The sequence below is a fragment of the Pseudomonas sp. F1_0610 genome, assembly GCF_047470865.1.
Taxonomy (GTDB): Bacteria; Pseudomonadota; Gammaproteobacteria; order Pseudomonadales; family Pseudomonadaceae; genus JAZDRH01.
In genome coordinates, this window is record NZ_JAZDRH010000022.1 from 1 (window position 1) to 51,995 (window position 51,995).

The window sequence follows — 51,995 nt, forward strand, 5'->3', positions numbered from 1 at the left end:
ATTTTGAGCGCCACTTGTAGAACGAAGCTGAGCTAATACCATGCTCACGGCATAGCTCAGGGACTGGAACTCCAGCCTCATTTTGTTTGAGAATTGCCATAATCTGGCTCTCAGTGAATTTTGATTTACGCATAGAAAACTCCTTGAGTTTATATTAATGAAATTTTCTACAAATAGCCTCCGTGGTTTTGAGGGGGGATTACAGGGGCACATGCGCAAGTAAATGATAGGCATCATCTATTCTTTGAGCTAAATAATAATATTGGCAAAAGATTTGATAAATATGACGCTAACATAGGCTACCGTTTTACATTTTAATGATTGTTTTTAAGCTCAAACATAGCCAGTTATTTACTTTCTAAGGATAGGGGTAGGTTGTGTTTGAGCTTTTTTTCAATCTAATTGACTACCTTACGGTAGGTAGTTTAAGCTATGTTTACCCACTCGCGTTTCTGCAGCTGGTATTAAGTATTAATCACTTAGAGTATTACCATGAAACAGACATCCATAGGACTAAAACTAGCAGCCTCACTGGCTTTGATTACTATTCTAGGCCCTTCTGCTATTGATATGTATTTGCCTTCCATGCCTGATATGGCTAAAGATTTGCATACTTCGTATGGCAACATCCAAGTGTCGTTGACGGTTTTCTTAATGGCCTTAGGCGCTGGGCAATTAGTATTTGGCCCTTTAATTGATGCTTATGGACGGCGCCTTCCACTACTAATAGGTCTCGTAGTTTTTGCTGCTGCCTCCGTTGGTGCCGCTTTTTCAAGCTCAATTGAGTGGTTATTGATTGTGCGCTTTATTCAAGGCATGGCAGCTGCATTAACCTTAGTTGTGGCTATGAGCACAGTCCGGGATGTTGCAGAAGGCAATGCAGCTGCACAGCTATTTGCTTTATTAATGACAATTGAAGCCTTGGCACCTGTGTTGGCTCCGGCTGTAGGTGGATACTTAGATGCACATTTTGGCTGGCAATCTGTACTTTATGTATTGGCCATTTTAGCGCTTTGTGCCTTTGTCAATGCAATGTTTAATTTGCCTGAATCCTTGCCTGTAGAGAAGCGTATTTCACTAAAATTTGGCGAAGTGATACGTACTTATGCACGCATTGCAAGTTGTCCTTCCTTCTTAATGCCAGCGCTTGCCTTGTCAGCAGTATTCTTCTTTTTATTTGGTTATATTGGTGGTGCTGCTTATGTTTATCAAACGCATTTTAATTTAGAAGCGGATACCTTTGGTTTTGTTTTTGGAGGTACTGGTATTGCTGTATTATTAGGGGCTTTGGTAAGTAGCAAATGGGTGCCATCAATGGGGGTATTGCGCTTAGCTAACCGAGGCGTGTTACTCATTGTACTTGGAGCACTGATTGCTGCATTAGCTACATATTTTGGCTGGGGCTTATCTATAATTGTGGTAGGTATGTTTGTTGCATTATTTGGTTTAGGTATTGCTGAGTCTACTCTTATGTCGATGGCAATGGCATCGCAACAACAGGCTTTAGGTTCGACAGCTGCTTTATTGGGGGCGTTTCAGTTGGTTATTTCTTCAATGGCAACGCCTATTGCCGGTACATTGGCAGAGCTAAGTGCGTTACACTGGTGTGCATTCTTATTTTTCTTTAGCGTGTTTGTATTGCTTTTGACGGTGTTTACAGTGCGTCAAGCGCATAAACAAGAGGTATTACAGCAGAAGTCAGCACAAGCAAAACTGCAGGCTACAGCTGTTCAAGGATAATATATATGAGTAATCGTTCACCTTCGGTTGAGCGTATTTGTGCAGCGGCTGTTATACATTTTGCTGAGCGCGGCTATGATGCCGCCTCACTCAATGATATTGCAGTAGCAGTGGGCATTCGTAAAGCTTCATTATATGCGCACTTTGTTAACAAAGATGCACTTTTTATGGAAGTATTTAATGAGGCTTTGCAACTAGAGCGGAACTATATGAGCCAATGCTTTGCTGATGAACCTTCTGACGCTCAAGCTGGCTCATATTATTGTGCAAGTTTAGCGCAGCGTTATCAAACATCTGAGTATTTACGTTTGTTGTTGCGTACAGCGTATTTTCCACCTACAGGGTTACAGCCTGCTATTTCTTTAGGTTTTGAAGCTTATTTAGAGGAGCTACAAAGCTTTTTTATACGGAAACTACCGAAAAAACAACAGAACTGGTTAAGTGAAGCTTATCTTGCAATGGTTGATAGCCTGCATATTGAACTGATCTATGCAGGCGGTAAAAGCTTTGAAAAACGCTTAAAAGCTATGCAAAAGTTGCTTAGTCAAGCTTTAGCTAGTCAGGCCGTTATAGCCATTTAGTTCTGTGCGTGGGCTTTAGCGAAAATAATATCCAACTGTGTTAATTGCTGTGAAAAATCACTCTCTGGCTGTAATTTTTGGGTGCCTAGGTAGGCTTGGCGTAGTGATGAGAGAATAACTTGGTCAGTGTCGCCAAACTCAAATTCGTTTTCGTCAAAATATGCCAAATAATTTTCTATTTCTTCTTCAAAATCATTAATAACAGCTTGATAGCAGTTCAATGCTGCATCTGGTTTACCATCAGCAATATATAAACCTGCAGTTGCAATCATATCGGGTCCTACTTCTTGCTTGTAATGTCCCATAATTGCCAAGGTTACACGGGTTTTATGAAACTGTACGAGTAGCTGCTCGTGCGCGCTTTCGTGTTTTTCTAAATAATCCAATAGAAAATTTAGCATGGTGCGTAACTGAGCACCGTTCATCCATGTAGCACCACTGATAGGATTCAGAGGGTAGTTATTTGAGTCCTTTTGAATTTTCTTAGCAACGTCAGCAGCATTTTCTAGCAAGTAATCTAATAATTGATCCGCAAAGTCAGTTAGTGGCTGTGTATCGCAATTCTCAAGAAATAACCTAATTAAGTTACAGTAAATAGGTGAGAAATCATCCGTGGCGTAATCATATTGAGCTAATGGTTCTAAGCTTTGTGATTTCGCGACTTGATGAATAATCAGCAAATTTTGAGATTCTTCTGCTTCATGAGCAGCCTGCAATGCGCGCTCGAAATCGCCTTGCTCAAGGTTGTCCCAGAACTGTTGTTCTGCAGATAATTCGTTCATAAGCGTCCTTTTGCTGAGTAGGTTATTGACAGCTTGATTCATTTCTTAAGTCGTAGCCGATGGTCACAGCAGTGACCTGCACGGGATTAAAAAATTGTTGGGCTTGCGTATCGTATTTATGATTGCAGTTGAATTGAGTATCCATTACCCAATCTTCACCTTCATGTTGCTCCATTAGTGCTTGCCATTTATCCGCGGCCTCTAACGCCGGAGTGGCGACTTGTACCACTTCTAACATAACTTCACGTAACTCAAATGCTCTAGGGCCTTGCCAGTAAGCATAAATATAAGGATCTGCAGCATTGCCGCAGCCACTTAAACAATCAGCGGTGAAACTTAAATCACTAAAGCTGTTGGCAAAATTACCGATAGTAAGCGGCTGTTTGGTGTCAGGAGCAAAGCTGGCAAGGGCATCTGAAAAGTCAGGCTGGCATTGTTCTGTTAACTCAATACGAATTTTGTTAATAGTATGCGCTTGGGGTGCAGTAACTTGAATATGGCAGCCATCCACAACATAGTTATAGGTCCAGTCATATGATTTACGGGCTACGCCTGCAATGGACTCAAAATAACGTAAATCGCTACCGAGCATATCGTATTCAATTAATTGTTGGACTTTATCACTGGCAGCCTGTGCGCTCAAGACAAAAAAGAGGCTCAAACTGGCCGCAGTAGCTCGGCTAAATAACGGCATAAAATACTCCCAAAAGAAGATTACTGATTTTAGGCAGAAGATACACGAAAAACATAAAGTACGGAGTAAGTTAATTTATTTATGCAGTGATACTGTTGTATGGTGTGAAGGTCAAAGCACATTGATTACTCTATTTGGTCGTTATCATTTATGTTTTATAAAAATCCATATTTTGATCCAAACAAAGCCCACCATACACCAACAGGCTTTCGTAACTTAGAAAATGACCGAATTCTGCAAACGGATGTGCAGCGTTGGCAGTGGAATCGTAAACTAAAGCGCTTACCTTTACCGCCTAAAATGGGTTATGACGCCTTTGCTAAACTGTGGGTGGAAACGCCTGACTTTGCAGGAGAGGATGATCGTGTTTGGTGGTTAGGTCATGCTAGCTTTTATTTTCGTTTAAATGGAAAGTATTTTTTAACTGATCCTACGTTTTCTCCTCGTGCTTCGCCATTTAGTTTTATGGGGCCGCCACGACGTGTTGCTTCTCCTGCCTTGGTAAAAGATTTGCCAGCTTTAGATGTGCTGCTTATTTCGCATAATCATTATGATCATTTAGATAGCCAAACGCTTAGACATATCAAGCAGTACTTCCCTCAGGTCACTATTATTGTGCCTTTAGGATTGAAAAGCTGGTTTACTGCCCGTGGCTTTGTCCATGTGTTTGAGTACGACTGGCACGATAAACATAGTGCATATGGAGTAAATATTTACCCAACACCTGCTCGACATTGGAGTATTCGTTCAGGTTTTGATCGTAACCAGTCACTCTGGTGTGGCTTTCTGATTGAATATGGTGATTGGCGCTTTTACTTTTCAGGCGATAGTGGGTTTAGTGATGAACTGCATAAGGTTCGTCAGCGTTACGGTGAAATTAGTATGGCAGGTTTGCCCATTGGTTCTTATGCGCCCAAGTGGTTTATGTATAAGCAACATATGGACCCAGATGATGCAGTCAAACTCTTTATGCAGCTTGGCCAACCCTTGACCATTGCCATGCATTGGGGCGTTTTTGAATTGGCAGATGAATCCATTGACGAGCCGCCTGAACATTTAATGCAATCATTAAAAGCGCAAGGCTTAGGTAAGGATAAGTTTATTTTAATTAAGCAAGGTGCGAGCCTGCCGATTACTCGTACTACATAGCGTAAAAATTAGCGTATAGACTAGGATGCTAATCATTAAAAGTAGAGGTTAAGGCTTGGTTACTCAATACAGTGAAAACCTGCTCTACTCCTATTGATAGAGCAGGTAGTGCTTGTTATTAAGGCACCTTATTATGAGCAATGTCCATAATCATACGAACATTTAAGTAAAGGCTAGGTGTAATACTGTCAATTAACACATATTCAGCGCTATTTGAATGGGCGCCAAAACCATTGATGCCAAAGCCCTCAATAACAACGCCACGTGTTTCTAAGCCGGCAAAAGCTGCATCTGTGCCGCCACCAATAGCTTTTTCTTGAATAATAAGTGGCCGATTTAGCTCGTTTTTATAAATACTCTGCGCGTGATTGGCCATACGTATAGCGGCATCTGTTGCTTCAAAAGGTGGGCGCCGCACTTCAAAGGTTAAATCCACTTTAGTGTCTGTGAGTAGACGTTGTTGAACCTTATTTTGCATTGTGCTTTGCAGTGCTTTGAAATCTTCTGTACGAAGGGCGCGTGCATCGCCTTGGGCGCTAGCTTGTGCGGGGATCACGTTACGGTTAGTACCTGCTTGAGCAACCGTCCAATTAAGTTTGACTCCTTGTTCTGGTTGCGATAGATCTTTCATTTGCAGAATTTGATGCGCCAGTTCATATAGCGCATTGATGCCATCTTCTGGTTTGGCCCCAGCATGGGAGGCTTTGCCTTGCACCTTGAGATAGGCAGCGCCTATACCGCTAGTGGCCAGCAGTAAACTGGCATCGCCCACCATACCGCCTTCAAAAGAGAATACCGCATCCTGATCTTTGGCTAGGCGTGTGAGTAGGTTGCGCGAAGCAGGCGAGCTAATTTCTTCATCGCCATTAATTAAAATGGTGAGTTTGCCATAGTCTTCAAATTTGAGTTTTTGCAGTAGTGCAACTGTGTGAATAATAGAGGCAACTCCTTGCTTGTTATCCGCGATGCCAAGCCCATAGGCATGGTTGCCTTCCACTTTAAATGGTTGGTCTTTGAGCATACCTGGTAAGTACACAGTGTCCATGTGTGCGATCAGCATGATGTTGCGCGTGCCTTTACCATGAAGCTCAGCTTGCACCATTGGGCCTAACTTCTCCGGTGTATCAGCAAGGCGGACAGTATCTTTCTCGGTAGGTTGAATAATGGTGACTGTTGCACCCAGTTCACTTAATTGTTTAGCAATATATTGAGCAATAGCTTGTAAACCTTCTGGGTCTTTACTGCCGGACTCATAATGCACAAGCGCTTTTAATGTGTTTAATAATGGCTCTTGCTCTTGTGTGGCAAGTTGATGCACTGTGGTTTGTGGGCTAGCCCATAAGCTGGTGGAGGCGAAAAGGGTCACTGCTAAGCTCAGTGGGAGTAAGCGTTGTTTAATCATCATAGGTTGCAGTCTTCCTTTATCGTTTATTTTTTTAAATATTATTTAATGGAGTAAGGCAACTTATCGAATAAAAAAACTAAAAACGATTAGCCATTTAGCTAGCTAAAAGCAAACGAAAAGGCCTGAGCCGATACTCTATCGAACTCAGGCCGTAAGCGTCTGATGATTAAACTGCTTAATAAGTGCGAGGCAGTTCAAAATATCAGGCTTGTTGACAGCACTAAACTTATTTGTTTAGTTCGCCTTCTGAGGCAGCCATAATCAAGCGGGTAGCTAAGTAAAGGCGTGGAGTAATGGTGTCCAGTTGGACATATTCAGCATCATTGGAGTGTGCGCCATAGCCACTTAGACCTAAGCCTTCAATTACCGCACCGCGTGATTTTAGCGCAGCAAAGGCTGCGTCTGTACCGCCACCTGTGGCGACTTCCATCACTTTCATATCAAGATCTAATTCGTTTTTGTAAATGCCTTGCGCTAGTTTACCTAATGCAATTGATTTCTCAGTAGCTTCTAATGGCGGACGGCGGACTTCAAATTTAAGTTCTACTTTGCTGTCTTTTAGCAGCGGCTTGGCGATTTTTTCACGCATGGCTTTTTCAAGTGCTACAAAGTCTTCTACACGTAATGCACGGGCATCGGCTTGGGCAACGGCTTGAGCTGGAATGACATTGCGATTAGTGCCAGCTTGAGCAACTGTCCAGTTAAGCTTTAAGCCCTGTTCAGGTTTTGAAAGGTCTTTCATTTGTAGTAACTGGTGCGCCAGTTCATAGAGTGCATTGACGCCATCTTCAGGCTTTGCACCCGCATGCGAAGCTTTACCTTGTACGCTTAGATAGGCTGCGCCAATACCGCTGGTAGCCAAGCGTAAACTGCCATCGGTGCCGCCGCCTTCAAATGACAGTACTATATCTTGGTCTGCACCCAACTCAGTGATGGTATTACGGGCCGCAGGTGAGCTGATTTCTTCATCGCTATTGATTAGCACGTCAATGCTGCCGTAATTATCATAGCCTAGTTTTTGTAGCAGACTTAGCGTGTGAATAATAGTTGCAACACCTTGCTTGTCATCAGAAATACCTAAGCCATAAGCGCGATCGCCTTCAATACGAAAAGGCTGGTCTTTAATCATGCCCTTTAGATAAACGGTGTCCATATGGGCGATTAGCATAATTTTGCTAGTGCCTTTGCCTTTGAGCTGGGCATGCACAATAGGTCCTAGTTTCTCTGGCGTATCGTCTAAGCGGTAGATATCCGTTGGGCGTAAGATTTCAACTTTAGCACCAAGCTGTTTGAACTTATCAGCTACAAGATTAGCAATTTGATCTAAGCCTTCTAAGTCTTTACTACCTGATTCTATATGTACTAATTCTTTGAGCGTGGCTAAGAAGGCCTCATTTTCTTGTTTAGCTGCTTCAAAAGGTGCTTGTTGAGGTGCTGCCCAAGCAGCACTGGATACAGCAACTGCAATAGCAAGAGAAAGAGGGCGTAGCAGTGATTTTATTAGCATAGATATCAGTCCTATTTGTTTAACGCTATGGTTTATATATGTTTTTATTCGAGCCAAAAACTAGACAATAGATTCTTATTATTGACCAGTTGTTAAACTAGCGGTTTTATTTCGGAGAGTTAACTTGTTTTAGCAGAAATAGTTTTATTTTTGTTAGATTTGATTCCTATAGCACCAGTGAAGCAGAGGTTTAAGCAGCTTAGTATTGGCCAAGCTGCTGCATGAGTGCTTAGTTGTAAGGTTTGAGTTTTTCGAATGTGCGGTAATGGTCTTTTGTATAGTAGTACTCAGTAGGAGGGTGACCGCCAGTGACCACTCTACGTGTGCCTCGATCAGCTGAATTCGGTGTTTTTACAGTGTATTCGCGGTAATAGTTGGGCTCTTTGAGCGGCAGACGCTGCTCACGATTTTGGAAAATACTACCATCTTGCCGATAAGGGAAGGGACCCTCTTTGGCAATTAAGGCTAAGGTTTTTTTCAGCTCAACATCGTAGTGCTGATAGGCACTGCTGGTGTTAGAGGGTGCTGGTTGACTATTAAATCCTTGAAAAAATGGGAGCAGAATCTTGCTAAGAAATAACGCAATAATAATCAGAGCCACCAGAGCAGTAATGCGTTTTAGCCATAAACTGCTAGGTGAATAGGTGGGTGTTTGAGTAGTGGACGTCGGTAGAATGACGCGTTTAGCGTTTAAACGTCCTTGATGATCAATTTGTGTTTGGTATTGCACATGCATGCCTAATGCAGGCCGTGCGGTGCTGGTATTAATAGATGAGATATGAAAGAAAACATCTTCGCTGCCATCATCTGCAGCAATAAAGCCGAAGCCTTTTTGGTCATTCCAGTGTTTAATTTTTCCAGTTTGCATCACGTCTGTTCTGTTAGTTAAGTTCACTGGCGCACTTTAACAGGTAACGCGCACAGAACAAATAAAAACGCCACAGGCTGTGAGCTGTGGCGTTGTTTGATGCAGAACTTAGAAGGTTACTGTTGCCCCAATTTGGTAGCGACGGCCGTCTAGTACACGTTCATATTTTTCGGTGTTCAGACGCTTGTTTCCTAAGTTATAGATGCCCCCCATTACAGAGAAGTTCTCACTAATTTTATAATTAGCGCCTAGATCAAGAAAAGTATGGGCTGGTGTTTGTTCTCTAATACTCTTGCCTCGATGTAAGTATTCAGAATCTTTCCCTCTGTAGTTAACACGAACCCAAGTATTGAGCTGGTCTGTAGCAGTCCAGTCTAATGTTGTATTGAACATATGACGAGGCATTTTATTTAAAGGCTTACCTTTAAACTTTCCTGATTTCTGCTCTGTATCTGTGAATGTATAGTTAGCTGCTAGTTTTAGATGTTCAATAATCTGCCAGTCGAATGTAGCTTCAAGACCTTTCATATCAACTTTACCTACGTTGATATTTGTGCTTTCAAAGCTATATGTGCTGTTTGAATTTGGCGAGGAAGGGTTAACAGCACATGTGTCACCGTTTTTTGAATCGCAAATATTAACTTCTGTAATTTTATCTTTGAAGTTAGTTTGATAGATAGTTAAACCAGCGGTTAAGTTATCTAAATTATCCCAAACAAATCCAAGTTCAGCCGTAACAGATTTTTCTGGTTTTAGATTAGAATTTCCCCAAATAACAGCGCTACCTTTTCCTGTTGGGTGCCCCCAACCATCAATAGCTTGTCTTAAATCGGGTGAGCGATAACCGCTAGAAATACCACCTTTAAAAGTCCATTGTTCTAATGGATTCCACACACCATAAATACGTGGTGACCAATGGCTACCAAAGTTCTCATCACGGTCGAGACGAACACCAGATGTTAAAGAGAATGTATCTGTCATTCCCCATTCGTCCTCAGCGAAAATTGCCCAAGCCCAACGGTCGATTTTTTTATCTAGTGTTGTACCTAGATTACTTCCATCTTCAAGCTCTTCTTTTTTATATTGGGCTCCTGCAGTAAGGGTATGTGCTCCTAAAAATAGAGATCCTTGTGTATTAAATACTGTATTTGTTGTATACATTTTACGATCAGTATTGTCATTTTTTTCGCGTTGAATATAACTATCAATTACTCCGTTTTCCCAGCGACCAGTATGAGTTAGGGCGAAGTAACGGCGTTTATATGTATTGTCAGATGGACCTGAATTAGCGGCAGATTTTCCAGTATGAGATTTTCGATTTTGCTCACTGCTCCCAAATTCTAAAGAAACATCATGATTTTCATTTGGTGTTAAAAGAAATTTAGCCGTGCCGCTTTCTAGTTTTTGTTGATTATATCCGTCCGTAAAACGGTCTTCTTCTCTATGAGATTTTTGACCGTATAGTTGGACACCTAAAATATCATTTACAAGTGGCCCAGATAAAAAAACATCTGTTTTATTATAGTCACCTGAATTGGAATGGTTTTGGAACGTCTTTTCTGTACGAATAGAGCCATGCCATGCTTGGTTAGTTTTCTTTGTAATAATGTTGATGACACCGCCCATAGCATCAGAGCCGTACAATGACGACATTGGGCCGCGTACAACCTCAATACGGTCAATAGCTTCAATAGGTGGAAGCCAGCCTTGTTCAATTCCTGCATTGTCTGAATTTGGGCGAGTGGCACGTGAGTCTTGGCGGCGTCCATCAACAAGAATTAATGTATATTTTCCCGCCATACCACGAATGCTGATATCGCTGGAGCTACCGCCGCCTGTAACAACAACGCCAGGTACGTCTTTTAACGCATCTGTGACATCGCGGTAGGACTTTTTAGCCAGTTCTTCTTGGGTAAGTACGCTAATGGATGCAGGGGCATCTTTAATTTGTTGTTCGAATCCTGAAGCCGTAACTACGGTTTTACCAAGGTTAGCGCTGTTGTTAGCCACTGCCGTAGGTGCAATAACAAGGGTAGCTAGCGCAAGACTTAAAGGAGACAAGATGTGTTTTGTGGAGGGCATATTCATCTCTAGTATAATTAATAAGGTTATTAATAATCATTATCAAATGCGTTTGAAATGATACTTCTTAAAAATATAATGTAAAGAGTTTTAATATTTTTATTGTTGTATTGAATATGAAATTTATTGGTTATATAACCTGACTAAAAGTCAGTAAGGCAGCTGCTTGACAGAGGCTCAAGCAGCTTTTGGGCTAGCCTTTACGCAACATAAAGGTGTGATAAATAAGCTGATCTAGCGTGCGTGATAACTGGTATAAGCCAACCAGCACACAGATAAATAAGGACAAGGTAAAGCCATAACCAAAGAAGGTCGGACCTAAGATATGGCTTAAAATAGTGAGCCCTGTATTGAGCAATACAAACAGGAAGCAGAGTTTTAAGGCGATCAGGCGTTTATCTAAATAGAAGAACACATTAAGTAGCGCCATAAAGACTACTTGGATGCTTACTCCTACAACGTCAATATAAAACAGAGGTAGGTGGTAACGTGAGATAGTTAGCCAATCTAAAATAGCAGGTGCAAATAACAACAATAGAATAATAGTCACACCTTGGATTTTACAGATGGAAAATAAGCCTTGGCGCACCGCCAATGTCATTTCATCGCGTGCTTGTTCTATATAGCTTAAAGTGCCGCCATCACGCACCGCTTTAAAGAGCTTTTCATACCACTCAGCAAAGTCAGTTTCAATTTTTACTAAGAATACTGCCATTCCAGGAATAATGGACAGATAGGCAAGGAAAATAGGCAAATCATAGACTAATGAGCTGCGTAGCGGTCCTATTACTTCATGGGATGTTGCAGGGTTGAACCAGAAGATAAACTTATCAACCCAAATACCTAGGTTATATAAAAAACCTGTGGCAATCAGACTGAGGAAGATTTTTTTGCGTTTTAAAAAGTCAAATGCAATAAGTTTTTGTGAAGGGTGGCTACGTAGAATTTCTGCTAAAAATAGAAAGAGCAGTACGGCGTGCCCGATCAATAATGATGTCAGCAAGCCGTAAATTTTCCAGCGGCTTAAAATAAAACTTGCAGCAATCATTAGGCTATAACCAATCAGCATGGTTAGCAAAATACGGTTATAGGCTTTCATCCCAGACAAGAAAATAATTACGATCCATAGATTGCATAGCACTATGAAATTACTAAACATGACTATTTTATAGTGGATACTGGTGTTGCCAAAAAATAGCGCCAAGATAAAAAAGCCAAAAACACTAGCCGCCAAGGTAATCAGCAATAAGATCCCGAGTAAATTGGGTAAAATAACCTGAGGCTGATTTTCAAATAGTCGATCGGAAGTGTAACGTGTAAAGAAAAGCTGCAATCCACCGGTAAAAATCAGTGAACTTGCCATTAAGTAGGTTACTGAAACCAGAAACTGCCCGACTTCTTGCGAAGGAATTAAATAGCCTAAACTCAATAAGCCAATAATCATAACGCTAATAATTGATAGCGCCCAAGGCCCAGAGCTAATCATCCCTGCATACAAATACGCACGTAAGGTTGAGCTGTAGGTGTCTTTAACTAGAATTTTTCGTAATTGAAAGCCAATGCCAGCCATTAGTGCGTCTCTATTGCGTGGTTATAGATGGTTCGGTAACGGTCTAGCATCAAGGCTTCACTGTAGAAACGGTTGACGCGTTCTAGACCATTTTGTTGCAGCCTATGCCAGTAGTGAGGTTCACTTAGCACTTTGCAAATAGCACGTGAGGTTGCTAGTGGGTCAGCAATGGCAACTACTTCACCTGCTGCCCCTATAGCTTTGTCTTCGTCCGTAGTGCCATAAATTAGCTCGCGGCACGAGCCAACATCAGTGGCTACAACAGGCGTTCCTGCTGCCCAAGCTTCAAGAATAACTAGCGGTTGCGCTTCACTAATAGAAGTGAGCACCATAACGCCTAGTTGAGGCAGGATTTCTTTAATATTTTGAAAGCCTAAAAATTTAACTTTATCTTGTAAACCAAGGCTGATGACTAAGCTTTTGCATTCATTGACATACTCTGGATCTTCTTCCTCAGGGCCTACAATCCAACCCTCTACTTCAGGCATTTGGTTAACAATGCTACGCATACTACGGATAAAGGTTTTGATATCTTTAATGGGTACGATACGGCCAATTAAACCAATAACGGGCGCTACTTTTGCAGGGCGATTGGCCAGAACGTCGTACCATTTCTCTAAGTTGATACCGTTAGGAATAACCTGAGTGCGCTGGCGCAATGCACCGTCCTGAACTTGCCGCTCACGATTACCTTCGTACAGCGTAATAATGGGATCCGCCGCTTGATAGACTAAATGCCCTATCCGCTCGAAAAATCGTACCCAAAGTGTGCGCATATAGCTGGATTTAATACTTAAACCACCACGAAATGCTTGGTCTGGATGCTCAGCAATCCATTGTGCTTGGGCGAGGTCAATTTTGCGCTCTTTAGTGTAAATGCCATGCTCACTAAGGATAAAATTAGAGTTCCATAAACGGCGCAAAATACAGCCCGCAAAGCCAGCATAGCCAGTTGAAATGGAGTGAATAGCCTTCGCACGTGGCATACGTTTTGCTGCTTCTGTAAGCATCAGTAAAGGTGCTTGCATAGTGCGTACAGTCCAGAAAAAATCAATAAATGAAGGATCACTACAATGTTGCTGGTAATCCTCACAAATAGTTTCCCAACTGCTATGGCTGCGCACTATGGTATCGCGAGAAATGCGTTCTTCAACTAATGCACTCATCACTTGCTCAGCTAATGCTTCAGAGGGTGTATGTGGTGAGTGCAGGTAATGATAAAAAGCGTTTAAGTCAGTATTTTCTTTGGGTTCTTTGACATGCAAGGGCAGATCTTTATTGAGCGACCACGCATCTTCTAAATAAACTTCTTCAATGTGTTTTACATTGGGAGGAATTGCATATTGCCGCTTTTCATAAGCATCGCGTGAACCGCCAATAAATAGCACAGAGAAAGTGATTTCTGGCAACCCGAGAATCATTTGGTTGATCCAGCTAGAAACACCGCCACGCACATAAGGCCATGTGCCTTCAAGTAGCAGACAAATATCAGTGCTAGATGTGGTTTGCGTTGGCATGCCAATAATCCATTAAATCAGTAAAGGGTGAGCTGTTACGCATAGCTTCTGGAAGTTGTTGCAGTAATTTCGGAATTTCTTGATATTCCCCAGCTAAATAAGCCGATTCGGCCAGATAAGGCAGCACTTTTTGCTTATCCATACCTAGGGCAATGGCTTGGCGAAAAGCAGAGGCAGAAAAAGCACTACGCTGTTGCTTTAATCCTACTTTGCCTGCCAGTAAGGCTAGCTCAGCTGTTTCTTTAAAGGTCATAGAACGACGAATGTTCTCTTGCGCTTGGCTCAGTGCATGCTCTAAAACACTGCCTTGCGCCAAGCCTAAGTAAGCTAGCTCCCAGTAGTTATGGGCAATGCGTTTATGAAGTTCGGCCTTGTGCGCACCTTTGGCGGCTTTTAGGTCAGAAAGATCGTGTTCGATCTGCGCATTAATATGGCTTTCATATTTATCCAGCATGGCATACGCCAGCAAACGGATATCATCGGTTGGGTCGCGCAGCGCTTTTTTCAAAATAGGAATAGCATCTTGCTTATTCATATTTCGTGTTGCTAAAAGGGCGTTTAAGCGTTTGCTTTCATTGGTTTCAAGGTGCAATACATCTTGCAAGCCACCTTCGTTAAAGAGCGGAGACTGCTCCATTTCTAAGGGGGTGTACGGCAATTCAATGTCTTGATAATCATGCAGTACAGAGGTTTTCTTGCGTTTAGGTATATATAAGCTAGGCAGTATGCAGCTAACTAAACCAATAGCGCCAATAAAGGGGATAAAAGCAGTAATGCTGTAGAAGAAGGCATAGCTCCATAGCAGCGGGCGGCGGTAACGCTTAGGTAGTAAAATCCAAACACCTAATGCAATAAGCGCACTGCCCATTAGGTGTAAGCTAATAAAGTAACCGAGTTGCTGGGCGGCTGTAGTGCCTAATATTAGGCCAGCTAAGCTGGCTAATTCAAAGGCAAAACCGCTGCTAAATAGCCACTTGCTGTTCATCTAAAGCACACTCTTGGTAAATGAATTGCCCTAAATCGACGAGGTTGGTTTGGTCAATTTGGAAACGGCGCACGGTGACATGCAGGCTGGATAAGTTTTGCTCTGGGAACTGCTGTGCAACAAGCGCTTCAATGCGCTCCAAATAACCATTAGCACCTTTTTCAGAGGTTAAAGGCAATAAGACTAATAGCAGTTGATGCTCACGTTGATTGTTCACCAATAGCTGTAGATCTAATCCACGTTGGCTTTGTTCTAAAACTTGGCGCAGCGCTTCGTTATGCTCATTTAACTCAAAAGCAACTAGCGCAGCACTTAAATTGTGGCTTTGATTATTTAAATGGCAACGCTGCAATTGTTGTGAAAAGTGCTGTGCTTGTGCGTTATATAGCTGTAATGCACGGTCATCACTTTGCATTAAGTCAGCCACATGCCCAGCTAATAAGGTAAGCAAGTTGAGATTTTGCTCAGTCATTGAGAAAAATGGCATTTGCTTAATAGCCAGTACGCCAAACCAGTTTTGTTCCGTATCCAGTAATGGAATACATACTTGTAACTGTGATGGATTAGCACCCTTGTTGAGCAGTTGGTCGCGGATGCTGACGGTCTTTTTACTGGCTAAGCAGGCTTTTAAAAGTACGTCATGTGCATCTAATAGCGGCATATCACCTAAAGTCACCAATGGATTAATATCTAAGGCTTGCTCTTTGGTGACACGATATAAACCGGCCGAGGTAAATGGCGTGTATTGGTTGAACACTTGCATCGCTTGTTCAGCCAAGGTGGCTAAATCATGCTGCTGTGCTGCTGGGGCGTGTTGTAGGCTATTGCGCAAGACTAACAAGCTGCTGCGTAAACTGCGGTTGCTGCCAGCAATACGTAGCTCTAATGCATCGTGAGATACTTGTAGTAAACGATAAGAGCGGGTGAAATCATCCAGACGATATTGGCGATACTCATTAGCCATATATAGCGTCATTAGCTTTTTATGCCAGATATCGCGAAACTCACCAACTAAAAATGTACTTAACAGCATGCCAATAAGGTAGCTAGTAGGTAGGGCAGTGTGAGCAATCAAGCTATGTACTAAAATGCCAATAACGAGTATGCCCGCACTCAGTAAACCAGGTAAAAAACCATAGCGTACAGCCACAAGTAAGGGTGCGAAAATCATCCATGGGAAATCTGCTGTCGCCAATAAGGGATCAGCAGGCGAAAAAATATAGCCCAATGCCAAAGCAATAGCGCTAATAACCACCGTTTCTAACCATGACCCTAGCGTGTTTTCACGCATAGGGACGGCATACTCTTTATAGGCAGACTGCATAATTATTTAACTCTTAGTTTAGCAACCAGCTTTTTCAGAACTTTTTGCGCACTACCTGCAAGGCTTTCACGTGACCAGCCAGAGCGTGCGCCGCTATTGCTCCATAGTGTTTCGCCTGTAGCAGGATCTAATACTTGCAAGCTAATACCCACAGCAGGCTCGCCATCTAGGCCGTTTTTGTATTGCCATTCTTCAATGCTGCCCGTGATGACATAGTCAAAACGCTGTGCTTTTGCCCACTGCCATGCGTTATCAAGACGTTTTTGATCGTCTAATAACGGCATGCTTGAGCTTTCAGCGTGTGGATACATAACGACTTGAATGCCGGCTTGGCTTAACACGCTTTGCAGAATTTGCTCTGTACGCTCACCTGCTTGTGGTGCTTGTGAATAGTTCACAACAGGTAACAATCCCCAGCGGGCTTGTTGCTCAAAGGTGGCCTGCTTGTTGCTGGTATTGATGCTGCAAGCGCTTAACATAAGGCTTAGCAACACTGTGGCTAAAATACGGATACGCATGCGTAATTTCCTTCTTTGCTGTATTAACTAACGGCCAAAGCGTGAACTATAAGTTACGCCCATGGTGCCGCCGGATTGGCTGTTGGTAGTTCCTTTCGGTGCGGATTGATAACCGAAAGTAAAGGCTAATTCGTCATCGCCAAAGACTTCACTGCCGAAGCCCGTTGACCACGAGTAAGTGATCTTGTTATCGGGCCATTGACGGCCGACAACAAAGTCAAACATCCATGTGTACTGTGGTTCAGTACGATTGAGGAAGCCAGGAATGCCGCGTTGCCAGCTGGTGCCGACATAGGCGAATTTGTAGTCTTTAACCAGTAACGAATTGCTTGTTAAAGGTTCATTATTGCTTGGGTAAGGTGGTAATTGGGTCAGGGTTTTGTCTTTGAGCTTATTACTTTGATAGTCAACCCCAGCTTTGACTAACCAGGTTGGATGTTGGAAAAATACGGTATGCGTTGCCTGTATATTGAACGCCTTACCTGTGCCAAGTTTTTCACCATGGCGGGTTTCAAACTGATTTTGCTCAACGCCCCAAGTAACAGAATCGCGTGCTGTAATTTGGTGATGTGAACGCAACCAGAGTGAGTTTTTCTGCCCCATGGCGAACATTAAACCTGAATCTTCACTGCGTTTATGCCAGTCATAACCGACACTCACTGCGTTTTTCTGGGTACGCTGCCAGTTACGCGCTAGGCTAACGCCAGTGCGTGATTTAATATCCGAGTTACTGCGGTTAATGCTTAGATCAAGGCTGCCATTGGTCAGTTGGCGGTTCAGAGCTAACTCAACATATTCTTCTTTACCTAGAGTATAAGTGCCTGAGTCTTTAACTTTGACTTGGCCTTGATCATGGTTAACACGGGCATACCAACGATCATCTAAAGCACGTGCAACACTGGCTTTAGCGCCGGTATAGGTTACTCCACCAAAATCACGTTGCTGCCAGCCAATCTGTGCACCTTGTGGATAAACTTTAAGTTCTTCTAAGGCTTGGTTGCGTAATTGCTCACGGCTAATTGTCGTGTATTCGTCGCCCAGCTCAGTCATAGCTAAAGCCGCAGAGCGATGGCGATAACCCAAGGCGTGCAAGGCGGCTACTTGATGTTCTTTGGGCATGCGTTGGCTCACCAGGAGGCGCTGTACTTCACTTAGATCATGGGTGCGCATGGCTTCTTCGACTTTTTCGAAGTCGCTAATGACTAAGCCACGTTGTTTTGCCCATGTTAGCCAATAGGTTTTCTGGGAATCTTGCTGTGGTTGGTTGAGCAAGGTTAATTGCTGTTCAAACCACAGCTGCAACATGCTTTGCGAGCCATCTTGCCATTTCAGTGCCTGTTTGTTTGCCGTTTTTTGGCTGTAGTTAGCAGCCAATAGGTTTAACCAAACACGGTAGCTGCCTTCATTAGCGCTTTGTAAGATGGGCGTTTCCAACAGATGATGGCGTTGTTTGCGCGCCGCATCAAAATAGTCGGCCGCTTCTAGCGAGTCCACATAGGCAGCTTGTGCTAGCCAATCAGACGGCTTGAGTTTGATATAGCGTTGATACCACTGCAAAGCATCACGCGTGTGATTGACTAGCTGATTACCTGCTGCAAAGGATAGCCATAGACGGCTGTCATTATGGGCAATGGTTTTCCAGTCAACTAAGGCAGCTTTAACTTGTTCACGCTGGTTAGTATCTATGTATAACCACAGCAAGCGATCACGAAATAGGTTTTCCGTTGGATACAGTGCAATACCTTGTTTGAGCAAAGCTTCTGCTTGCTGATGATTTAGCTGATGTTCGGCAATAGCGGCGCGAGCCAAAATAATAGGTGCGGCATTACGCAGTTTAGGATCTTTGTCACAGGTGCTGATCAGCTCATCCAATAGCGGCCATTTACCTAGCTCCACAGCAAGGAACACGGCATTCAGTAAATCTTGTTGTTGGTGCCATTTATTCCAACGTGTGAGCATTAAATCCAAGGCTTTTTCGGGATCGCTCTGTATATAGATACCAATTAATTGGTCAATTTCTGCACGGTGCAACAGAATATTGCCGCGTTCCATTTGTGCATAGATCGCCTTTAACTCAGTATCTTTTTCCAGTTCCCATGCAATAGCCGCTTTTAAATGCCAATAGTCGGCATTGGTAATCTGGCGGTCATCAAATTGATTGAGCACTTGCCATGCAGATTCAACATCATAATTAAGTAGATGTGACTCTGCCCAGCGCATCATTTCCTTAGGGTCAAGCTTAAATTGCTGAGCCATTGCTTGCCATGCCGCCGCTTCAGCTACGGGTTGTTCGGTGTTTTCTAAGTTTAAGGTTAGCCGTGTACGTGCTAAACGATGCTGTGGATAACGTGCAATATAACCACGTAGCCAGTGTTCAGCCGCAGTTGGTGTGCCTTGTGATTCATGCGAATAAAATACGGCTTCTAGCTCAATATCTGTTAGTTGGCGGTGCTCAGCAATAGGGTGGAGTAGCTGTAGGCTACGGTCAAAATCAAATAGCTGAATAGCTAGACGCCAAGCATGTTCATAACGTTGAGCGTCATATTCAAGCTCGACTGATTTTATCCACAGCGTGAGGGCTTCGGGAAAGTCTTCATTCCATTCACCCAGCTTTGCCATTTCAATATAAAGATCAACATCGTCGGATTGGTTATCCAGTAACCAAGCGCGAGAAGCCCAAGCATGTTCAATATTGCCTGCTGCAAGGCTGATTTTTAAATCGGCTAAATGCGCATCTAAACTGTCAGGATTTTGCTCAATCAGCAGCGAATTGAATACTAAAGAATGTTCATAATCTTCAATAGATAGCGCCACTTTGACGGCTTCACCAAGTTGTTCATTAGAAAGATTATGGGGTTTGTTTTCCAGCAAACTTTGCAAGAAAGCAACAGCGGCAGGAGCGTCATCGGCGGCTAAATAATCAGCCACTACTTTGCGCTGATAAACTTGGCGCATATTGCCCTGGGTTTGGCTGGCGAGCAGGCTGTGTAACTGAGCGGATTTATGAGGTTTATTGGCGCCTAAATACCAATGCGCCGCTAGGTCAAGGTAACGAATACGTTCAGTATCATCCGCTTGGCTGGCAAGATTCTCATAAATAGCTGCTGCCTGGGCTGCGGCATCAAGTTGTAAGGCTAATACGGCTAGCTGGTTTTGTAGTGCTGGCATTAGGTTTTTATAGTCGAGCGAAGCTAGCTCGTTATGCAATTGTGGATAACGTTCTTGCTGAGCTAAACCTAAGGCTTCTTGCGCGTTAATTTTGAACTGGTAAAACGCCACCACATCAGGGCTTTGGTTTTTTAGTAGCTTCCAGTGCTCGCGTGCTTGAGCAAAGTCAGCGAGGCCTAAATAAAGATCAATAAGCTGTAAGCGCAATTGATCATTTTCAGGCGCTTGTTGTAGTAAGAGTTCGCTGTAATTTGCGGAAATTTCATCAGGCTGGTTAGCGTCGGGCTCAAATACTTTTTCTTCACGATGCAGTAACAGTAGTAATACGGCTACAGCAACAATGGCGACCAGCGCAGTTCCAGGCGCAACCAGGCGCGCCTTCTTCTTATTGGCAGATGAGTTTTGCATTGTGCACCTGCTTCATAGGAATATTGAATGTGGTTACGTCCTGATTTCTTACACCGCTAAAACGTTTGCCATTCACTTGGACGCTGCAACTGCCGTTATAGCGCACAGCAAAATTAAGATTGAAGAATCCATCAAAAGCAAAAGATACGCTTTTATGATCCAGATAATTCCAAGCAGTTAGTGGAATATTGGCTTGTTCAAGGCTAGGTGCTGTATCACGTTGCGCTTGTAAATGGAGAACGGCTTGGTCACTGCTTAAGGCAATATAACGACCTTGCTCTAAGTTACGCACTCCTGCAATGTGGGTTGACTTAGTCAGATTCGGCCAGCCCATTTCTGGATCAATACGCACCGTCCGTAGTTTATCCATGCCTTTAATTTGCCAACTGCCATCAGCGCGCTTAGCTAGGCTGGCTTGGTGCAGGCCATGCAGGCGAGGAATGTAGTCAGTTATCCACAGAGAAAATGGTTGAGCATCTAAAATATGGCGGTAAATATCACGCATTACTTTTATAGAGGCTTGTTTAGTACCTGAATAAAAGTGGTAATACAGATGCATACCACGCATTCGGCGCGGCTTATCAGTAAATTGCAAAGTAAAAATTAAATCGCGAAAACCATAATAAGGGCCATGCCACAGGTTGGTGTAGACGTTCTCATTAATAATAGGTGCGTAATAATGCATACCATGCTGAGTAGGGCGCAACAAAGGATGTACGCCCGTTACAGAAGGGTTGCTAGGTTTTACTGCCGTAACTGCGCCATTGATGTTCATCACACCTTTATCATAGGCGAGCTTAATGGTTTCTTCTGAAGGCAGGGCATCGCCTGACCAAAAAATGGCTTTTACAGGTTTTTCTGGAGTGGTTAGGCGCTCGTTAATATAGTCAATACTGCCTATCACTTCACGGGTATAGTCCACTGTGTCATAGCCAGGAATATCCATCATATAGCCATATTCAGGATCAAAATCTTCCTTTTGTTGTGCAATTTCAGGGCGCCAAAAGAAAGGGTGGCTAAAGGTATGGCTGGCGACTTCAACCTTATCAAGGGCGAAAATCTCTCGGGCTATTTTCTCGAACGTCGGCGAAAGGTTGGGATATTTACCTTTAGGGCCTACCTCACCTTCAATCACAGAAACTGAGGTTAACAAAGGATAGGGTTTGATAAATAAGTCTAAAACAGACTGCCCTGCATAGGGTGTACCTGGTATTTCTGCTTTTGAAGGAAAGCCGTCACCATCAATATGCACAGTAGCAATACGGCGACCGTTTTCTGTAGTGCTATCAGGACGTGGCTGGTGCGCTAAGTTCAAGCTTTGCTGTAAAAATGCAAAGGGATCCAGCACCCAACGGCTGTTATCCATAGCGCTTTCTAAAAGATAAGGGTTTAACGCCACACCGCCCCATGAAGTGAGCAGTACAGGGTGATATTCCTTGCCGAGTGGATCTGTTAGTTTTAAGGCAATTTTATGTTCTTTGTTGGTGCTAATCAGTGGCGGTAAATCGCGCGAACGAACGCGAATCGGGGCTTCAAAATGACCTAGTAGTGCTTTGTCATAACTGGTGATATCGAGCTTTTGGCTTACTGTACTGGTACGTAAACGTAAACCTAAGCGCTCTAATAAAACGTCGTTTTCAACAGGAACACCACCCAAAAAGACAATGGGCATTTGTTCGTCTAAGCGTTGGTTCAGCCACTTATAAAAAACATCTGCAGTTAATGGCGAACCACTGGTCATCCAGGTGATAACACCGGCATAAATGCCTGACATGGAGCCTTGTGGCAGTGGCTTATCAACAGGGAAATAATCCACACGATAGCCAAGGTATTCAAGTAAGCCACCGAGTGCGACGTGCCCAGTGCTCATGGTTAAATCGCCTTCGCGCTCATCAAAAATCAGTGCTAAACGGCGCGGTTGAACTTCAATGGTACTTATACCAAGGCTGTCTAAATGAGGCGTACCAATGTAAGGGATAAAGCCTTCACTACGTAATTTTTTGACTAATAAACGTGCTTCTTCACGGCGCTCTGGAGGCAAATAATCAATAGCAATAAGAGGGATATTGGCTTCGCGTAAAGGCTGTAAGCGTTCTTCCAGCCATTCGCGGTCCATTTTTGAAACTTCACGGTAGCGATTAGCACCTGGTTCCCAGCCTGCATATATAGATTCAATCGCTACTGCGGTTGGCTGTTTAGGTAGATCATCGATCACCTCAAATCCGCGGTTAAAAATTAATTTAACCTCAGGTACTTGGGTTTGGAGCTTGGTTAAAATCTGCACTAAACCAAGGCGCTGTGCTTCTTGCTGTTTTTTCGGTAGTAATTGAAAGCTATCTAAGGTGTCAAGAAATAGCCCATCATAGCCATCAGCATGCAATGCTTTGGCGCGTTTTACTAAATAATCTTGCCATTTAGTATCGGCTAAGTTCATCACATGGCTGTCCCAAGCATGGTTTTTTTGGTTAGCGGTGCTTTTACTTAATCCTGCATTAGCTAAATCTTTGCGATTGCCATCAAACTCACCAACGGATAAATAGGCAAATAAGCTTGATTTTTGTGAGCGCAAAAACTCGCGGGCAGGAGCATCAAAATGAGCAGACTCCAATACCAACCAGTCAAACTGAGAGAGTTCGCTTAATGGTGGATTGTCTGCATACCAAAAGACAATGCTGGTGTCTGGATCAACTGCTTTAGCCGTGTTTGCGCAAGCAAATGAGCTGAAAAAAGACAAAAAAGTTACTAACCACAGGCGGGCTGAGGCGAAATAAGGGAGTTGATTATCCATAAACTACAACTGCTGGGAGAGTCACTCTCCATGTGAAGTGAGTTAACGCAAAAGCTTAATTAATGACATGCGTCAAGTTATTGGCGTGAACTATATCACGCAATATTTTTTAATATAATTGATTTTAACTATTAAAGAATGTTTCAAAAATAATCGACGAAAATATGCAGCTTGAGAGTGGTAAAAAGTATCTATTTTCGTCGATCTATCAGGTATAAAGTAAAACTTAGCAGATAGTTTATGTAAATTGAATTAGTCAAAAATTTGACTAATTGTTTCCTCACCTAGCGCTGGGCCTACGCTCATGCCTAATCCAGTGCGCATTAAAACGGCTGTTAGATTGGGATGAGGTTGTAATATTGAAATAGGCTCTTTACCTTTAGCGCCATAAACACCTTGCCAGCGCTCTTTTACCGTGACTTTGCAGTTTAAGGTTTGCTCAGTTAGATCCAGTAATAGCTGGTCAGTTTCTTCGTTGTTGAAGGGTTGTGCGTCTAAACTGTACTCATGCGAGTCACCAATAATCAAATCACCATAAGGTGTTGGTGTGATTAATAAATGAATACCGTATTTGTCCAAAAGCGGTGTTTCTCGACTGATCTGTTCAGCTATGGCTTGGGCCTGGGGTAAGTCAGAAAAGGCAGCATAGTGTGTGCAGCTTAAGCCCGTCATTAGGGCATGTTCTAAAGGTAAAGCAGTATTAGGGGTTACTCGGAGCATCTGTAAACGGCAGACTACAGGATCGAGTGCGCGTATTTCCTCAGCTAATAGAGTTTGATAATCATGTCCTGAGCAAATAATGATTTTTTCTGCGTTAAATCGCCCTTGGCTGGTGATTAAACAGCCTTTATCTGGATCGATATCACGCACTAAGGTTGAGTAGCCTAAGGTGACATTGTCCAAGGACGCAAGGTAGTTAGCCATTGCTGGTATGGCCTGACGTGAATATAAAACCTGATCTTCTAAGCCATGCAGTGCTGCTCTATGGTGAGCAAATTGGCCATTATAGGATTCGGCTAACTGGGCTTTAGATAATAGATTGCATTCATAACCATAGTCTTTTGCGCGTCCAGCATAGAAAGCCTCTATGAGTTCTTGTTCAGCCTCTGTACGAGCTAATAAATAAGTACCTTTTTGACGTACCATAAAATTGGCTTTAGTGGATAAGTCTGCCCAAATATGGCGGCTTTGTTTAGCCAAATTAAGCATTCTGCCTGGCGCTTGACCAATAATCTGGCCATGCCCAAAGTTGCGAATAGAGGCGCCTAGTGGTGTATAACTGCGCTCAAAAATAGCAACCTTTAAACCGCGTTTGGCTGCAGCGTAGCCGTGGGCTAGACCAATGATTCCAGCACCAACAATAGCAACATCATAATGCATGTGAAAAATCCTTAAATTAGGGAAAGGAGGCCGCGTAATTGGCGGCCTCCTCGCAGATTACTTCTCTGATTTACCGTCGTAGCGTTTGCGCCACTCAGTGAGGATTTGATCGCGGTTTTGGGCAGCCCATACAAAGTTGTTTTGGATAAGGCGCTGTGAATAATCCGCTGGCAGTTCTGTTTGAGTAACAGGTACTTTGGTGTTGGCTAAAACAGCAAAGTTAGCGCTGTATAGCTTCATGGCTTCTTCGCTGCTAGAGAAATCAGCCAACTTTTGTGCCGCTTCAAGGTTTTTTGTGCCTTTAATAATAGCGGTGGCTTCAATTTCCCAGCCAAGGCCTTCTTTAGGTAGGACGATATCTAGCGGTGCACCTTGGCGCTTAAGTTGAATAGCTGGGTATTCAAAGGAAATACCGATGGGATATTCACCAGCGGCTGCCATTTTGCAAGGTTTTGAGCCTGAATGAACATACTGTCCGATATTCTGATGCAGTTTATCCATGTACGCCCAGCCTGACTCATCGCCAAAGGTTTGCAGCCAAGCACTAACATCTAAAAAACCTGTGCCTGATGAAGCTGGATTTGGCATTACAATTTTGCCTTTGTATTCAGGTTTAGTTAGGTCTTCCCAAGATACTGGCTTAGTAATGCCTTGCTTTTTAGCCTCAATAGTGTTGAAGCAAATTGTGGCCGCCCAGACATCCATGCCTACCCACGCTGGTGGGTTGCTGGCATCACGAAATTTTGGATCAATATCGGCAAGGTGTTTAGGTGCGTAGTCTTGCAGCATATTTTGATCTTTTAAAATAGCCAAGCTTGAAGCAGCTAGGCCCCACACCGCATCGGCTTGAGGACGGTCTTTTTCTGCTAATAATTTTGCAGTAATGATGCCAGTGGAATCACGAACCCATTTAATTTTGATATCGGGGTTTTGCTTTTCAAAGGCTTGTTGATAAGCCTGTAATTGCTCATTTTCTAAGGCGGTATACACCGTCAATTGGCTGGCGGCAAAGCTGGCATTGGCTGTAAAAACTAAGCTCGCGGCAAGTGTTAAGCGTTTTAACATGTGAAGCTCCTATAGAGGATTAGCGGCTAGGCAATTCGCCAGCAGCCAGTTTTTGATTGATTTGAGAGATAACAGCGGGTAAATCAGTGATGGTGTCGATTAGAAAGTCGGGCTGGCAAAGTGCAAATAGCGCATCAATACGTTGGCGCTGTTGCTCTTTTTCGTTTGCACTTAAGCTTTGGTACTGCTCATAGGTTAGACCTAAAAAATTACCAGAGAAGCGTAATGCCACTGTCCACATGCCTGCGTTTTTGCCTTCTAAAATGCCTGGCTCGGTGTCGTCTACTTTTACACAAGCGGCTAGGTTGTTAATGCCTAGCGCTATTACATTAGCTAAGGCTTGCGCTGGAGAAGGGCGTCCGCGAGGTACTTCATCAGTGGCGACTACATGATCGGCTTCGTAGCCTTTAGTGCGTGCTAAATCCACTACTTTATCCATTACTACCTTGGGATAGCCTGAGCAGCTTCCGATCTTTAACTGACTATTGCGTAGACTTTGGATGGCGTCTAAAGCACCTGGAATAAGTTCGCTATGCTGCGCTACTTTGGCGATTTGTAATGGCATAAAGAGGTTATAAATCTCTGTGACATCCTCATCTGTTGCACTATGTCCAAATTTGGCAATAAAGCGTTTAGCGACAGCTTCTTGGTTACAGAGGCTGCGAATATGGTCCCATTTGCCCATGCCCATAGGCCCGCGAGCTTCTTCAAGCGATACATCAATGCCAAAGCTGGCGAAGGCTTCAACAAAAATTTTAGTGGGCGCAAAAGAGCCAAAGTCCACAACAGTGCCTGCCCAGTCAAGAATGACGGCTTCAAGTTTTTTTGGGGATTGGTAATGCATAAGAAATCCTTAATGAGAAAGGTCACCACGACGCCAAGCTTGTGAGCGCCGAACAAGACCACGGGAGGCCAAAGCAAGCGCTGCTGAAACGCCAGCTGAGGTGGTTAAAATCAGGGTTGACATGGCAGCAGCCCCGCCTACATTGCCTGCATCATCCATATTTAATACAGCGACGGCCGCTAGGATGGTGTCAGGGCTATAGAGGAAAATTGCCGCCGATACTGTGGTCATTGCGGATACAAATAGGTAGCGAAAAATATCCAATAATGCAGGCAAGCAAATCGGTAGTGTTACTGTGTAAAAGTGCCGATAAAGCGGTGCTTTGAGTGATAGCGATGCAGCTTCAAACTCTTTATCTAATTGGCGTAGCGCTGTACTGGCAGTCATATGAGCAGTTGTGAAAAAGTGCACAATGGAGCAGAGCACCAGTAGAGCCATGCTGCCGTATAGAAAGCTTAATGGGTTATTAGGTAGGTTAAAAAAGAATACATAACCTAAACCCAGCACTAATCCAGGAATTGCCATGGGCACAAAGCTCAGCATACGCAAAGCGGTGTTGAGCCATTTTTGCGCACTGGTTTTTTCTATTAGGTACGCGCCCGTAAAGATGATTAGGCTGCCGAAAATAGCCGTGCTAAAGGCCAGTTTTAAGCTATTGAAATAAGCTAGCCAGCCACCTGGTAAACCATCAAAATTATAATGGCGTAATGAAAATGACAGGTTATAAGGCCAAAACTGAATAAAGGACGAGTAAACAGCCATGGCAAATACGCCAAATAGCACAGCACATAGCATGAATACAAAGGCTAGAAATGCCCAGTCACGTTTAGGGTTGCTTTTGGGTACATATACTTGCGCCCGAGAACTGAGGCTATCGCGCTGACGTCGGCGTAACCAAGCATCTAAGGTAAAGGTAAAAATGGCAGGTAATAGCAGTACCATACCAATGAGCGCACCGCGTCCAAACTGCTGTTGTCCAATCACAGCTTTGTAGGCTTCAAGGGCAAGTACTTGGTAATCACCACCTACTACAACAGGCACGCCAAAGTCAGTAATGGTCAGGGTAAATACTAAGCAAAATGCAGCAAAAACACCTTGTCGGCTAGAAGGCCAAGTCACTGAACGAAAGCTTTTCCATGATGAAGCCCCCATACTGGAAGCTGCATCAAATAGCCGTGCATCGGCCATAGATAACGCTGAAAGTAAGATCATTAGCGCATGTGGAAAGGTGTAAATGGCTTCACCTAATACAATGCCCCAATAACCATAAATATTGTCGCTAACAAGGCTACGTAGGAAACCTTGATTGCCAAACAAATACACCAAAGCAATGCCGGGTAGCATTGACGGTGCGAGTAAAGGCAATAGTGAAACCCCGCGCCATAGTGGCTTAACTGGAATTAACGTGCGTTGTAAGGCGTAAGCAAAGAGATACGCCAGCGGAACAACCAGACAGGCAACACTGATAGAAACCTTAATGCTATTTCCCAGTAACCAGCGAAAATTATCACTGGAAAAGAGGCTCAAAGCGGCTGTTAAGCCACCGCCTTGGCTTGCATCAGGATTAAAACCACGCCAGAAAATAGCGGCCAGCGGAAAAAGTACTGCTATCGTAAGCACACCTAATAATAGCCACTTGCCGCCTGCAACAAACAAGATATCTAACCACGATTTGCATGGCTTCTGTTGCAGCTTAGGTGCCGATGTTGTAATGCTCATACCAATACCTTAAGCAAATACGTGCAGTTGGTTAGCAGGCAATGTCACCTTGACTTTGCCATCTACAATGGCTGGCATTTCACTAGGGGCAATCTCGGCTTGTAAAGAGTGACCTGGCAGCGTGTCTAGCTCAAAACGCATCAAGCAACGGCTGCCTAAAAAAGTTATATCCTGCACATTGGCGCTGAAATTATTGTCATTAGCGCTAACTTGGTTGAAACGCACTGCTTCAGGTCGGCAAAAGAGACGCCCTTGATTATGCGTCAATGGGTGGTTTAAGTAGATTTCTTGCTCGCCCACCATAGCCACGCCTAAGTCGTTACGTTGGAACGGAAGCCAGTTGCCTTGGCCAACAAACTCCGCCACAAAAGGCGTTGCAGGCTGGCGGTAGATTTCCTCAGCGGTGGCGTATTGCTCAACTCGTCCATGATTCATCACAGCAATGCGATCAGCCATCAGCATGGCTTCATCTTGATTATGAGTAACCATCAAGGTTGTAATGTTTAAGCTTTTTTGTAGGTTGCGCAGTTCAGTGCAAAGATGCTCACGTACGCGGGCATCCAGTGCCGACATAGGTTCATCCAACAGCAGTAATGACGGGGAAGGCGCTAATGCGCGAGCGAGCGCAACACGCTGTTGTTGCCCGCCTGAAAGTTCGCTGGGGTATTTCTTTTCACTGCCTGTAAGCCCTACTAAATCTAGCATCTCTGCTACACGATCTTTCACCATTAAGCGTGGATTGCCAGCCAACCCGTAAGCGATATTCTGCTGTACGGTCAGGTTCGGAAAGAGCGCATAAGACTGGAATAAAATACCGTAATCACGCGCTTGAGGAGGGAGATAAGATATATCACGTATGCCATTAAATATTTTGCCGCTGTCTTGTTGCTCTAAGCCCGCAATGCAGCGCAATAAGGTGGTTTTTCCACAACCAGATGGACCTAGCAAACACACCAGCTCACCTTGCTCAATATCCAGTGAAACACCATCTAGCGCGGTGAAATGGTTAAAGCGCTTTTCTATGTTATACACACTTACATGCGGATTATTGCGTGTTTTCTGTGTAGTTGCGTGCATATCTACCTCATATTGGCTGCCCATTGAATGGGCTTGATGAGGCTATGCTAAGTGGCAAGTGCTAAAGTTTTATGACAACTGGGCTAGACCAGTTGCAAATTGAATTTTTAATTTTGTAATAAAAAAGACATCCAATACTGCTATAGAAAAGCACTTTATATAGGGCTTCTAAGGTCTTAAGTTTTTAGAATGTTTTGTTTTCGTCTGTGTTATTAAAAGAACAAGCAGACAGGAAATCTGCTGATTGAGTCGAGCTATTAGTTTTGGAATGCTGTTTATATGTAGGCGCAGGCTTTGAGTACGCCTACATATTGAAGATGGATCTATTAAGAACTGGTTAACTTTAAGCCAATAATGCCAGCAATAATAAGGCCAACGCTGATCACTCTAATTGGGTTTAAGCTTTCATTAAAGGCTACGGCGCCAACAATAACAGCGCCAACAGCACCAATACCGACCCAAATACTATAAGCAGTGCCGACAGGTAGGCTACGCATAGCAATAGATAGCAAGTAGAAGCTAATGGCCATAGTGACCAGTGTGAAAATAGAGGGATAAAGCCGTGTGAAGCCTTCGCTGTATTTCAGGCCGATGGCCCAGCAAACTTCAAATAATCCAGCAATGATAAGAACAAACCAAGTCATAAAAACCTCGACAGGCCGTCCTGTATGAAAGGGGAGAGGTGAGGTCGTCCTCACTTCCTAAGTAGAAAAGATAAAGCGGATAAAGCTTAGCTAAATTAAAAAATTGGGGCAATAGCAAAACTGTAAATAAAAACGCTCAGGCAATTTATTACCTGAGCGTGTGTTGCTTACTTAACGCCAGCCTGCGCGATCCATTAAGCGGATAGCTTCAGCTTGGCGCTTGCCAGCTACTTCAACAGGCATAGTGTCTGCTTTAAATTTACCCCAGTTTGCTACTTCTTCAGAAGGTGCTACGGCAGGGTTTGCAGGGAATTCTTGGTTGGTGTCAGCAAAAATACGCTGAGCGGTCGGCCCAGTCATCCACTCAACGAGCTTAATAGCTTGTTCTTTATGTGGTGCGTATTTGTTTAAGCCAATACCTGATAGGTTAACGTGCACACCGCGGTCATTTTGGTTAGGCCAAAAGAGTTTAGCCCCTAGTTTAGGGTTAGCTTTGTGTAAACGGCCATAGTAATAGGTGTTTACAATGCCCACGTCGCACTGACCCGCATCCACTGCCAAGATGACGGCGTTATCATCAGAGAATGGATCAGTAGCTAGGTTGTTTACCCAAGCTTCAACAATTTTTTGGGTTTCTTTCTCACCATGGGTTTCAATCATAGTGGCAGTTAGTGACTGGTTGTAGACTTTTTTACTGGTACGTAGGCACAGGCGGCCATCCCAGTTTTTGTCGGCTAGTGCTTCATAGGTGGTTAATTCGCCTTCATCTACGCGATCAGGTGCGTAGACAATAGTACGCGCCCGTAATGAAAGTCCAATCCAAGCGTTGGTGCTTGAACGGTATTGTGAAGGAATGTTGGCATTGATGATTTCAGAGTTGATTGGCTGCAAAATGCCCATTTGTTCGGCTTGCCATAGGTTGCCGCCGTCAACTGTGATAAGAAGGTCAGCTACTGCATTTTTGCCTTCGGCTTTAATGCGTTGCATTAATGGTGCTTCTTTGTCGGTAATAAATTTAACTTTTACCCCAGTTTCTTTGGTGTAAGCGTCAAATACAGGTTTAATCAGCTCATCAATCCGTGATGAATAGACTACAACTTCATCATCAGCGGCATATAAATTGCCAGTGAGAAGTGAGGTAGCCAATACAGCTAATAACGATTTGCGCAGTTTCATAGCGTTCCCTAATGGTTAATTAAACTGCTTGGATGATAGTGAATATCATTTACTAACTCAAATAGTTTTATTTTGCTGCTGTGAAATAGGGCTGTTAGATCAAACAAATGGCTTTTAAATAAGCGTTTAAACCGAGTTACTCATAAGAGGTTGGCCAAGTCTCCAGTTGCTTTAAGAAAGCAGGTTGCACTATGCCTTTTAAGTCTTCTTTTTTAACTAAAACTTCTGGCATGCCTATGACGTAAGGGCCAATCTCATAAGCACCATAGCCAAAAACTAATCCTTCTTTAACGGGGCGCCAATCGGTACTTAAGTGGAACATAAACATTTTACTTGCAAAGTGTTCTGCTGTTTCTGCCGCACGCATGTCCAGCATCGCTAAGAAATACTGCTCAACGGCTTTATATTGAAGTTTTTCTAGCGTTACTTTGGACTCTTTATTGGGTCATAAAATATCGTCCAAAGTTAGCGTTTGCTGGGTTTTTATATTCAACACACGAAAATAACGGCTGGGCATGCCATGTGGAGTACCTTTGTAATATTGATAGGTTGAAAACGCTAATACTACCCAAGAATCATGCATTCCTATTGATTCAACATTGATCGATTCATTGAGTGTCCAAATATCGTCGCCTTCAATTTCTACACTGAGTTTTGCATAGTGCTGCAAAAACTCGGGCCAAGGCATAGCAAAACTAGGTTCATCGTCAGTAATAGCGCGGCGTACATTGGTTTCAATGTACTGGTTTAGCCACGTTTGATGATCAAACTGAGGAAATTCAACACTGTATTCTGAACAGCCGTCATCTGTTGGCGTTTTTACACAATATTTAGCCTGATATTCTTGTTTTTTGGCTGGATTTATTTCTGCTTGCGAAGTTGAACTGATAAAGGAGATAAACAGGCTGACTACTAGCCAAAAGGCATTCTTCATGACTTTTTCTCCGTGTGTAGCAATAATTTTCTTGTACGCTCAAGGCCAAGGAAGTTTTAGGATCATTTGAAATGCGGTTTATGTGACTTTGACTACTTTAGCCAATTTTGGAATATCACCACTCACACCTAATGCCTGGCGTACAAATAAGGCTTTTGCTTCAGCACTTTGCTGCATCAGGTTAAGCCCTGTGTTGCGTAGCCAGCGTAGTGGTAGTGCATCGGCTTGGAAGAGGCGTTTGAAGCTTTCCATGGCAGCCATCATGGCGAGGTTAGCTGGCATACGACGGCGTTCGAAGCGGCTAAGGACTTGTTCTGAGGCAAAGTTTTCTTGGCGATCCAGTGCATGTAGTAGTACTTCTGCCAGCGTTGCTGCATCTAGCATACCAAGGTTGACACCTTGCCCTGCGAGAGGGTGAATAGTATGTGCGGCATCGCCAATAAAGGCTAAGCCTTGTTCGATGTAACGTTTAGCGTGACGCTGACGTAGTAAAATATTGAAGCGAGTGTCGCTGTGCTCTACTTTGCCTAGCTTGCTTTCAAAGGCGCTAGTGAGTTCGGCACAGAAGGTAGCCTCATCTAACTCGACTAAGCGCTGGGCTTCTTCTGGTGAGGTTGACCATACAATGGAACACCAATGTTCACCGTCGTTAACATGTGTTAGAGGTAATAGCGCAATAGGACCTGTATTAGTAAAGCGCTGCCAGGCTGTTTTTTGATGCGGTTGTTCTGTGCGAATACTGGTTACCACAGCATGATGCCCATAATCCCATTCACGAGTTTCGCAGCCTGTTAAACGGCGAATAACAGAATTGGCACCATCGGCAGCGACCAATAAGCGCCCTGTAATTTCTTGACCATCAGCCAGTTGTACTAACCATCCTTTACCACTGCGCCGTGCATTTTCCACACGGGCATTACTGATCAATTGAATTTGGGTATTGTGCAATTGCTCAATGAGCGCATCTTGCACCACAGCGTTTTCTACAATATGGCCCAAGTGCTCGGCATGCACACTATGGGCGCTAAAATCGATAACGCCTGTGCCATCGCCATCCCACACATGCATAAAATCATAAGGGCTGGCTCGACGTTGAAGGATGCCTTGCCAAGCACCAAGATTATCTAAAATAGTTTGGCTGGCAAAAGATAAAGCACTTACGCGAGGCTCAAAGGCTGTATCAGGGGTAAATTCTTTTAGTGTAAGTGGGCTAGCGTCTAGTACAGTGACAGATACAGCACAGTCTTTTAAGGCAAGGGCGAGAGTGCTGCCTACCATGCCTGCGCCAACGATAATAATATCTGTATCCATCTTTGCTCCTTTATTGACGCTGTTTGCGCCTTATATAGACGACTTTATCTACAGTAGCAACGGTTTTGCCCTGCGAGTCGAGGATCTTCAGTTGAAAGCTAGGTAAGTACTTTTCGCCATTGGCTGTGTGGTGGCGAATCTCGGCTAAAAGTGCTTCGTCAATTTTGCATTCACAGTGCACTTTGCCCGTACCAGGGCTAATAAAGTTAATAGTGGCAGATTTATCCCAAACCACATAATCGCGTCCTAAATTGCGCATGATCATCAGCATATAAAAAGGATCAACCATAGAATACAGCGAGCCACCAAACTGAGTGCCTACATAATTACGGTTGTACCATGTTAACTTCATGCTGACTTTGACATATCTAAAGTCAGCACTGATAAAGTCAATTTTAACGCCCGCCCCAAGATAGGGCGGATAGATATTAAATAGCCAACGATACCACCAAGGAGCTTTGCGCATATGGTTTACCTTTTAACGCGTTCCGAGTCCCATCGCTAGTCGGGCAAACCAATGCTTAGCTGGCGGCAGTAAGTCCAGTCCCATTAAGCCCATATTACGCCCGAGTGCGAGTAAGGGTTGATTATTGGAGAATAGACGGGTTACGCGATCTGAAAAGCCAATAGTGATATCTTGATCCTTTAATTGGCTAGCCTGAAAGGCTTGCAGTGTTGCAAAGTCACCTAAAGGTGCTTGGCTCGCTAGCAGATGTTTTGCCAGCATTAAGGTGTCACGCAATGAGAGGTTGTAGCCTTGTCCTGCAACGGGGTGCAAGCTGTGTGCAGCATTGCCTAATACTACTAGATGAGGGCGTATTTGCTCGTCACTGGCGGCTAAACTTAGTGGATATTGATGGCGTGAGCCTACTTTAGTGAATGCGCCTACACGAAAGCCAAAGCAGTCTTGGAGTTCATGTAAAAATTCAGCATCAGCGAGATTAAACAAGCGCTCAGCTTCGTTTGGTTCGCGCGTCCAAATTAAGACATAGCGATTATCAACTAATGGCAGTAAAGCTATAGGGCCGTCGGCAGAAAAACGTTCAAAGGCCTGCCCTTCAGGGGCTTTATCGCTGCTAACCGTAGTAATTAATGCGGTCTGATTGTAAGGCGTAGTAGTAACGCTAACGCCCAGTTGTTCACGCAGGTTAGAGCGTCCGCCATCGGCTAAAATAGTTAATTCGGCTGTGAGTTCAGTGCCATCATCTAATTGCATCTGATAGCCATCAGCCAAGGCTTTAATGTGCTCTACTTTGGCTGGGCAACGCCACTCAATAACTTGGCTATCTAAGGCCTGCCATAAACAATGACCTAACCAAGCATTTTCAATAACATAGCCTAGTGCTGGCACACCCTCATCGGCAGCCACCAATCGAGCGTTGCCAAAATGCCCTTTGTCGGACACATGCACTAAGGTCATGGCTTGTGCACGAGGGGCTATGGCCTCCCAGATTCCTAGCTGTTGATAAATTTGCTGGCTACCGTAAGAAAGTGCAGAAGCACGTGCATCAAAACTCGGCTGAAATTGGCTGCCTGGGGCAAAAGGTTCAACTAGGGTGATTTTCCAGCCCCGTTGTTTAGCACCTGCTTGTAGTGCAAGGGCTAGGCTCGCGCCAACCAAACCACCGCCAATAATCGCAATCTGTGTACGTGCCATACTCATTCCTTATGCTTGTGCCATTAACGCTTCAATCTCAGCAACAGATTTAGGTGCTTTATTAGTTAATACTTGGCAGCCATCAGCAGTCACTACTACGTTATCTTCAATGCGTACACCGATGCCACGCCATTTTTCAGCAACAGTCGTATCCTCAGGTGAAATATAAATACCAGGTTCAACCGTTAGCACCATACCGACTTGTAACGGGCGGCCTTCGCCATTGATTTTATAATCACCAACATCATGCACATCTAAGCCTAACCAGTGCCCAGTTCCATGCATGTAAAATGGACGGTAGGCTTGTGCTTTAATAAGTTCCTCTACATCACCCTGTAGAATGCCGAGTTCAACTAAACCTTCGGTAATCACTTTGACGGCTGCATTATGTGCGTCATACCAACGATGTTTCGGTGAGATGTAGTTAAAGGCTGCAAAATTAGCTTTTAATACAATTTGATAGATAGCTTTTTGCTCAGTGCTAAATTTACCGCTAACAGGAAAGGTTCGTGTGATATCACTGGCGTAGCAATCAATTTCACAGCCAGCGTCAATCAGCACCAGATCACCATTAACAAGCGGTTGATCATTTTCGTTGTAATGTAAAATGCAGGCGTTGCTGCCACTGGCGACAATAGAGTTATAGGCGACATGTTGCGCTCCGCCTTTACGAAACTCATACTCTAATTCAGCTTCCAGTGAGTACTCGTACAACCCCTGCTTAGCTGCTTTCATAGCATTAATATGAGCTTGCGCTGAAATATTCATCGCTTTTTGCATTAAGGCAATTTCGGCAGGGCTTTTGATTAAGCGCATTTCATGCAAAATAGGTTGAGCCGCATGAAACTGCGTGGGTACTTGAGCGCCCATGCGTGCTTGTTCACGCACGCTATTTGTCCATTCTTGAATTTGATTATCAAAGTCAGCATCTTCGCCAATATTGCTATAAACGCGGGTGCAGCCATCAATTAAGCTAGGTAGAATTTGATCAACCTCTTCAATGGAGAAGGCTTGATCTACACCATAATTAATAATAGCGCCGTCTTGCCCTTGACGTTTACCTTCCCATTGCTCGCGCTCAGGATTGCGGTCACGACAAAAAAGCACTGTACTGCCATCAGAACGCCCTGGAATTAGCACCAAAATAGCTTGTGGCTCAGGAAATCCACATAAATATTGAAAGTCACTATTTTGGCGGTAGCGATACTCAACGCTATTGTTACGCTCAGGAATAGGGGCAGAAGGGAAAATAGCAATGCTCTCTGCTCCCATTTGAGCCATAAAAGTATGGCGGCGTTGAGAAAATTCAGCCTTGCTAATAGACGACATGCTTACTCCTTAATGTACGGCTGTGTTGGGTTCAGTTGTCACAGAGTGTTGTCCTAATTCGTTAAATAACAGAATAGGCGCAATGCGTAAGTACTCAGACACTTGCATAAAATCATCTTCAGTATCTTCGTTTTCTTCTGCGTTAGACTGAATCTGTGTGATAGAGACAAGATCTTCTAGCACTTCATTGGCTTCGGTACTGAGTTTTTTACTGCCAGCCACTAAACCAAAACCAGCTAAAAAGCTTTGGCACCACATAGCGACTGCCTGTGTGCGCTCGGCGATACTGCAATCATCATCAGGTAGTAGTAGAGTGAGCGCCATCACTTCGCTAGATTGCAGCTCTGCTTGGGTCATTTGCAATAAGCCAGCTAAAGGGGCATGCAAGCTTTCAGGAATTTCACCATCAAATAGCTCAGCGGCATCTGTTAGCCAATCGGCCACTTCAAAATTAGCGCCACCGCAGCAGCGACCAATTAACAGACCTTGTAACTCGGCAGGTGAAAGTGGCTGGTTTTGTGCGCCTAGTAAGGCCGCAAAGGCTTGATAAGCAGAAGTTTTTTCAGACATTGTAAGGTTTCGTCTCAGTCATAACAGGGGCGATATGCGCACTATTGTATGCTTTATCCAGATTTTAAGTGCAGGCTAATGTAAAATTTATCGCAAATAAGCATTGCCACATGGCACTTAGCAACGAATGTTATTATCCTAGTCATCTTGATTTGAAATGACCATGTTATCGAGCAATAAATCTATTGCTTAGGTTGCAGGAGGGTTTATGAAAGATTCAGAGATTAAAACCCTTTTAAGCCGTGTTGATCAGCTTATTTCGCGTTATGAAGAGTTAAAACAGCAGCACCAGCTCCTCAAAAATGCTGAACGAACTTGGCGAGAAGAACGGGCAGAGCTAATTGAAAAGAACCAATTGGCTCGTGTGAAGGTCGAAGCCATGATTTCGAGATTAAAAGCGTTGGAGCAAGATACATGACTCAGGCAAAAACTGTTGTAGTAGATATTCTAGATAAGGCATATCACATTGCTTGCCCTGAGGGTGAGGAGTTTGCTTTAGAGCGCGCTGCACGCTTTTTGGACAGTAAAATGCGTGAAATACGTCGTAGCGGAAAAGTGGTAGGTACTGAGCGTATTGCTGTTATGGCAGCGCTAAATATGACCTATGAGTTACAAAGCATACAGCTAAAAAGTGCCAAGCCTGAAGCCGAAAGTGTTGATGTTGAAGCAGTACGGACTTTGCTTACACGCTTAGATAAAAACCTATCTGAATAGCGCTTGATGCCTAATCAGATGCGTGTATACTGAAGTAACTTCCTCGGGTGTTGGCCAGTTGGCAGAGTCCCTGAGCCGATAATTTTATATCTCGGGAGTTTCGTTTTTGGACTGGTGAGCATGTCCGCTTGACGGAAAGCCTAAAGGTCTTCGCTACTCCCACCTTGAACTTTCGGGTTCAAGGCCAATGCTAACAGCGGCACCTAGGGGAAACCTAATTTAAAACCCAGTTATTGCGCTGGGTTTTTTATTGCTTGCAAAACATCATAGAACAAAATCTAGGCTTTGGTTATGCTAGGTTTTTCTCTTATATCTAGGCAAATGACAGATAGCATTCCAAGCCGCGCGCAGCTGCGTAAAACATTACGTGAGCAACGTCGCGCACTTAGCCCTATAGCGCAAAAAAAAGCTGCCCAGCACTTTTTAAAGCAGTTTGTGAAAAGCGCGTTGTTTCATCGCCATCAACGCATTGCTATGTATCTTGCCAATGATGGAGAACTCAATTTACAGCCCACAATTGATTACGCGTTGGCTTGTGGTAAAAAAGTGTATTTGCCTGTGCTTAATACATGGCCACAAACACAAATGGCATTTCAGCAGGTAGTAGCGAATCAAGTGTGGGAAAAAAATCGATTTAATATTGTGCAACCAAAAATTAATCGAGACTTGCAAGTTAAGCCTTGGGCGCTAGATTTAGTCTTGTTGCCGTTGGTTGGTTTTGATAGAACAGGTGGTCGCTTAGGAATGGGGGGTGGTTTTTATGATCGCCATTTTGCCTATTTAACGCAGCGCAAAACATGGCGTAAACCTGTTTTAGTTGGAGTTGCGCATGCTTGTCAGGAGCTAGCGCATATACCAGTGCAGAGTTGGGATATTCCACTGGACAAGGTGTTGGTTGCTTCACCCAAATAAAGCAAGTTTTTTTGTAAAAATACGTTAAAAAAACTAGATAAAACACGCCTGTTTGATGCAAGTGGCTGCAAAGTTAAGTTATTTTAACTAGGCTAGTAAGATAGTTCTAAATTAGATAGTTAAATAAAATATATTTCTTTGCGTGGCTATACCTAGGAGTCAACATGTCCAGTCAAAAAAGTACGGCTAAATGGTATCTCGTTCCTTTTGTGGGGTTAATTATTGCAGCAGCTGGTTTTGGTTATTGGAAGTCATTACAAGATAAATTGCCCGCTGGGTTTTACGTGGCAAATGGACGTTTAGAAGCGACAGAAGTACAGATAGCCACTAAATATGCAGGTAAGATTGAGCGTATTTTCTTTGATGAAGGCGATCCAGTAGAGAAAGGTCAACTATTGGCCAAAATGGAAACCGCCACCTTAGAAGCGCAACTGGCACAGGCACAAGCCGAAGTGATGCGTGCAAAAGACAGTCTAACAGCCGCTCAAGCTAATACGGTTTTACGCCAGAGTGAACAAAACCTAGCCGCCAAAGACTTAAAGCGTTTTCGTGAATTACTGCGTACAGGAAATGCCAGCAAACAGTTGGTGGATCAACATCAAACAAGGTATGACACAGCAACGGCGGCGCTAAATGCAGCTAATTCAAATGTCTCGGCTGCGCAAGCAGCAATTAAAGCAGCACAAGCTCAGGTAACACAAATCAGCACCTATATTGCCGATAGTAGTTTGTATGCGCCAATGTCTGGCGTTATTCAGTTGAAAGTGGCAGAAGAAGGTGAAGTGTTAGCGGCTGGCGGACGTATTTTTTTAATGATTAACCCAGCCGATCAATATATGAATGTGTATTTGCCAACAGATGTTGCAGGCAAACTGGTAGTGGGTGATGAAGCACGTATTGTACTTGATGCGCTAGATCAAACCTTGCCCGCCAAAGTGCAATTTGTTGCATTAAAATCTCAATTTACCCCTAAAGAAGTCGAAACCTTTAACGAGCGCCAAAAACTAGTGTTTCGCGTAAAGCTTCGTTTACTTGATTCAGACAAAATTCCCGCAGCTAAACCTGGTATGCCAGGCGTTAGCTATGTGCGCACCGACAGCTCAATTGCTTGGCCTACCAACTTAAATAACAACTAAATGTTATAGGGGGCACTATGAGTCAGTTAGCTGTTATTGCTAAAGATATTTCGCACCGCTATGGCAAACAATCGGCGCTGGAACAGGTTAGCTTTAGTTTAAAACAGGGTGAGCGTTGTGGGTTGATAGGCCCTGATGGCGCTGGAAAATCGAGCCTGTTAGGTTTAATTTCTGGCGTGAAAATTATTCAAGAAGGCGCCTTGGATGTGTTAGGAGGCGCTATTACCGAGCGCAAGCATAGGCGAAGCTTGTACCAACGCATTGCTTTTATGCCCCAGGGTTTAGGGCATAACCTCTACCCTGAGCTTTCTATTGGCGAGAACGTACGTTTTTTTGCGACTTTGTTTGGCTTATCTAAAGACGAAGCAGATGAGCGTATGCATGGTTTGCTGGCTGCGACCGACCTGTTACGTTTTATTGATCGTCCAGCGGGTAAGCTTTCTGGCGGAATGAAGCAAAAACTAGGTTTATGCTGCTCCCTTATTCATGATCCTGATTTACTGATTTTAGACGAACCAACTACGGGGGTTGACCCTTTATCTCGGCGCAACTTCTGGCAGCTTATTGACCGTGTACGCGCTGATCGTCCGCATTTAACCTTGTTGGTTGCCACAGCTTATATGGATGAAGCGGCTCAGTTTGAGCATTGTTTGATGCTTGATGACGGAAAAATTATTGCTGATGGCTTAACCACTGAATTGGCTCAAGTAACAGCTACAGGTAAGCTAGATGACGCTTTCACTCACTTTCAGCAAAGCCAAGGCAAGCAACACCAAGCGTTAACCATTCCACCAAGAACAACAGAAACCCAAGAAATCGCCATTAAAGCCAAAGACTTGACCATGAAATTTGGTGATTTTGTGGCAGTGGATAAAGTCAATTTCGAAATTAGCAAAGGTGAGATTTTCGGTTTCTTAGGCTCCAATGGTTGCGGTAAAACCACCACCATGAAAATGCTCACGGGTTTATTGGCGGCCAGTGAAGGGGAGGCGTGGCTGTTAGGTAACGCCGTAGATGCCAAAGATTTAGCAACGCGTAAACGTGTAGGTTTCATGTCGCAAAGCTTTTCGCTCTATGGCGAATTAAGTGTGCGACAAAATTTAGAGTTACATGCGCGATTGTTTGATATAGCAGGTGCTGAGGCAAAAAAACGCAGCCAAAATTTGATTGAGCGCTTTCATCTTGAACATTATGCAGAGGAGCAAGCTGGTGCTTTACCGCTTGGGCTGCGCCAACGTTTGTCGCTGGCAGTGTCTATTATTCATGAGCCTGAAGTATTGATTTTAGACGAGCCTACTTCTGGTGTTGACCCCGCTGCACGTGATGATTTTTGGCGACTTTTGATTGAGCTGTCGCGTGAGCAAGACGTTACCATCTTTTTATCAACGCACTTTATGAACGAAGCTGAGCGTTGTGATCGTATTTCCTTAATGCATGCCGGCAAAGTGTTGGCGGTAGGCACGCCTGAGGCATTACAGCATCAATTCCAAGGTGTAACACTAGAGGAAGCCTTTGTAACTTGTTTAGAGCAAGCCCAAGGTGAAACCCATGAGGAAGATGTAAGCTTAGTTAGCGATAGTGCGACACAGATACCTCGTACCAGCTTTTCATTAACACGCATGCTAGCTACGGCTATGCGTGAAAGTAAGGAGCTAATGCGTGATAAAGTTCGCCTCGCCTTCGCCCTTTTAGGAGCTGTCTTAATGATGGTAGTGCTGGGGTTGGGTATTTCACTGGATGTAGAAGATCTTAAGTTTGCTGTATTTGACCAAGACAATAGCGCCCAGAGCCGCACTTACTTAGAAGCTTATCGTGGCTCGCGTTATTTTGTTGAGCAAGCACCTATAACCAGCATGCAAGATATGCAAGATAGGCTGCAGCGTGCTGAACTGAAATTGGCTATTGAGATTCCAGCAGGTTTTGGGCGCAATCTATTTGCAGGACGCTCTCCTGAAGTAGCCGTATGGATTGATGGCGGCATGCCGTTTGGTGCTGAAACTACCAGAGGCTATGTCAACGCACTACATGAACAAAGCATCCAAAATTACTTAGCAGAAAGTAATTTGCCTGCGGGTATTGGTGAGTCACCATTGCGGGTCGAAACACGTTTTCGTTATAACCAAGATGTGGTGAGCGTTAACGCCATGGGCCCTGGCGTAATGGCGTTGATTTTAGTTTTTATTCCAACCATGTTGACGGCTTTAGGTGTAGTTCGAGAAAAAGAACTGGGTTCTATCACCAACTTTTACGCCACACCGTTAACGCGTTTAGAGTTCTTGTTGGGTAAGCAAATGCCTTATTTGGTTGTCAGTATTATTAATCTTCTTTTGCTGATTATGATTACCACTTGGGTATTTAACGTACCTCTTAAAGGCAGTTTAGCTGCATTGTTACTGGGCGGTTTACTCTATGTGCTGGCGACTACCAGTTTTGGTTTACTGCTTTCAACTGTGACTAAAACGCAAATCGCAGCTATTTTGGGGAGTGTTATTTTAACGACCTTACCAACAATTCAGTTTTCAGGTTTGATTGTTCCACGCTCCTCATTAGATGGCGGCTCAGCGGTGATGGGAACCTTATTCCCAGCAGGCTATTTTCTTGATATTTCCGTTGGCACCTTTACCAAAGCACTAGGCTTTATGGATTTATTGCCACAGTACTTGGCGTTGTTGGCTTTTTATTTAGGCTTTACAGGCTTAAGCCTGTTATTGCTGAAAAAGCAGGAGGTGTAGCGTGCATAAGTTATCGCATATTTTTCGGTTAGGTATTAAAGAACTGGTTAGCTTGCGTTATGACGCCGTACTTATTCTTTTTATGCTTTATGCCTTTACCTTGGCAATCTATATGCCAGCCTCTGGCGCTGTTATTGGTGTGAGTAATGCTAGCGTGGCGATTGTTGACCAAGACCAAAGCTCATTTTCACGCCGCCTAGCTGAAGTATTGCTACTGCCCGAATTTAAAAAGCCTGTTTATATTGAATATGATCAAATTGATGAAGTGTTAGATGGTGGTAAATATACCTTTGTAATTAATGTTCCGCCTAATTTTCACCGTGATTTATTAGCAGGCAAGCAGCCAGAATTACAGGTTAACGTAGATGCTACGGCCATGAGCCAAGCCTTTATGGGGGCTTCTTATATTGGCGCTATTATCAAACGTGAAATGGCCAACCAACTGCAAAGCGGTGAACCACCCGTGAAGTTGGTGGCGAACGTGATGTTTAATAACAACCTGCAAAGTGGTTGGTTTTTAGCCATTATTCAAATGATCAACAATGTTACTGTGCTAGCCGTATTACTGGCTGGAACGGCTTTATTGCGTGAACGTGAACATGGCACCTTAGAGCATTTATTAGTATTGCCATTAACCGCTGCCGAAATTATGGGGGCGAAAATTTGGGCTAATATGCTGGTCATAGTGCTGTGCACTTGGCTGGCGCTGGAAATCGTCGTACAGCGTGTTTTAGAAATTCCGTTGGCGGGCTCTATGGGGTTGTTTTTGCTGGTTACAGCCATGTATTTATTTGCCTGTACCTCACTGGCAGTAACCTTAACTACCTTTGCTAAATCTATTCCGCAGTTTGGTTTGCTTTCTATTCCTGTGATCCTGCCCATGTTGCTACTGTCAGGCGGTACAACCCCCTTAGAAAGTATGCCGCAATGGCTACAATATGTTATGCAAATTTCGCCAACTACCCATTATGTTAGCTTGTCGACTGCGATTTTATTTAGAGGCGCTAGCTTTGAACTCGTTTGGCCTGAAATGCTAGCGCTGTTGGTCGTGGGCGTAATGTTCTTTAGTATTGCGCTGGCACGCTTTAGAAAAACGCTCGCTGCTTAATACCAGCGAGCTTCACCTTCAGGGCGTTTTTTAAAGCGCTTCATGCTCCACATATATTGCTCTGGCCAGCGTCGCACATAGCTGGCAATAGTGGCGCTCATTGCCGCAACGGCTTCGTCCACATTATCGCTATACATGGCTTCAGGTGCTGCTTCAATTAAGACTTTAAAGTGGTTATTTGGTAGGCGAATAGCATGCAAAAAGACGCCTACTGCTTTATGTCCTTTAAGCATGTTAGGAACAAACTTGCTGGTGAGCGCGCGAGTGCCTAGAAAAGGAACAAATACACCTGAAGACTCACTGGGTTCAGGATCAGCAGGAATACCCACTGAGCCGCCTTTGCGTACTTCTTTGATAACGCTCAAAATACCTTCTTTGGTAGAAGGCGCAACACGATTGCCTAGCTGTACGCGTTGCTGGGCAATAAGTTCGTCTAATTCTTTTATTTTGGGCGGGCGATAGAAAATAATAGGTTTGCTGTGGCTACAGTAAAAGTGGTTTAGCACTTCCCAATTGCCTAAATGGCTAGTAATACCAACGACGCCTTTCCCACTGGCTAATGCGTGTTCTAAAACCTCCATGCCTTCTACTTCATCAATCAAGGCTAAGGTTTTATCCACAGGCCATAACCAGGCACAGGCGCTTTCTACCATGGTTTTACCAATACCTTGCAAGGTTTGGCGTGCGAGTATTGCGCGCTGATCTGGAGAGCGTTCAGGAAAGCAATGCTCTTGGTTAATTTGTACCACTTTGCATGCAGAGGTATTAAACCACCACATGCAATTGCCAATAAAATTGCCTAAATGTTGAACAGCGGGCCATGACAGTTTTGCCACGCCTTTTAGCAATGCAACGGCGATTTTGCCTTTCATGGTTGGATCTAATCTCAGGTTAAAAGTTAGGCTTAGTGTAACTGCTAATTGCGAAAAGTTGCAGGAATGCAAGTCGTTAATGATCGACATTAGTGAGACTTAAGTTGTAACTGAGCAATTAATCTATATTTTTATATAGTGATATAAGCCTGATGCTATAAGGCTTATTCACAGGTTTAACGAAATTCATTAACTTAAAGCTAATGAATGACGAATGATCTTGATTGAAGCAAATCTTCAGTATTTCTACCTTGATAAACAACAAGGTCTTAATGCTGTGGAGCTAAGATGACAAGAACAATCCAACCACCAGCACAATGGTCGCGCCGGCGTAGTGAAAAGCAGCGTCGGGTTGACAGTGTGCGCCATCTTGCCGATGGAAAAGTGTTACCTACAGACAAAATTGTAAGCGCGTTGGAGCTATTAATTGCTTCAGGCGACAAGGTTGTTTTAGAAGGCAACAACCAGAAGCAAGCCGATTTTTTATCGCGCTCATTATCGGAAGTGGATGCAGGCAAATTGCATGATTTGCACATGATTATGCCAAGCGTCGGGCGTAGTGAGCATCTGGATTTATTTGAGCGCGGCATTGCCCGCAAGCTAGATTTCTCTTTTGCAGGGCCACAAAGCCTGCGCATTAGCCAGCTGTTAGAAGACGGTTTATTAGAAATTGGGGCAATCCATACTTACATTGAGCTGTATTCTCGCTTGCTAGTGGATTTGATTCCTAATGTTTGCTTGGTTGCAGGCTTTAGTGCGGACCGCCATGGCAATATTTACACGGGACCCAGTACTGAAGATACGCCTGCTATTGTTGAACCAACAGCATTTAGTGACGGTATTGTTATCGTTCAGGTGAATGAAATTGTTGAAGACAGCAGCGATTTGCCACGTGTGGATATTCCCGCATCCTGGGTAGATTTTGTCGTGCAAGCAGACAAGCCGTTCTACATTGAACCACTATTTACCCGTGATCCACGCCATATCAAACCCGTACATGTACTAATGGCGATGATGGCGATTCGTGGTATTTATGAAAAGCACAATGTGCAATCGCTCAATCATGGTATTGGTTTTAACACCGCAGCCATTGAGCTATTGCTGCCAACCTATGGCGAGCGTTTAGGCTTAAAAGGCAAAATTTGCCGCAATTGGACGTTGAACCCCCATCCAACTTTAATTCCTGCCATTGAAACGGGCTGGGTAGAAAGCGTGCATTGCTTTGGTACTGAACTAGGCATGGAACACTATGTGGCCGCTCGACCTGATGTGTTCTTTACGGGGCGTGATGGTTCTTTGCGTTCCAACCGCATGATGTGCCAGCTTGCTGGGCAATACGCTGTGGATCTGTTTATTGGCGCTACCTTGCAGGTTGATGGCGATGGTCATTCATCTACGGTAACCCGTGGTCGTTTAGCTGGTTTTGGTGGCGCACCTAACATGGGGCATGATCCTCGTGGTCGTCGTCATGCCACTGCGGCATGGTTGGATATGGTGCAAAAACAAAGCACCCCTGAACAAACCATGCTGGAGCGCGGTAAAAAATTGGTGGTGCAAATGGTTGAAACCTTCCAAGAAGGTGGAAAGCCTACTTTTGTTGAGCAGCTAGATGCAATTGACGTGGCTAAGAAAAGTGGTATGCCATTAGCGCCTATCATGATTTATGGCGATGACGTTACTCACTTGCTTACCGAAGAAGGCATTGCTTATTTATACAAAGCACGCTCATTAGAAGAGCGTCGCGCCATGATTGCCGCCGTAGCAGGGGTAACTAGCATTGGTATGCGGCATAACCCAAAAGATACAGAGCGCATGCGCCGTGAAGGGTTAATTGCCTTGCCAGAAGATTTAGGTATTCGTCGCACAGATGCCAGTCGTGAGTTATTGGCTGCAAAAAGTATTAGTGAGCTAGTGCAATGGTCAGGCGGTTTGTATCAACCTCCTGCACGTTTTAGGAGCTGGTAATCATGGCTAAACCACAAGCGCGTGTATGTGCTACGCAGTGGGCAGAATATCTAGCCAATTCCGCTGTGCAAGCCTTATTAGATGAAGTGCAGTTAACACCAAAACCTGGTCTGGTTGACCGTCGTGGTAGCGGTGCGCACAGCGATTTAACACTAGAGCTGATGCAAGCGTCAGCACATAGCTTGTGGCCAACTTTTTACCAAATGGCTATAGCCGCGCAGGTGCATCCACATATTGACCAAAGCTTACGTGAAAGTATGGGCGCTATTGGACGCTTAGGCGAAGCACAAATGCTGAAATGCACTCAGGGTGTTAATACACATCGTGGTGCTATTTGGGCGTTAGGCTTATTAGTAGTTGCCGCCAGCCTTGCGCCTTTTACCACGGCTCAAGAACTAACAGAGCGCGCCGCCCAGTTAGCATTAATTGAGGATAGATACATTCCTCAACAAGGGCTAAGCAATGGCGCTAAAGTTCGCCAGAAATATGCCGTTAGCGGCGCGCGCGAACAGGCACAACAGGGCTTTCCTAGCGTGCACTTAGGACTTAAGCAACTCCTGAAAAGCCGTCAACAGGGCGCAAGTGAGAAGGCTGCACGGGTTGACGCTTTACTGGCCATAGCCAGTGAACTTGCGGATACCTGCGTGCTACATCGTTCTGGTTTAGAAGGCTTGATGTGGATGCAACAGCAGGCACGTAAAGTGCTTGCGCTAGGCGGCTATTCCAGTGCTTTAGGACAACAACAATTTCAACAATTAGAAACCGGCTTGCTGGCGCGCAATGCTTCTCCAGGCGGGGCCGCAGATTTACTGGCCGCCAGCTTATGGATTGACAGCATTTTACCCGCATCAGCACAAGAGGGCAGCGTCTAATGGAAGTTTTATCTTTTACTTTTGCGGCAGGAAAACCCTGCTTGCATCGCGCTTTAGTTGGCTGTGTAGGTTCTGGTGACTTAGAAGTCTTGCTAGAGCCTGGCCGTGAAGGCGAACTTAAAATTCAAGTCACCACCTCTGTTGATGGCAGCGGTGCACGTTGGCAGCACTTATTTGATCGCATGTTTAGCGAGCAACTCATGCCGGCTGTCAGTATTGAAATTAATGATTTTGGCGCGACTCCAGGTGTTGTGCGTTTACGCATTGAACAAGCGCTAGAGGAGGCAAGCGATGACTGATACACAAAGCTTATTAGCCCAACAAAGTTTTGTTGAGTTAAACGCACGTGAACGTGCTCGCAGCCTGCTTGATCAAGGCAGCATGCAAGAATTACTAGGTCCGTTTGACCGTGTGAAATCACCTTGGCTCGAACAACAAGGCATTGTTGCTCAAGCGGACGATGGTGCTGTGGTGGCCAAAGGCACTATCAATGGCAAGCCTGTAGTAGTTGCCGCTATTGAAGGTAACTTCCAAGGCGGCAGCATGGGTGAGGTCTCAGGTGCCAAACTGGCGGCTGCGCTGGAGTTGGCTTTAGAGGATAACCTAAAGGGCATTCCACGGGCCGCTGTTTTGCTGCTAGAAACAGGTGGTGTGCGCCTGCAAGAAGCCAATCTTGGCTTGGCTGCGATTGCTGAGATTCACGCCGCCATAGTAGCACTGCGTGTACATCAGCCAGTTATAGGCGTAGTAGCTGGTTCTGTCGGTTGTTTTGGTGGCATGTCTATTGCAGCTGCCTTGTGTTCTAGCTTAGTGGTTACCCAAGAAGCCCGAGTTGGCTTAAATGGTCCACAGGTGATTGAGCAAGAAGCAGGCATTGATGAATACGACTCGCGTAATCGCCCTTTTATCTGGAGCTTTACGGGTGGTGAGCAGCGTTTTGCCAGTGGTTTAGTTGATGCTTTCAGTGAAGACAACTGCAGCGCTATGCGCGAAGCTGTTGTGCGTTTATTAGCCCAGCCAGTCGGACCTTCCCGTAGTGAGCAATACGCCTTCTACTTAGAAAAATTTGCCCAGCTATCAGGTGAGCAGTTAAGCCCAGAGCACGTTCGCCAACTTTATCAAGGAGAACCTGCATGAGTACGCCAAATCGAGCTCAACAATGGTTGGATCAATTAGCACCGCAGGCATCCGTGGTGCCCGCGCTACCTGCTTCTGTTCAAGCCCGTGATGCTGTCTTTGCAGGGCGCAATGCACGCTTTATTGCGGTAGTGCCAGATGCGCAAAACTTATTTCCGCGTGCACGTAATGGTGAAGTAGGCATGCTGGAAGGATGGGGCTTAGCCAAAGCGGTACAGGAAACTATTGAACAAGATAAAAATGTCAGTGAAAAACGCGTGATTATTGCTGTGGTAGATGTGCCAAGCCAAGCGTATGGTCGTCGTGAGGAAGCCTTAGGTATTCATCAAGCATTGGCAGGCGCTGCGGGAGCTTATGCTCAAGCACGTTTAGCTGGGCATCCTGTTCTGGCACTGTTGGTGGGCAAGGCAATGTCTGGAGCATTCTTGGCGCATGGTTATCAGGCTAATCGCATTGTCGCCTTACGTGATGCTGGGGTTATGGTGCATGCCATGGGTAAAGAGTCGGCTGCTCGAGTCACCTTGCGTACAGTGGATGAGTTGGAAGCCTTGGCAGAAAAAATCCCACCAATGGCATACGACATCAACAACTATGGCTCGCTAGGCTTATTGCATGCTTTGGTAGATGTGACTAACCCAGCTATGCCTACTACTGAGGATGTGAGCAAAGTACAGCAAGCATTAAGTGAAGCATTAGATAGCATTGCTCAAGGCGATGTTAGTTTAAGCAATCGCTTAGGCGCTGCTAATCGTCAAGCCTCTAGCAAAGTGCGTGAATTAATGCGCGCCCAGTGGAACTAGCTTATGTCGAACTGTGCTGCTGTCTATGCGTCTGGTTTGTTACCCCATGATTTAGTCTGGGGCTTAACGGCAAACATGCTGGCAGATGATGCTCCAGCTTGGGTCGCAGCACGTTTGGCGGATAACCACCCTGTAGTTGTGCGTCGCGATCAGCAACATAGCGATAGAGTGGCTGTAGGTGTTCGTGGTAAGCAGAAGATAGAGCGCTATGCTACTTGGCTGGCAGTAGCTGACATTACCAAGGTTACCACGCCTGATCAGCTCTTGCACAAGGCGCTCACTAGCGACTTGGCCCCTGTGATAAGTCGTCTACAACTGCTACTTAAACAATGGCAGTGGGGCATCACTGGCAGCCATGCCTATCAGTTGGCAACCCAAGAGCACTGTATAACAACGCATAGTGATCTGGATTTAACGGTACGCCTGCCGTTCGCGCTTGGCCGAGCCCATGCCAAACGCTTATGGATAGAGTTACAAGAGGTGTCTAAGTGTTTAGATGTGCAGTTAGAGACACCTTTGGGTGCAGTGAGTTTGGCGGAATGGGCAAGTGACGCCACTAAGGTCATGCTGAAAACACATCATGGCCCTGTATTAACGCAAAACCCTTGGCAAAAGGAGGGCTTATGAATGCGTTACTAAGCTTCCCAGGTCAAGGCGCACAGCAAGTGAATATGTTGCATGAGCTACCTGAACAGCCAGCTGTGCAAGCGGTATTAGCCCAAGCACAAGAGGTACTAGGCCAAAAACTAAGTGAAATTGATAACGCCCAAGCCTTATGCAATACCCGTAATGTGCAATTGTGCTTGCTCATTGCAGGTGTGGCTAGCGCACGTTTACTAATTGAGCACAGCTGTAAGCCTAAATATGTAGCTGGGTTATCTATAGGCGCCTATGCCGCGGCAGTGGTCGCAGGCGCGTTAGATTTTGCCGATGCGCTGCGTTTGGTTGCCTTGCGTGGTGAACTCATGCAGCAGGCTTATCCTAAAGGCTATGGCATGGCAGCCGTACAAGGGCTTACATTAGAGCAGTTAGACACCGTACTAGAGCCTTTTCAGGCGCAAGGACAGTCGCTCTATTTAGCCAATATCAATGCGGATAATCAGCTAGTAGTGGCAGGTGCAGATCAAGCATTGGCGCAACTGGCACAGGCAGTCAAAACAACTGGATGGGGACGGGTATGCCGCTTAGCCGTTAGCGTGCCCTCACATTGTAGTCTGTTAGAGGAGGCAGCAAAGCAACTGGCTGATGCATTTAGCAACATACAGCTTAAACGTGCACAAATAGGCTATATCAGCAGTACCACTGCACGTTTAATGCTAGATGGCGAACAAATAAAGCAAGATTTGGCCTTTAACATGTGCCAAATAGTCGATTGGCAAGGCGCTTTACGCGCCGCTTACGAGCGAGGAGTCCGTTTACATATCGAATTACTGCCAGGCACTGTGCTCAGTGGTTTAGCACGTCGTGTGATACCTCAGGCAGTAACTTACTCATTTCAAGGAACACGTCTAGATAGCCTTACGCATCTGATGTTAAGGGCAGGAGCCGACAACTATTAACTAACACATAAAGCTCAAACCAATAACAATAATTTTGAGGAAAAAAAATGATTATTTACGGTGTAGCTCTTTTATCTATCTGTACTTTAATAGGGCTGTTTATCGGCGAACTACTTGGTGCATTAATCGGTGTTCCAGCCAACGTAGGCGGTGTAGGTTTTGCCATGGTGTTGCTTATCTTAGGCGGCAGCTACTTAGCAAAACATAAACCTTTGGCTGCTAAAACAGAACAAGGCATTGAATTTTGGAGTGCGGTCTATATCCCAATCGTAGTAGCAATGGCTGCTCAGCAAAACGTATACGGCGCTATTAAAGGTGGCCCAGCCGCTATTTTGGCAGGCTTGCTAGCCGTAGGCATCAGCTTTGCACTTGTTCCGCTGCTGGCGCGTATTGGGCAAAAAGATAAGAAAAATTCGGCATTAGCAGAAGCCTGCTGAGGATAATAACAATGATTACTGAAGCCTTAACCAAAGTTTTAAATAGCTACGGCTTGATTACAGGTTTTGCCTTTATTGGCGTAGTTATGTGGATTTCCTATTGGATGTCCGACAAATTCACTAAAGGCCGTCTGCACGGCTCTGCAATCGCTATCTTAATTGGACTTATCTTGTCTTATGTAGGGGGCGCTTACTCAGGCGGGCAGAAAGGCTTAGTGGATATATCGTTACTTTCAGGTATCGGTATTTTAGGCGGGGCAATGTTGCGTGACTTTGCCATTATTGCCACCGGTTTTGGTGTGCACGTAGATGAGCTTAAACGCGCTGGCGTAGTTGGAGTGGTTTCATTATTCCTTGGCGTATTAACTTCATTTATTGCAGGTGCAGCCATTGCGCTGATGTTCGGTTATACCGATGCTGTTAGCGTAACAACCATTGGCGCTGGCGCAGTAACCTACATTGTAGGCCCTGTAACAGGTGCGGCTATTGGTGCAAGTTCTGAAGTGATGGCACTATCTATCGCTGCTGGCTTGGTAAAATCAATTGTAGTCATGGTCGCAACGCCTTTTGTTGCACCTTACATTGGTTTGAATAACCCACGCTCAGCCATGATTTTCGGTGGATTAATGGGCACATCAAGCGGTGTAGCAGGTGGCTTGGCGGCAACAGATGCACGCTTAGTACCTTATGGTTGCTTAACCGCAGCCTTCTACACAGCGCTAGGTTGCTTACTAGGCCCATCACTTCTATACATTGTGACAAAAGCCTTCCTTGGTTAACTCTCGTTGTATCCGTTGTTAAGCAAATCCCCTTATTTAGCCAGCTCTTAGAGCTGGCTTTTTTATTGAGTTATTTTTTGAAATTAAGTGATAGCTTTTATGTCATTAATTACATAAGGGGAAGTTGCTATGCTTAAATATTAAAAATATATACTCAATTAATATTAATTATTCTTATTG

At 44.4% G+C, this 51,995-nt stretch carries 47 protein-coding genes and 1 other RNA gene; 19 read left to right on the top strand and 29 right to left on the bottom strand.

Annotation, left to right across the window (positions count from 1 at the left end; all coding sequences use genetic code 11):
• The coding region (locus VQ643_RS11935; protein ID WP_414200064.1) for a transposase at positions 1 to 133 on the bottom strand (133 nt) is incomplete at its 3' end.
• Between the two features lie 359 nt (positions 134 to 492).
• Here VQ643_RS11935 and VQ643_RS11940 point away from each other — a divergent pair.
• Complete coding sequence (locus tag VQ643_RS11940; RefSeq protein ID WP_414200019.1) at positions 493 to 1,740, top strand: multidrug effflux MFS transporter; 1,248 nt, start codon at positions 493 to 495, stop codon at positions 1,738 to 1,740.
• Positions 1,741 to 1,745: 5 nt separating this feature from the next.
• Entirely contained in the window at positions 1,746 to 2,321 is a 576-nt protein-coding gene (locus tag VQ643_RS11945; RefSeq protein WP_414200020.1) for a TetR/AcrR family transcriptional regulator, read from the top strand.
• On the opposite strand, the gene VQ643_RS11950 is transcribed toward VQ643_RS11945, so the two are convergent.
• Positions 2,318 to 3,103, bottom strand: coding sequence for a hypothetical protein (locus VQ643_RS11950; RefSeq protein ID WP_414200021.1), 786 nt, complete (start codon positions 3,101 to 3,103; stop codon positions 2,318 to 2,320). The genes VQ643_RS11945 and VQ643_RS11950 overlap by 4 nt on opposite strands.
• 22 nt (positions 3,104 to 3,125) lie before the next feature.
• Positions 3,126 to 3,797: a hypothetical protein gene (locus VQ643_RS11955; RefSeq protein ID WP_414200022.1), complete on the bottom strand. Its 672-nt coding sequence runs from the start codon at positions 3,795 to 3,797 to the stop codon at positions 3,126 to 3,128.
• A 150-nt stretch (positions 3,798 to 3,947) separates the two neighbouring features.
• On the opposite strand from VQ643_RS11955, the gene VQ643_RS11960 reads away from it, so the two are divergent.
• Positions 3,948 to 4,946: an MBL fold metallo-hydrolase gene (locus tag VQ643_RS11960; protein WP_414200023.1), complete on the top strand. Its 999-nt coding sequence runs from the start codon at positions 3,948 to 3,950 to the stop codon at positions 4,944 to 4,946.
• Positions 4,947 to 5,064: 118 nt separating this feature from the next.
• Here VQ643_RS11960 and VQ643_RS11965 read toward each other — a convergent pair whose 3' ends face one another.
• From VQ643_RS11965 to VQ643_RS12085, 25 genes are all read right to left on the bottom strand, one after another.
• Positions 5,065 to 6,351, bottom strand: a complete 1,287-nt coding sequence (locus tag VQ643_RS11965; RefSeq protein ID WP_414200024.1) for a M20/M25/M40 family metallo-hydrolase — start codon at positions 6,349 to 6,351, stop codon at positions 5,065 to 5,067.
• A 226-nt stretch (positions 6,352 to 6,577) separates the two neighbouring features.
• Complete coding sequence (locus VQ643_RS11970; protein WP_414200025.1) at positions 6,578 to 7,858, bottom strand: M20/M25/M40 family metallo-hydrolase; 1,281 nt, start codon at positions 7,856 to 7,858, stop codon at positions 6,578 to 6,580.
• Between the two features lie 229 nt (positions 7,859 to 8,087).
• Positions 8,088 to 8,753 (bottom strand): ribonuclease domain-containing protein, encoded by a 666-nt coding sequence (locus VQ643_RS11975; RefSeq protein WP_414200026.1) that lies wholly within the window; start codon positions 8,751 to 8,753, stop codon positions 8,088 to 8,090.
• Positions 8,754 to 8,834: 81 nt separating this feature from the next.
• Positions 8,835 to 10,808 (bottom strand): ligand-gated channel protein, encoded by a 1,974-nt coding sequence (locus VQ643_RS11980; RefSeq protein WP_414200027.1) that lies wholly within the window; start codon positions 10,806 to 10,808, stop codon positions 8,835 to 8,837.
• 193 nt (positions 10,809 to 11,001) lie between these two features.
• Positions 11,002 to 12,378, bottom strand: coding sequence for an exopolysaccharide Pel transporter PelG (gene pelG, locus VQ643_RS11985; RefSeq protein ID WP_414200028.1), 1,377 nt, complete (start codon positions 12,376 to 12,378; stop codon positions 11,002 to 11,004).
• Complete coding sequence (gene pelF, locus VQ643_RS11990; RefSeq protein WP_414200029.1) at positions 12,378 to 13,895, bottom strand: GT4 family glycosyltransferase PelF; 1,518 nt, start codon at positions 13,893 to 13,895, stop codon at positions 12,378 to 12,380. The genes pelG and pelF overlap by 1 nt, the downstream gene beginning before the upstream one ends.
• Positions 13,873 to 14,880 carry a HEAT repeat domain-containing protein gene (locus VQ643_RS11995; RefSeq protein WP_414200030.1) on the bottom strand — a complete coding sequence of 336 codons (1,008 nt, stop codon included), beginning with the start codon at positions 14,878 to 14,880 and terminating at the stop codon, positions 13,873 to 13,875. The genes pelF and VQ643_RS11995 overlap by 23 nt, the downstream gene beginning before the upstream one ends.
• Positions 14,858 to 16,204, bottom strand: a complete 1,347-nt coding sequence (locus tag VQ643_RS12000; RefSeq protein ID WP_414200031.1) for a PelD GGDEF domain-containing protein — start codon at positions 16,202 to 16,204, stop codon at positions 14,858 to 14,860. The genes VQ643_RS11995 and VQ643_RS12000 overlap by 23 nt, the downstream gene beginning before the upstream one ends.
• A 2-nt stretch (positions 16,205 to 16,206) precedes the next feature.
• A complete protein-coding gene (locus VQ643_RS12005) occupies positions 16,207 to 16,722 on the bottom strand; it encodes a penicillin-binding protein activator LpoB (RefSeq protein ID WP_414200032.1) in 516 nt (171 codons plus the stop codon).
• A 27-nt stretch (positions 16,723 to 16,749) separates the two neighbouring features.
• Positions 16,750 to 20,298 carry a tetratricopeptide repeat protein gene (locus VQ643_RS12010; RefSeq protein WP_414200033.1) on the bottom strand — a complete coding sequence of 1,183 codons (3,549 nt, stop codon included), beginning with the start codon at positions 20,296 to 20,298 and terminating at the stop codon, positions 16,750 to 16,752.
• Entirely contained in the window at positions 20,276 to 23,086 is a 2,811-nt protein-coding gene (locus VQ643_RS12015; RefSeq protein WP_414200034.1) for an endo alpha-1,4 polygalactosaminidase, read from the bottom strand. The genes VQ643_RS12010 and VQ643_RS12015 overlap by 23 nt, the downstream gene beginning before the upstream one ends.
• A 252-nt stretch (positions 23,087 to 23,338) precedes the next feature.
• A complete protein-coding gene (locus tag VQ643_RS12020; RefSeq protein WP_414200035.1) occupies positions 23,339 to 24,466 on the bottom strand; it encodes a TIGR03364 family FAD-dependent oxidoreductase in 1,128 nt (375 codons plus the stop codon).
• Between the two features lie 57 nt (positions 24,467 to 24,523).
• Positions 24,524 to 25,531 carry a putative 2-aminoethylphosphonate ABC transporter substrate-binding protein gene (locus tag VQ643_RS12025; RefSeq protein ID WP_414200036.1) on the bottom strand — a complete coding sequence of 336 codons (1,008 nt, stop codon included), beginning with the start codon at positions 25,529 to 25,531 and terminating at the stop codon, positions 24,524 to 24,526.
• 19 nt (positions 25,532 to 25,550) lie between these two features.
• Positions 25,551 to 26,375, bottom strand: a complete 825-nt coding sequence (gene phnX / locus VQ643_RS12030) for a phosphonoacetaldehyde hydrolase (RefSeq protein WP_414200037.1) — start codon at positions 26,373 to 26,375, stop codon at positions 25,551 to 25,553.
• Between the two features lie 9 nt (positions 26,376 to 26,384).
• Complete coding sequence (locus VQ643_RS12035) at positions 26,385 to 28,094, bottom strand: putative 2-aminoethylphosphonate ABC transporter permease subunit (RefSeq protein ID WP_414200038.1); 1,710 nt, start codon at positions 28,092 to 28,094, stop codon at positions 26,385 to 26,387.
• A gap of 9 nt (positions 28,095 to 28,103) precedes the next feature.
• Complete coding sequence (locus tag VQ643_RS12040) at positions 28,104 to 29,171, bottom strand: putative 2-aminoethylphosphonate ABC transporter ATP-binding protein (RefSeq protein WP_414200039.1); 1,068 nt, start codon at positions 29,169 to 29,171, stop codon at positions 28,104 to 28,106.
• Between the two features lie 326 nt (positions 29,172 to 29,497).
• Complete coding sequence (sugE, locus tag VQ643_RS12045; protein WP_414200040.1) at positions 29,498 to 29,815, bottom strand: quaternary ammonium compound efflux SMR transporter SugE; 318 nt, start codon at positions 29,813 to 29,815, stop codon at positions 29,498 to 29,500.
• A gap of 171 nt (positions 29,816 to 29,986) precedes the next feature.
• Complete coding sequence (locus VQ643_RS12050; RefSeq protein WP_414200041.1) at positions 29,987 to 30,991, bottom strand: extracellular solute-binding protein; 1,005 nt, start codon at positions 30,989 to 30,991, stop codon at positions 29,987 to 29,989.
• 136 nt (positions 30,992 to 31,127) lie between these two features.
• Positions 31,128 to 31,367, bottom strand: coding sequence for a DUF3298 domain-containing protein (locus tag VQ643_RS12055; protein WP_414200042.1), 240 nt, complete (start codon positions 31,365 to 31,367; stop codon positions 31,128 to 31,130).
• A gap of 69 nt (positions 31,368 to 31,436) precedes the next feature.
• Positions 31,437 to 31,925 carry a hypothetical protein gene (locus tag VQ643_RS12060; protein WP_414200043.1) on the bottom strand — a complete coding sequence of 163 codons (489 nt, stop codon included), beginning with the start codon at positions 31,923 to 31,925 and terminating at the stop codon, positions 31,437 to 31,439.
• A 78-nt stretch (positions 31,926 to 32,003) separates the two neighbouring features.
• Positions 32,004 to 33,236, bottom strand: coding sequence for a 2-octaprenyl-3-methyl-6-methoxy-1,4-benzoquinol hydroxylase (locus tag VQ643_RS12065; RefSeq protein ID WP_414200044.1), 1,233 nt, complete (start codon positions 33,234 to 33,236; stop codon positions 32,004 to 32,006).
• A gap of 10 nt (positions 33,237 to 33,246) precedes the next feature.
• Positions 33,247 to 33,702, bottom strand: coding sequence for a DUF4442 domain-containing protein (locus VQ643_RS12070; RefSeq protein WP_414200045.1), 456 nt, complete (start codon positions 33,700 to 33,702; stop codon positions 33,247 to 33,249).
• 12 nt (positions 33,703 to 33,714) lie between these two features.
• Positions 33,715 to 34,893, bottom strand: coding sequence for a 2-octaprenyl-6-methoxyphenyl hydroxylase (gene ubiH, locus VQ643_RS12075; RefSeq protein WP_414200046.1), 1,179 nt, complete (start codon positions 34,891 to 34,893; stop codon positions 33,715 to 33,717).
• Between the two features lie 9 nt (positions 34,894 to 34,902).
• Positions 34,903 to 36,222 (bottom strand): Xaa-Pro aminopeptidase, encoded by a 1,320-nt coding sequence (pepP, locus tag VQ643_RS12080; RefSeq protein WP_414200047.1) that lies wholly within the window; start codon positions 36,220 to 36,222, stop codon positions 34,903 to 34,905.
• Positions 36,223 to 36,231: 9 nt separating this feature from the next.
• Positions 36,232 to 36,792: a UPF0149 family protein gene (locus VQ643_RS12085; RefSeq protein WP_414200048.1), complete on the bottom strand. Its 561-nt coding sequence runs from the start codon at positions 36,790 to 36,792 to the stop codon at positions 36,232 to 36,234.
• Between the two features lie 208 nt (positions 36,793 to 37,000).
• Here VQ643_RS12085 and VQ643_RS12090 point away from each other — a divergent pair, with 208 nt between their 5' ends.
• From VQ643_RS12090 to VQ643_RS12120, 7 genes are all read left to right on the top strand, one after another.
• Positions 37,001 to 37,210 (top strand): TIGR02449 family protein, encoded by a 210-nt coding sequence (locus VQ643_RS12090; protein ID WP_414200049.1) that lies wholly within the window; start codon positions 37,001 to 37,003, stop codon positions 37,208 to 37,210.
• Positions 37,207 to 37,506: a cell division protein ZapA gene (locus tag VQ643_RS12095; protein ID WP_414200050.1), complete on the top strand. Its 300-nt coding sequence runs from the start codon at positions 37,207 to 37,209 to the stop codon at positions 37,504 to 37,506. The genes VQ643_RS12090 and VQ643_RS12095 overlap by 4 nt, the downstream gene beginning before the upstream one ends.
• Before the next feature lie 36 nt (positions 37,507 to 37,542).
• Positions 37,543 to 37,722: non-coding RNA, 6S RNA (ssrS, locus tag VQ643_RS12100), on the top strand.
• Positions 37,723 to 37,797: 75 nt separating this feature from the next.
• On the top strand, positions 37,798 to 38,418 hold the full coding sequence (locus VQ643_RS12105) for a 5-formyltetrahydrofolate cyclo-ligase (RefSeq protein ID WP_414200051.1): 621 nt from the start codon (positions 37,798 to 37,800) through the stop codon (positions 38,416 to 38,418).
• A 164-nt stretch (positions 38,419 to 38,582) separates the two neighbouring features.
• Complete coding sequence (locus tag VQ643_RS12110) at positions 38,583 to 39,554, top strand: HlyD family secretion protein (RefSeq protein ID WP_414200052.1); 972 nt, start codon at positions 38,583 to 38,585, stop codon at positions 39,552 to 39,554.
• A 17-nt stretch (positions 39,555 to 39,571) separates the two neighbouring features.
• Positions 39,572 to 42,286, top strand: a complete 2,715-nt coding sequence (gene rbbA / locus VQ643_RS12115) for a ribosome-associated ATPase/putative transporter RbbA (RefSeq protein ID WP_414200053.1) — start codon at positions 39,572 to 39,574, stop codon at positions 42,284 to 42,286.
• 1 nt (position 42,287) lies between these two features.
• Entirely contained in the window at positions 42,288 to 43,394 is a 1,107-nt protein-coding gene (locus VQ643_RS12120) for an ABC transporter permease (protein WP_414200054.1), read from the top strand.
• Here the strand turns inward: VQ643_RS12120 and VQ643_RS12125 are convergent.
• Positions 43,391 to 44,266, bottom strand: coding sequence for a lysophospholipid acyltransferase (locus VQ643_RS12125; protein ID WP_414200055.1), 876 nt, complete (start codon positions 44,264 to 44,266; stop codon positions 43,391 to 43,393). The two genes, VQ643_RS12120 and VQ643_RS12125, sit on opposite strands and share 4 nt — an antisense overlap.
• Before the next feature lie 288 nt (positions 44,267 to 44,554).
• Between VQ643_RS12125 and mdcA the strand changes: the two genes are divergently transcribed.
• Genes mdcA through madM form a run of 9 tightly spaced genes read left to right on the top strand, consistent with a single transcriptional unit; the run spans position 44,555 to position 51,815 of the window.
• Positions 44,555 to 46,231, top strand: coding sequence for a malonate decarboxylase subunit alpha (gene mdcA, locus VQ643_RS12130; protein ID WP_414200056.1), 1,677 nt, complete (start codon positions 44,555 to 44,557; stop codon positions 46,229 to 46,231).
• A gap of 2 nt (positions 46,232 to 46,233) precedes the next feature.
• The gene (locus VQ643_RS12135; RefSeq protein ID WP_414200057.1) at positions 46,234 to 47,103 is read left to right on the top strand and encodes a triphosphoribosyl-dephospho-CoA synthase; all 870 of its coding nucleotides are present in this window, start codon (positions 46,234 to 46,236) and stop codon (positions 47,101 to 47,103) included.
• Positions 47,103 to 47,402 (top strand): malonate decarboxylase subunit delta, encoded by a 300-nt coding sequence (locus VQ643_RS12140; protein WP_414200058.1) that lies wholly within the window; start codon positions 47,103 to 47,105, stop codon positions 47,400 to 47,402. Before VQ643_RS12135 ends, VQ643_RS12140 begins: the two co-directional genes overlap by 1 nt.
• Entirely contained in the window at positions 47,395 to 48,240 is an 846-nt protein-coding gene (locus VQ643_RS12145; RefSeq protein ID WP_414200059.1) for a biotin-independent malonate decarboxylase subunit beta, read from the top strand. The genes VQ643_RS12140 and VQ643_RS12145 overlap by 8 nt, the downstream gene beginning before the upstream one ends.
• The gene (gene mdcE, locus VQ643_RS12150; protein WP_414200060.1) at positions 48,237 to 49,040 is read left to right on the top strand and encodes a biotin-independent malonate decarboxylase subunit gamma; all 804 of its coding nucleotides are present in this window, start codon (positions 48,237 to 48,239) and stop codon (positions 49,038 to 49,040) included. Before VQ643_RS12145 ends, mdcE begins: the two co-directional genes overlap by 4 nt.
• 3 nt (positions 49,041 to 49,043) lie before the next feature.
• Complete coding sequence (locus VQ643_RS12155; RefSeq protein ID WP_414200061.1) at positions 49,044 to 49,667, top strand: malonate decarboxylase holo-ACP synthase; 624 nt, start codon at positions 49,044 to 49,046, stop codon at positions 49,665 to 49,667.
• Positions 49,664 to 50,599 carry a malonate decarboxylase subunit epsilon gene (gene mdcH, locus VQ643_RS12160; RefSeq protein WP_414200062.1) on the top strand — a complete coding sequence of 312 codons (936 nt, stop codon included), beginning with the start codon at positions 49,664 to 49,666 and terminating at the stop codon, positions 50,597 to 50,599. The genes VQ643_RS12155 and mdcH overlap by 4 nt, the downstream gene beginning before the upstream one ends.
• Before the next feature lie 47 nt (positions 50,600 to 50,646).
• Complete coding sequence (madL, locus tag VQ643_RS12165; RefSeq protein WP_414200063.1) at positions 50,647 to 51,036, top strand: malonate transporter subunit MadL; 390 nt, start codon at positions 50,647 to 50,649, stop codon at positions 51,034 to 51,036.
• A gap of 14 nt (positions 51,037 to 51,050) precedes the next feature.
• Complete coding sequence (madM, locus tag VQ643_RS12170) at positions 51,051 to 51,815, top strand: malonate transporter subunit MadM (RefSeq protein ID WP_414200065.1); 765 nt, start codon at positions 51,051 to 51,053, stop codon at positions 51,813 to 51,815.
• Positions 51,816 to 51,995 lie beyond the last annotated feature (180 nt).

Coding starts and splice junctions, on each gene's coding strand:
- VQ643_RS11940 (WP_414200019.1), top strand. CDS start 493: ATGAAACAGACATCCATAGGACTAAAACTAGCAGCCTCACTGGCTTTG.
- VQ643_RS11945 (WP_414200020.1), top strand. CDS start 1,746: ATGAGTAATCGTTCACCTTCGGTTGAGCGTATTTGTGCAGCGGCTGTT.
- VQ643_RS11950 (WP_414200021.1), bottom strand. CDS start 3,103: ATGAACGAATTATCTGCAGAACAACAGTTCTGGGACAACCTTGAGCAA.
- VQ643_RS11955 (WP_414200022.1), bottom strand. CDS start 3,797: ATGCCGTTATTTAGCCGAGCTACTGCGGCCAGTTTGAGCCTCTTTTTT.
- VQ643_RS11960 (WP_414200023.1), top strand. CDS start 3,948: ATGTTTTATAAAAATCCATATTTTGATCCAAACAAAGCCCACCATACA.
- VQ643_RS11965 (WP_414200024.1), bottom strand. CDS start 6,351: ATGATGATTAAACAACGCTTACTCCCACTGAGCTTAGCAGTGACCCTT.
- VQ643_RS11970 (WP_414200025.1), bottom strand. CDS start 7,858: ATGCTAATAAAATCACTGCTACGCCCTCTTTCTCTTGCTATTGCAGTT.
- VQ643_RS11980 (WP_414200027.1), bottom strand. CDS start 10,808: ATGCCCTCCACAAAACACATCTTGTCTCCTTTAAGTCTTGCGCTAGCT.
- pelG (WP_414200028.1), bottom strand. CDS start 12,378: ATGGCTGGCATTGGCTTTCAATTACGAAAAATTCTAGTTAAAGACACC.
- pelF (WP_414200029.1), bottom strand. CDS start 13,895: ATGCCAACGCAAACCACATCTAGCACTGATATTTGTCTGCTACTTGAA.
- VQ643_RS11995 (WP_414200030.1), bottom strand. CDS start 14,880: ATGAACAGCAAGTGGCTATTTAGCAGCGGTTTTGCCTTTGAATTAGCC.
- VQ643_RS12000 (WP_414200031.1), bottom strand. CDS start 16,204: ATGCAGTCTGCCTATAAAGAGTATGCCGTCCCTATGCGTGAAAACACG.
- VQ643_RS12005 (WP_414200032.1), bottom strand. CDS start 16,722: ATGCGTATCCGTATTTTAGCCACAGTGTTGCTAAGCCTTATGTTAAGC.
- VQ643_RS12010 (WP_414200033.1), bottom strand. CDS start 20,298: ATGCAAAACTCATCTGCCAATAAGAAGAAGGCGCGCCTGGTTGCGCCT.
- VQ643_RS12015 (WP_414200034.1), bottom strand. CDS start 23,086: ATGGATAATCAACTCCCTTATTTCGCCTCAGCCCGCCTGTGGTTAGTA.
- VQ643_RS12020 (WP_414200035.1), bottom strand. CDS start 24,466: ATGCATTATGATGTTGCTATTGTTGGTGCTGGAATCATTGGTCTAGCC.
- VQ643_RS12025 (WP_414200036.1), bottom strand. CDS start 25,531: ATGTTAAAACGCTTAACACTTGCCGCGAGCTTAGTTTTTACAGCCAAT.
- phnX (WP_414200037.1), bottom strand. CDS start 26,375: ATGCATTACCAATCCCCAAAAAAACTTGAAGCCGTCATTCTTGACTGG.
- VQ643_RS12035 (WP_414200038.1), bottom strand. CDS start 28,094: ATGAGCATTACAACATCGGCACCTAAGCTGCAACAGAAGCCATGCAAA.
- VQ643_RS12040 (WP_414200039.1), bottom strand. CDS start 29,171: ATGCACGCAACTACACAGAAAACACGCAATAATCCGCATGTAAGTGTG.
- sugE (WP_414200040.1), bottom strand. CDS start 29,815: ATGACTTGGTTTGTTCTTATCATTGCTGGATTATTTGAAGTTTGCTGG.
- VQ643_RS12050 (WP_414200041.1), bottom strand. CDS start 30,991: ATGAAACTGCGCAAATCGTTATTAGCTGTATTGGCTACCTCACTTCTC.
- VQ643_RS12055 (WP_414200042.1), bottom strand. CDS start 31,367: ATGCTGGACATGCGTGCGGCAGAAACAGCAGAACACTTTGCAAGTAAA.
- VQ643_RS12060 (WP_414200043.1), bottom strand. CDS start 31,925: ATGAAGAATGCCTTTTGGCTAGTAGTCAGCCTGTTTATCTCCTTTATC.
- VQ643_RS12065 (WP_414200044.1), bottom strand. CDS start 33,236: ATGGATACAGATATTATTATCGTTGGCGCAGGCATGGTAGGCAGCACT.
- VQ643_RS12070 (WP_414200045.1), bottom strand. CDS start 33,702: ATGCGCAAAGCTCCTTGGTGGTATCGTTGGCTATTTAATATCTATCCG.
- ubiH (WP_414200046.1), bottom strand. CDS start 34,893: ATGGCACGTACACAGATTGCGATTATTGGCGGTGGTTTGGTTGGCGCG.
- pepP (WP_414200047.1), bottom strand. CDS start 36,222: ATGTCGTCTATTAGCAAGGCTGAATTTTCTCAACGCCGCCATACTTTT.
- VQ643_RS12085 (WP_414200048.1), bottom strand. CDS start 36,792: ATGTCTGAAAAAACTTCTGCTTATCAAGCCTTTGCGGCCTTACTAGGC.
- VQ643_RS12090 (WP_414200049.1), top strand. CDS start 37,001: ATGAAAGATTCAGAGATTAAAACCCTTTTAAGCCGTGTTGATCAGCTT.
- VQ643_RS12095 (WP_414200050.1), top strand. CDS start 37,207: ATGACTCAGGCAAAAACTGTTGTAGTAGATATTCTAGATAAGGCATAT.
- VQ643_RS12105 (WP_414200051.1), top strand. CDS start 37,798: ATGCTAGGTTTTTCTCTTATATCTAGGCAAATGACAGATAGCATTCCA.
- VQ643_RS12110 (WP_414200052.1), top strand. CDS start 38,583: ATGTCCAGTCAAAAAAGTACGGCTAAATGGTATCTCGTTCCTTTTGTG.
- rbbA (WP_414200053.1), top strand. CDS start 39,572: ATGAGTCAGTTAGCTGTTATTGCTAAAGATATTTCGCACCGCTATGGC.
- VQ643_RS12125 (WP_414200055.1), bottom strand. CDS start 44,266: ATGAAAGGCAAAATCGCCGTTGCATTGCTAAAAGGCGTGGCAAAACTG.
- mdcA (WP_414200056.1), top strand. CDS start 44,555: ATGACAAGAACAATCCAACCACCAGCACAATGGTCGCGCCGGCGTAGT.
- VQ643_RS12135 (WP_414200057.1), top strand. CDS start 46,234: ATGGCTAAACCACAAGCGCGTGTATGTGCTACGCAGTGGGCAGAATAT.
- VQ643_RS12140 (WP_414200058.1), top strand. CDS start 47,103: ATGGAAGTTTTATCTTTTACTTTTGCGGCAGGAAAACCCTGCTTGCAT.
- VQ643_RS12145 (WP_414200059.1), top strand. CDS start 47,395: ATGACTGATACACAAAGCTTATTAGCCCAACAAAGTTTTGTTGAGTTA.
- mdcE (WP_414200060.1), top strand. CDS start 48,237: ATGAGTACGCCAAATCGAGCTCAACAATGGTTGGATCAATTAGCACCG.
- VQ643_RS12155 (WP_414200061.1), top strand. CDS start 49,044: ATGTCGAACTGTGCTGCTGTCTATGCGTCTGGTTTGTTACCCCATGAT.
- mdcH (WP_414200062.1), top strand. CDS start 49,664: ATGAATGCGTTACTAAGCTTCCCAGGTCAAGGCGCACAGCAAGTGAAT.
- madL (WP_414200063.1), top strand. CDS start 50,647: ATGATTATTTACGGTGTAGCTCTTTTATCTATCTGTACTTTAATAGGG.